The sequence below is a fragment of the Streptomyces sp. NPDC000410 genome (assembly GCF_040300305.1).
In the GTDB taxonomy this organism is placed as follows: Bacteria; Actinomycetota; Actinomycetes; order Streptomycetales; family Streptomycetaceae; genus Streptomyces.
Genome location: NZ_JBEPDM010000010.1, coordinates 122,908 through 172,221, shown reverse-complemented (window position 1 = coordinate 172,221; position 49,314 = coordinate 122,908). Strand labels below are relative to the sequence as shown.

Annotated in this window: 43 protein-coding genes and 2 pseudogenes; 24 read left to right on the top strand and 21 right to left on the bottom strand. The window is 70.3% G+C overall.

Annotation, left to right across the window (positions count from 1 at the left end):
• Both ABT342_RS14900 and ABT342_RS14895 read left to right on the top strand, forming a co-directional pair.
• Positions 1 to 458 (top strand): (2Fe-2S)-binding protein (locus ABT342_RS14900; protein ID WP_351572432.1); only part of this gene is annotated, 458 nt, incomplete at its 5' end.
• Between the two features lie 2 nt (positions 459 to 460).
• Entirely contained in the window at positions 461 to 2,845 is a 2,385-nt protein-coding gene (locus ABT342_RS14895) for a xanthine dehydrogenase family protein molybdopterin-binding subunit (protein WP_351572429.1), read from the top strand.
• Positions 2,846 to 3,113: 268 nt separating this feature from the next.
• Here ABT342_RS14895 and ABT342_RS14890 read toward each other — a convergent pair whose 3' ends face one another.
• Positions 3,114 to 3,506: a winged helix-turn-helix transcriptional regulator gene (locus ABT342_RS14890; RefSeq protein WP_351572427.1), complete on the bottom strand. Its 393-nt coding sequence runs from the start codon at positions 3,504 to 3,506 to the stop codon at positions 3,114 to 3,116.
• A gap of 73 nt (positions 3,507 to 3,579) precedes the next feature.
• Here ABT342_RS14890 and ABT342_RS14885 point away from each other — a divergent pair, with 73 nt between their 5' ends.
• From ABT342_RS14885 to ABT342_RS14865, 5 genes and pseudogenes are all read left to right on the top strand, one after another.
• Complete coding sequence (locus ABT342_RS14885) at positions 3,580 to 4,245, top strand: NADPH-dependent F420 reductase (protein ID WP_351572424.1); 666 nt, start codon at positions 3,580 to 3,582, stop codon at positions 4,243 to 4,245.
• A 273-nt stretch (positions 4,246 to 4,518) separates the two neighbouring features.
• Positions 4,519 to 4,809 carry a hypothetical protein gene (locus ABT342_RS14880; protein WP_351572422.1) on the top strand — a complete coding sequence of 97 codons (291 nt, stop codon included), beginning with the start codon at positions 4,519 to 4,521 and terminating at the stop codon, positions 4,807 to 4,809.
• 19 nt (positions 4,810 to 4,828) lie between these two features.
• A complete protein-coding gene (locus ABT342_RS14875) occupies positions 4,829 to 5,749 on the top strand; it encodes a DUF2637 domain-containing protein (protein ID WP_351572419.1) in 921 nt (306 codons plus the stop codon).
• Between the two features lie 366 nt (positions 5,750 to 6,115).
• Positions 6,116 to 6,586, top strand: coding sequence for a prevent-host-death family protein (locus tag ABT342_RS14870; protein ID WP_351572416.1), 471 nt, complete (start codon positions 6,116 to 6,118; stop codon positions 6,584 to 6,586).
• Positions 6,587 to 6,621: 35 nt separating this feature from the next.
• Positions 6,622 to 6,815 (top strand): annotated as a pseudogene (locus ABT342_RS14865) (NADP oxidoreductase); the annotation flags it as partial.
• Here ABT342_RS14865 and ABT342_RS14860 read toward each other — a convergent pair.
• A complete protein-coding gene (locus ABT342_RS14860; protein WP_351572413.1) occupies positions 6,793 to 7,038 on the bottom strand; it encodes a DUF397 domain-containing protein in 246 nt (81 codons plus the stop codon). The pseudogene ABT342_RS14865 and the gene ABT342_RS14860 sit on opposite strands and share 23 nt — an antisense overlap.
• Positions 7,035 to 7,904: a helix-turn-helix domain-containing protein gene (locus tag ABT342_RS14855; RefSeq protein ID WP_351572410.1), complete on the bottom strand. Its 870-nt coding sequence runs from the start codon at positions 7,902 to 7,904 to the stop codon at positions 7,035 to 7,037. The genes ABT342_RS14860 and ABT342_RS14855 overlap by 4 nt, the downstream gene beginning before the upstream one ends.
• Positions 7,905 to 8,043: 139 nt before the next feature.
• Between ABT342_RS14855 and ABT342_RS14850 the strand changes: the two genes are divergently transcribed.
• Complete coding sequence (locus ABT342_RS14850; RefSeq protein WP_351572407.1) at positions 8,044 to 8,466, top strand: ATP-binding protein; 423 nt, start codon at positions 8,044 to 8,046, stop codon at positions 8,464 to 8,466.
• Positions 8,467 to 8,511: 45 nt separating this feature from the next.
• On the opposite strand, the gene ABT342_RS14845 is transcribed toward ABT342_RS14850, so the two are convergent.
• The 11 genes from ABT342_RS14845 to ABT342_RS14795 all read right to left on the bottom strand — a co-directional run bounded on the left by ABT342_RS14845 (position 8,512) and on the right by ABT342_RS14795 (position 19,087).
• Positions 8,512 to 8,904 carry a hypothetical protein gene (locus ABT342_RS14845; RefSeq protein WP_351572404.1) on the bottom strand — a complete coding sequence of 131 codons (393 nt, stop codon included), beginning with the start codon at positions 8,902 to 8,904 and terminating at the stop codon, positions 8,512 to 8,514.
• Positions 8,905 to 8,928: 24 nt separating this feature from the next.
• A complete protein-coding gene (locus tag ABT342_RS14840) occupies positions 8,929 to 9,231 on the bottom strand; it encodes a hypothetical protein (RefSeq protein ID WP_351572401.1) in 303 nt (100 codons plus the stop codon).
• Positions 9,232 to 9,354: 123 nt separating this feature from the next.
• Positions 9,355 to 9,606 carry a type II toxin-antitoxin system RelE family toxin gene (locus ABT342_RS14835; RefSeq protein WP_351572398.1) on the bottom strand — a complete coding sequence of 84 codons (252 nt, stop codon included), beginning with the start codon at positions 9,604 to 9,606 and terminating at the stop codon, positions 9,355 to 9,357.
• Positions 9,603 to 9,857, bottom strand: coding sequence for a type II toxin-antitoxin system Phd/YefM family antitoxin (locus ABT342_RS14830; RefSeq protein WP_351572395.1), 255 nt, complete (start codon positions 9,855 to 9,857; stop codon positions 9,603 to 9,605). The genes ABT342_RS14835 and ABT342_RS14830 overlap by 4 nt, the downstream gene beginning before the upstream one ends.
• Positions 9,858 to 10,425: 568 nt before the next feature.
• The gene (locus ABT342_RS14825; protein ID WP_351572392.1) at positions 10,426 to 10,887 is read right to left on the bottom strand and encodes a hypothetical protein; all 462 of its coding nucleotides are present in this window, start codon (positions 10,885 to 10,887) and stop codon (positions 10,426 to 10,428) included.
• 72 nt (positions 10,888 to 10,959) lie between these two features.
• Positions 10,960 to 11,409 carry a hypothetical protein gene (locus tag ABT342_RS14820; RefSeq protein WP_351572390.1) on the bottom strand — a complete coding sequence of 150 codons (450 nt, stop codon included), beginning with the start codon at positions 11,407 to 11,409 and terminating at the stop codon, positions 10,960 to 10,962.
• Positions 11,406 to 16,025, bottom strand: a complete 4,620-nt coding sequence (locus ABT342_RS14815; RefSeq protein ID WP_351572387.1) for a putative T7SS-secreted protein — start codon at positions 16,023 to 16,025, stop codon at positions 11,406 to 11,408. Before ABT342_RS14815 ends, ABT342_RS14820 begins: the two co-directional genes overlap by 4 nt.
• A complete protein-coding gene (locus tag ABT342_RS14810; RefSeq protein ID WP_351572384.1) occupies positions 16,025 to 16,657 on the bottom strand; it encodes a hypothetical protein in 633 nt (210 codons plus the stop codon). The genes ABT342_RS14815 and ABT342_RS14810 overlap by 1 nt, the downstream gene beginning before the upstream one ends.
• Positions 16,654 to 17,157 (bottom strand): SseB family protein, encoded by a 504-nt coding sequence (locus ABT342_RS14805; protein ID WP_351572381.1) that lies wholly within the window; start codon positions 17,155 to 17,157, stop codon positions 16,654 to 16,656. Before ABT342_RS14805 ends, ABT342_RS14810 begins: the two co-directional genes overlap by 4 nt.
• A 290-nt stretch (positions 17,158 to 17,447) precedes the next feature.
• Positions 17,448 to 18,293 (bottom strand): SMI1/KNR4 family protein, encoded by an 846-nt coding sequence (locus ABT342_RS14800; RefSeq protein ID WP_351572378.1) that lies wholly within the window; start codon positions 18,291 to 18,293, stop codon positions 17,448 to 17,450.
• 29 nt (positions 18,294 to 18,322) lie between these two features.
• Positions 18,323 to 19,087, bottom strand: coding sequence for a hypothetical protein (locus ABT342_RS14795; protein WP_351572375.1), 765 nt, complete (start codon positions 19,085 to 19,087; stop codon positions 18,323 to 18,325).
• A gap of 321 nt (positions 19,088 to 19,408) precedes the next feature.
• On the opposite strand from ABT342_RS14795, the pseudogene ABT342_RS14790 reads away from it, so the two are divergent.
• From ABT342_RS14790 to ABT342_RS14765, 6 genes and pseudogenes are all read left to right on the top strand, one after another.
• Positions 19,409 to 19,891: pseudogene (locus ABT342_RS14790) on the top strand (DedA family protein).
• A 365-nt stretch (positions 19,892 to 20,256) separates the two neighbouring features.
• Complete coding sequence (locus tag ABT342_RS14785) at positions 20,257 to 21,030, top strand: hypothetical protein (protein WP_351572372.1); 774 nt, start codon at positions 20,257 to 20,259, stop codon at positions 21,028 to 21,030.
• 114 nt (positions 21,031 to 21,144) lie between these two features.
• Positions 21,145 to 22,995, top strand: a complete 1,851-nt coding sequence (locus tag ABT342_RS14780; RefSeq protein WP_351572369.1) for a YwqJ-related putative deaminase — start codon at positions 21,145 to 21,147, stop codon at positions 22,993 to 22,995.
• A gap of 46 nt (positions 22,996 to 23,041) precedes the next feature.
• The gene (locus ABT342_RS14775) at positions 23,042 to 23,527 is read left to right on the top strand and encodes an SUKH-3 domain-containing protein (RefSeq protein WP_351572366.1); all 486 of its coding nucleotides are present in this window, start codon (positions 23,042 to 23,044) and stop codon (positions 23,525 to 23,527) included.
• Position 23,528: 1 nt separating this feature from the next.
• Entirely contained in the window at positions 23,529 to 23,909 is a 381-nt protein-coding gene (locus ABT342_RS14770) for a YwqJ-related putative deaminase (protein WP_351572363.1), read from the top strand.
• Complete coding sequence (locus ABT342_RS14765; protein WP_351572360.1) at positions 23,906 to 24,931, top strand: SUKH-3 domain-containing protein; 1,026 nt, start codon at positions 23,906 to 23,908, stop codon at positions 24,929 to 24,931. The genes ABT342_RS14770 and ABT342_RS14765 overlap by 4 nt, the downstream gene beginning before the upstream one ends.
• Before the next feature lie 87 nt (positions 24,932 to 25,018).
• On the opposite strand, the gene ABT342_RS14760 is transcribed toward ABT342_RS14765, so the two are convergent.
• Positions 25,019 to 26,920: a serine/threonine-protein kinase gene (locus ABT342_RS14760; protein ID WP_351572357.1), complete on the bottom strand. Its 1,902-nt coding sequence runs from the start codon at positions 26,918 to 26,920 to the stop codon at positions 25,019 to 25,021.
• 63 nt (positions 26,921 to 26,983) lie between these two features.
• Between ABT342_RS14760 and ABT342_RS14755 the strand changes: the two genes are divergently transcribed.
• The 4 genes from ABT342_RS14755 (at position 26,984) to ABT342_RS14740 (ending at position 35,201) form a co-directional block, all read left to right on the top strand.
• Complete coding sequence (locus ABT342_RS14755; RefSeq protein WP_351572355.1) at positions 26,984 to 27,577, top strand: TetR/AcrR family transcriptional regulator; 594 nt, start codon at positions 26,984 to 26,986, stop codon at positions 27,575 to 27,577.
• Positions 27,578 to 27,706: 129 nt separating this feature from the next.
• The gene (locus tag ABT342_RS14750; RefSeq protein ID WP_351572352.1) at positions 27,707 to 30,322 is read left to right on the top strand and encodes a bifunctional FO biosynthesis protein CofGH; all 2,616 of its coding nucleotides are present in this window, start codon (positions 27,707 to 27,709) and stop codon (positions 30,320 to 30,322) included.
• A gap of 119 nt (positions 30,323 to 30,441) precedes the next feature.
• Positions 30,442 to 31,581, top strand: a complete 1,140-nt coding sequence (locus tag ABT342_RS14745; RefSeq protein WP_351572350.1) for a low temperature requirement protein A — start codon at positions 30,442 to 30,444, stop codon at positions 31,579 to 31,581.
• A 5-nt stretch (positions 31,582 to 31,586) separates the two neighbouring features.
• Positions 31,587 to 35,201 carry a tetratricopeptide repeat protein gene (locus ABT342_RS14740; protein ID WP_351572348.1) on the top strand — a complete coding sequence of 1,205 codons (3,615 nt, stop codon included), beginning with the start codon at positions 31,587 to 31,589 and terminating at the stop codon, positions 35,199 to 35,201.
• A gap of 107 nt (positions 35,202 to 35,308) precedes the next feature.
• Here the strand turns inward: ABT342_RS14740 and ABT342_RS14735 are convergent, their stop codons facing one another.
• Positions 35,309 to 36,415, bottom strand: coding sequence for a tyrosine-protein phosphatase (locus tag ABT342_RS14735; protein ID WP_351572345.1), 1,107 nt, complete (start codon positions 36,413 to 36,415; stop codon positions 35,309 to 35,311).
• Positions 36,416 to 36,610: 195 nt separating this feature from the next.
• Here ABT342_RS14735 and ABT342_RS14730 point away from each other — a divergent pair, with 195 nt between their 5' ends.
• A complete protein-coding gene (locus ABT342_RS14730) occupies positions 36,611 to 37,726 on the top strand; it encodes an ADP-ribosylglycohydrolase family protein (RefSeq protein ID WP_351572343.1) in 1,116 nt (371 codons plus the stop codon).
• A gap of 26 nt (positions 37,727 to 37,752) precedes the next feature.
• Here ABT342_RS14730 and ABT342_RS14725 read toward each other — a convergent pair whose 3' ends face one another.
• Entirely contained in the window at positions 37,753 to 38,535 is a 783-nt protein-coding gene (locus ABT342_RS14725; RefSeq protein ID WP_351572340.1) for an SDR family oxidoreductase, read from the bottom strand.
• Positions 38,536 to 38,616: 81 nt separating this feature from the next.
• On the opposite strand from ABT342_RS14725, the gene ABT342_RS14720 reads away from it, so the two are divergent.
• Positions 38,617 to 39,459, top strand: coding sequence for a hypothetical protein (locus ABT342_RS14720; RefSeq protein WP_351572337.1), 843 nt, complete (start codon positions 38,617 to 38,619; stop codon positions 39,457 to 39,459).
• Positions 39,460 to 39,585: 126 nt separating this feature from the next.
• Here ABT342_RS14720 and ABT342_RS14715 read toward each other — a convergent pair whose 3' ends face one another.
• The 3 genes from ABT342_RS14715 to ABT342_RS14705 form a co-directional block, all read right to left on the bottom strand.
• Positions 39,586 to 39,786, bottom strand: a complete 201-nt coding sequence (locus ABT342_RS14715; protein WP_351572334.1) for a DUF397 domain-containing protein — start codon at positions 39,784 to 39,786, stop codon at positions 39,586 to 39,588.
• 188 nt (positions 39,787 to 39,974) lie between these two features.
• Positions 39,975 to 40,832: a helix-turn-helix domain-containing protein gene (locus ABT342_RS14710; RefSeq protein ID WP_351572331.1), complete on the bottom strand. Its 858-nt coding sequence runs from the start codon at positions 40,830 to 40,832 to the stop codon at positions 39,975 to 39,977.
• 275 nt (positions 40,833 to 41,107) lie between these two features.
• Positions 41,108 to 41,827: a GOLPH3/VPS74 family protein gene (locus tag ABT342_RS14705; protein ID WP_351572329.1), complete on the bottom strand. Its 720-nt coding sequence runs from the start codon at positions 41,825 to 41,827 to the stop codon at positions 41,108 to 41,110.
• Between the two features lie 184 nt (positions 41,828 to 42,011).
• Between ABT342_RS14705 and ABT342_RS14700 the strand changes: the two genes are divergently transcribed.
• Positions 42,012 to 44,408, top strand: a complete 2,397-nt coding sequence (locus ABT342_RS14700; protein ID WP_351572326.1) for a serine hydrolase — start codon at positions 42,012 to 42,014, stop codon at positions 44,406 to 44,408.
• A 202-nt stretch (positions 44,409 to 44,610) separates the two neighbouring features.
• Positions 44,611 to 46,356: a DUF8823 domain-containing protein gene (locus tag ABT342_RS14695; RefSeq protein WP_502965537.1), complete on the top strand. Its 1,746-nt coding sequence runs from the start codon at positions 44,611 to 44,613 to the stop codon at positions 46,354 to 46,356.
• A 39-nt stretch (positions 46,357 to 46,395) separates the two neighbouring features.
• Here ABT342_RS14695 and ABT342_RS14690 read toward each other — a convergent pair whose 3' ends face one another.
• Entirely contained in the window at positions 46,396 to 47,244 is an 849-nt protein-coding gene (locus ABT342_RS14690) for a MerR family transcriptional regulator (RefSeq protein WP_502965536.1), read from the bottom strand.
• Positions 47,245 to 47,402: 158 nt separating this feature from the next.
• Between ABT342_RS14690 and ABT342_RS14685 the strand changes: the two genes are divergently transcribed.
• Together ABT342_RS14685 and ABT342_RS14680 are read left to right on the top strand one after the other, a co-directional pair.
• Positions 47,403 to 48,323 (top strand): adhesin, encoded by a 921-nt coding sequence (locus ABT342_RS14685; protein ID WP_351572321.1) that lies wholly within the window; start codon positions 47,403 to 47,405, stop codon positions 48,321 to 48,323.
• A 48-nt stretch (positions 48,324 to 48,371) separates the two neighbouring features.
• Complete coding sequence (locus tag ABT342_RS14680; protein ID WP_351572318.1) at positions 48,372 to 49,166, top strand: adhesin; 795 nt, start codon at positions 48,372 to 48,374, stop codon at positions 49,164 to 49,166.
• The last annotated feature ends 148 nt before the right edge of the window (positions 49,167 to 49,314 follow it).

Below are 49,314 nucleotides of genomic sequence, written 5' to 3'. Positions count from 1 at the left end.
TCGACGGTGTGCCGGTGTGTTCGTGTCTGGTCGCGGCCGGTCAGGTCGAGGGCCGCGAGGTCGTCACCGTCGAGGGCCTGGCGGACTTCGCCAAGCACCGCGAGGACGCCCACCCGGGCGGAGCCTGCGGCTCCGGCGGCTGCGGTACCTCCCTGGACGCCGCCCAGCGCTGGCAGGCCAAGGGCAGCGACGGCCAGACCGGCGAGGGCGCCGAACTCTCCCCGATCCAGCAGGCGTTCATCGACGCCGGCGCCGTGCAGTGCGGCTTCTGCACCCCGGGTCTCCTGGTCGCCGCCGACGAGCTCCTGGAGCGCAACGACTCGCCGTCCGACGCGGACATCCGCGAGGCCCTGTCCGGCAACCTCTGCCGCTGCACGGGCTACGAAAAGATTTTGGACGCGGTCCGCCTGGCCGCGGCCCGCCAGGAACGTCAAGCACTCCAGGAAGGCGCGGTCTGATCATGGCTGGAACCACCACCGGTATCCCCAGGAACGTCACCCAGGGTTCGCAGACGAAGGGCGGCATCGGCGAGTCGACGCTGCGCCCGGACGGCACCCTCAAGGTGACCGGCGAGTTCGCGTACTCCTCGGACATGTGGCACGAGGACATGCTGTGGGGCCAGACGCTCCGCAGCACCGTCGCGCACGCCGAGATCGTGTCGATCGACACCTCCGAGGCGCTCGCCATGGACGGCGTCTACGCCGTTCTGACGCACGACGACCTGCCGGCCGCGAAGAACTACGGCATGGAGTTCCAGGACACCCCGGTACTCGCCTACGGCAAGGTCCGCCACCACGGTGAGCCGGTCGCCCTCGTGGCCGCCGACCACCCGGAGACCGCGCGCCGCGCCGCCGCGAAGATCAAGATCGAGTACAAGGAGCTGCCCCTCATCACCGATGAGGCATCGGCGACCGCTCCCGACGCGATCCTGGTCCACGAGAACCGGGACGACCACCACGCCGCCCACGTCCCGCACCAGAACATCGTGCACCACCAGCCGATCATCCGGGGCAACGCCGCCGAGGCCGCCAAGAAGGCCGACGTCATCGTCACCGGCGAGTACACCTTCGGCATGCAGGACCAGGCCTTCCTCGGCCCGGAGTCCGGCCTCGCGGTGCCGTCCGAGGATGGTGGCGTCGACCTGTACGTGGCCACGCAGTGGCTGCACTCGGACCTCAAGCAGATCGCCCCGTGCCTCGGCCTGCCCGAGGAGAAGGTGCGTATGACGATGGCCGGCGTCGGCGGCGCGTTCGGCGGCCGCGAGGACATCTCGATGCAGATCCTCGCCTCCGTGCTCGCGCTGCGCACGGGCAAGCCGGTGAAGATGGTCTACAACCGCTACGAGTCCTTCTTCGGCCACGTGCACCGCCACCCGGCGAAGCTCTACTACGAGCACGGCGCCACCAAGGACGGCAAGATCACGCACATGAAGTGCAAGATCGTGCTCGACGGCGGCGCCTACGCGTCGTCCACGGCCTCGGTCGTCGGCAACGCCGCGTCCCTCTCGGTGGGCCCGTACGTCATCGACGACGTCGACATCGTGGCGATCGGCCTCTACTCCAACAACCCGCCCTGTGGCGCCATGCGCGGCTTCGGCGCTGTCCAGGCGTGCTTCGCGTACGAGGCGCAGATGGACAAGCTGGCCGCGAAGCTGGGCATGCACCCGGTGGAGTTCCGGCAGCTCAACGCGATGGAGGAGGGCACGATCATGCCGACCGGGCAGCCGGTCGAATCGCCCGCCCCGGTCGCCGAACTGCTGCGCATGGTCAAGGCCCGCCCGATGCCGCCCGAGCGCCAGTGGGAGACCACCGACGGCGCCGACGTCCGCGCGCTGCCCGGCGGTCTGTCGAACACCACGCACGGCGAGGGCATCGTCCGCGGTGTCGGCTACGCGGTCGGCATCAAGAACGTCGGCTTCTCCGAGGGCTTCGACGACTACTCGACCGCCAAGGTGCGCCTGGAGGTCATCAACGGCGAGCCCGTCGCGATGATCCACACGGCCATGGCGGAGGTCGGCCAGGGCGGTGTCACCATCCACGCGCAGATCGCCCGTACCGAGCTCGGCGTGCAGCAGGTGACCATCCACCCCGCCGACACCCAGGTGGGCTCGGCCGGTTCGACGTCCGCGGGCCGCCAGACGTACATGACCGGCGGCTCCATCAAGAACTCCTGCGGCATCGTGCGCGAGAAGGTCCTGGAGATCGGCCGGCGCAAGTTCGGCTCGCACCACCCGGCGTGGGCCACCGCCGAACTCCTCCTGGAGGGCGGCAAGGTCGTCACCGACGGCGGCGAGGTCCTCGCCACCATCGTGGACGTCCTGGAGGACGAGGTCCTGGAGGTCGAGGAGGAGTGGCGGCACCGCCCCACCGAGCCCTTCGACCGCGTCACCGGTCAGGGCAACGGCCACGTCCAGTACGCCATCGCCGCGCACCGCGCGGTCGTGGAGGTGGACACGGAGCTGGGGCTCGTCAAGGTCGTCGAACTGGCCTGCGCCCAGGACGTCGGCAAGGCGCTCAACCCGCTCTCCGTCATCGGCCAGATCCAGGGCGGCACCACCCAGGGCCTGGGCGTCGCGGTGATGGAGGAGATCATCGTCGACCCGAAGACCGCGAAGGTGCGTAACCCCTCCTTCACGGACTACCTCCTCCCGACCATCCTCGACACCCCGACCATCCCGGTCGAGTACCTCGAGATGGGCGACCCCGCCGCGCCGTACGGAGTGCGCGGCATCGGTGAGGCCCCGACCCTGTCGTCCACCCCGGCGGTCGTCGCGGCGATCCGCAACGCGACGGGCCTGGAACTCACCAAGACGCCGGTCCGCCCCGAGCACCTCACCGGGACCTGACCGGGACCTGACCGGCCTCGGGCGGCGGCGCGCGCGTTTCGGTCCGCCGCGCCGCCGCCCGGGACCACCCGTCGCGTGCGATTCGGGAGGGGCGAGGGCGCGGACGGCGTGCCCTGAGGGGCTTGGTCTCGTTCTTAGGAACGTACTTATTAGACGTACGATTCTAAGAACCCCGGGGTCGACGCCGTTCGGAGCCGCGGCGGTAAGTGCGGCAGCTCCGGCTACGTTGAGGCGCCAGCGATGCTATGCGGCCGAGGCGTCACGGCCGTCAAGGTCTGGATACCCTCCGGACGGCCGACCGAGTGGCAGGGGCCGATTCGGCTTCCTGCGCGGCCATGACCTCGTCGCCGTGCTCGAAGGCCCACGCGCCGATGGCGTCGATGGGTGCCAGCAAGGTCCGTCCCAGATCCGTGAGTTCGTACTCCACCCGCGGTGGTGCTGCCGCATGCGTCGCGCGCCGGGCCACCAGTCCGTTGAACTGCAGGCGCCGCAACGTCTCGGTGAGGACCTTGGAGCTGATGCCCCCGATCCGCTCCCGCAGTTCGACGGGGCGCCTGGGACCGTCGCGCAGCGCCCAGAGCACCACGGCGTTCCACGTGTTCGAGAGCAGGTCGAAGGCGAGGCGGGCACGGCAGTCGGCGAGGAAAGCGTCGGTCGTCACGTACCAAATGGTGCCCGAGCGGCCTCCTAGCGTCGTTCCGAACGGTCGAACAGGCACTGAGAGGAAACGCGTGATGAGAATCGGCGTGCTGGGAACGGGCAACATGGCGGACGCACTCGCCACCCACTGGACGCGGGCCGGTCACGAGGTGGCCATCGGCGGGCGGGACGCGCACAGGGCGGAGCGGCTCGCGGCGCGCATCGGAGGCGGTGCGAAGGCTGTCGGTCTGCGTGAGGCGGCCGAGTTCGGCGAGGTGGTGCTGGCAGCACTGCCCTTCGGCGCGGGGGCAGTCGTGGCACAGGAGCTGCGGGAGTCGCTGGCCGGGCGGGTGCTGCTGGACTGCTCGAACCCGGTCGGTCCGGGCTTCCGGCTGCTGACCGAAGGAGGCCCCTCGGCCGCGCAGCGGCTGGCCGCGGCGGCACCGGGAGCACACGTGGTCAAGGCGTTCAACCTCTGCCATGAGGACGTGTGGCGCATGCGGCCACCCGTCTTCGACGGGCGGCCACTGGCCGTTCCGGTCTGCGGGGACGACGAGGCCGCAGTCGTGCGCGTACACGAGTTGGTACGCCATGTGGGCTGTGAGCCCTTGGCGGGCGGCGGTCTCGAACGGGCGGGGTTGCTGGAGGCGACCGCCGCGCTGTTCATCGCCCTGTGGGTCGGGGAGGGAGCGGACGCCCAGGCGATCGCCCCTCCGCTGGCCTATGCGGCCGGACCTACAGGCCGGGCGCTCGATGGTTGAGCCGGGCGCTCCTCCAGGCGTACGCGGAGAAGACCGCCGCCTATGTCGGGCGGATCCGTGGCACCTGGTGTCCGCAGTTGTCGAGGCCGAGCCCGCACTGCGAAGTGGCGTATGCGGTCGGTCCGGACTGTGACGACCAAGATCACATCGGCGGCACTCCGCCAGTGCGACACGAACACTCTCCCGCCAAAACACCCATATGTCGCATAGCGTCACCCGAATGCCGCGCATCTGTACCAGTGTGTCCGACGTTGGTGGGATATGACATCACTCGTGTCCTCAACCGCGCCATGGAGCCCGTCCGTCGGCGCGGACTCCTACCCCGATGCCCGTGTGCTCTTGACGCGGGCGTGGACCTTCACGCCGGGCCCCGCGTCCATCCCCGACGCGAGCGCCCTCTTGTGCTACGGCGGCGAGCGAATCGAATTGCGGGAGTCGTCCGAGGCCTTTGAGAAGTTCCTGTCGGAGATGCGTGAGATCCAGGACGAGTTCGACCGTCTGTGGTCCCGTGGCCCGGCCGACGCACGGCACAGGGAATGGGCTGGGCGCACCCGCCATGTCTGAGGTCTACAGAGACTACGCAGTGGGCGGAACCCCCCTTGAGCCGGATGCGACGGCATGGTCCTATGGGCCGGGCGCGACGGCCTGGTCCTATGAGTCGGGCGCGACGGCCTGGTCCTACACGGACTACGGGCAGCCCTATGTCGTGGCCGCGCAGCAGCCGCCGTTGACTCCGTTCGTTCCCTTGGACCCATCATGGGACCCGGCGGAAGAGCTGGAACATCTGCTGAGGGACCAAGCCGCAGCCGACGACGCCGCGTTCCTCCCCGACACCTCGTTCCTCTCCGACGCCGCGTTCCTCGCGGAGCCCACTCCGGAGCCCAGTGAGGAGATGGCCGCCGAGGAACGTCTCACAGGTCTGGCGCAGATCACCTCAGAACTGCCACCCGTACGCACCATGCCCGCGCACCGCCGTGTCCAGCCGCGAAGGCCCACGCTCAGCCGGCTGCAGAGAGCCAGTTACTTCATCGCCGCGGTAGCTGCTGTCGTCGTCTCGATGGTCAGCGTGCTCGGGGGAATGCTCACGTACGACCCTCTTCGCCAACTCGCCGGTATCCACGCCCCCTACAGCTCAGGCTGGCCGCTGCTGGTCTACGGCCCCTGGGTGGTGGCCACCCTGTCCATCCTGCGCGCCGCGCTCCACCGGCGTCGCGCGGCGCACTCCTGGTCCGTTGTGCTGTTCTTCTCCAGCATCGCCATGTTCCTGTGCATCGCCCAGGCACCCAGGACCATCACCGGCGCGGCGACCGCGGCTCTTCCCGCTCTCGCGGCCCTCGCCTGTTTCCAGCAGCTCGTCCGCCAGATCACGCTCACCCGTCCACCCCGCAAGGCCGTCCGCCGACGCCGCGCGTCCGCACCGCCCCCCTCCACCTACCGTCACCCGAAGCAGATTCCCAAGCAGAAGACCGGCGCCCGAGTCCCTCGGGGCCCGAGGGAGCCGTAGCGCCGGACGGAGTCGGCGGTCGGTCCAGTGGGAGTCCCGGGCATACGGGGGGAGGGGGGAGCTGGGGGGCGCGGACATGGAGGGTGGAGGTCCCCCGTCCATGCCGGCCGGCCGCTCTTCCCGTCGTGCGTTCATACGGCCTGTCCGCGTGCGTGACCCGACGGCCGCGGCCGACACCTGCACTGCGCACCGACCGCACCCCCGACCCCACGGCCCACGGTCCCGGCCGGGGGCTCACTCTGGTCGAGGCCCTCGCCGCGCACTGGGGCACGGCGGACCGCGTCGTCGGCAAGACGGTCTGGGCGGAGCTGGCCCTGCGAGGGCCATCAGTGGACATCGGAATTAGTTCCGAACTGCCCTCATGGCATGACACCGACTGAGGCTGTGACCTATTCGGAGCTGTCCAAGCGTCCGGGGGACGTGGCTGAGCGGCTCACAAGGACCGAGCGCCTCCGGATCGAGCGGCGCGACGGCGCTGACCTGGTGCTGACCACCATGGAGCGCGAGGAGCGCCGCGAAGAGGCGGTCACCACCATCGCTCACACCTTCGCCGCGCTGATAAAGACCGACGACGGAGCCCGTGCACTTCTGCTCGCGCTTCCCGAGATCTTCCCGTGGGTGCGCCACCTCGACGAAGACGAAGTGCGGGAAATGACGGTTGAGCTGGTCAACGCCGTACGGGACGCCGCTGAGCTGGATGTCTTCGGCCCACTGAACGGAGTGGTGGCCGGCTGGAAGGCCACGGCGCGGATCAAGGCCGATCCCGACGAGTACGCCGAGGCTCTCAGGCTCAGGGCCGACCATGACACCGACTTTGGGCCGGTGACCGCTCCGTGACACCCAAGAGGGGGGATCGGGCGGCGCCGCCGCCACTTGTGCGCGTACGCGAGTTGGTGCGCGACGCGGGCTGCGAGCCCCTGGCGGCGGCGGTCTCGAACGGGCGGGGCTGCTGGAGGCGACCGCCGCGCTGTTCATCGCCCTGTGCGTCGGAGAGGGAGCGGACGCCCAGGCGATCGCCCCGCCGCTGGCCTACGCGGCCGGACCTACAGCCCGAGCGCGTACGTAACGAAGGACGACCAGGCGGCCGGGGGGACGGCGAGCTGGGGGCCGGTCACGTTCTTGGAGTCGCGGACGTGGATGGTGGAGGGGCAGGCGGCGATCTCGACGCACTCGCCGCCTTCGCCGCCGCTGTGGCTGGACTTGCGCCACTCGACGGCGACCTCGATGCAGTCGCCGCCCTCGCCGCCGCTGTAGCTGCTCTTGAACCAGTGGAGCTGCTCGATGGTCATCGACGTTCTCCCAGCTTCTTCTCGATCAGGGACAAGGACTCCCGGGGCGACAGGGCCCGCGCCCGCAGGATCCCATAGCGCTCGGCGAAGACACCGACTTCTTCGCGATTGGTGATCAGTCGGGAGTACCCCTGGATCTCCGTGTAGGCCACCTGATGCCGCCCCTTGGGAGTCAACAGGATGAACTTACCGTCCATGCAGGGGTGTTCCTCGTGGCTGGTGGGCATCACCTGAAGCTCAACGGTCCGCAGCTGCCCGATGTCCAGCAACCGCCGCAACTGCTCCTCGTGGACGGCGCCTCCTCCGATCGGTCGGTCGAGCACGGACTCCTCCACCACGAAGCTGAACGTCGGTGCGGGCCAGCGTTCGAAGATCTTCTGTCGGTCCATCCGGTCGGCCACACGCTTCTCGATGGTTGCCTCGTCCAGCAGCGGCCTCCGCTGCCTGAAGATCGCCCGCGCGGTGTCCTCGGTCTGAAGCAACCCAGGAATCGCCTGATTGCTGTAGTCGTGCACCGCGACGGCCTCGGCCTCCTCTTTCGCGTAATCCCGGAACCAGTCCGGATGTCGCGTCCGCGCCTTCGCCAGCGCCTCCTCCACGTCCGGGACCGCCGCCTTCAGTACACCCTCGGCGCCCAGGAAGTCGTCGACCCGGACCAGGAAATCCGGCTGCGGTGTCCGTACGCCCCGCTCGATCGAGGAAATCAGATCCTCCCCGCAGTGCACCCCGACGCCCAGCTCCCGCTGACTCAGCCCGGCCCGTTCCCGGAGCACCTTGATCTGTTTCCCGAGCGCCCTGAACAGATGCGCCGTACCGTCCACTTCAGCCGGCCGCTCCGGCCGCTCGTCCCGTCGTGCGTCCCACATGCTCGTACCGCCTGTCCGCGTGCGTGCCCCAACGGTCACGGCCGACACCCGCACTGTGCACCGACCGCACCCGTACCATTACCCAGCGTCGTGACGTCACTCCTGGTCAGGGTAGGCCGCACCGGACACGCTCGGTGACATGAATGCCGAAACCGCCACCCCTACGGTGCAGTTCACCCAACGCCTCAGCGCCACCCGCCGGGGCGCCCGCCTCGCCCGCCACCTGGCCGCCCACCAACTCGACGTCTGGGGCTTCCCTTACGGCGGGGACTTCTCCGACGCGGCCGCCCTGCTCGTATCGGAACTCGCCACGAACGCCATCACCCACGCCCGCGTCCCGGGCCGCGACTTCCAGCTGCGCCTCGCGCTCACCGCGACGACTCTTCGTATCGAGGTCTCCGACGCCCGCGCCGACCGCACCCCGACCTCAGGCCCCACGACCCCGGCCCCTGACTCCGAGACCGGCCGGGGGCTCATCCTGGTCGAGGCGCTCGCCACGCGCTGGGGCACGGCGGACCGCCTCGTCGGCAAGACAGTCTGGGCGGAACTGGTCCTGCCCTAGGCGCGCTGGGGCCCTACCCGCCGAAGGCAGGGAGAGCGAGGGCGATCATCCCGACGAGGCCGACGCAGACGATGCCCAGTGCGAAGACGGCGTCCCAGGCCGTACGGGGCCCGATTCGCAGACGGCCACGTAGTTCGATTTCCGCGAGTTGTAGGCGACCCGGACGGTCGGGCCCTTGGGCTTGCTGTAGACGGGGCGGGTCACGCCGTTGGTGTCCGTGTACGCGTAGGTGTTGCTGATCCTCTCCGCGTCGACGGTGATGCCGTACCGGGGCAGATACCAGTGCAGGAACGCCAGCCACAGCGCCGCGCCGCCGAACGCGGTGACCCCCGCGCCGACGGCGCCGACGAGCAGGACCCCGATGGTGGAGAGTGCGTCTCCCAGATCCTGACGCCCACGGACAGGGCGATGAGGGCGAGGCCGACGGCAAGCGCCCACCGCTTGGCGAGGCGCAACAGCGGGTCATCCTCCCCGGGGGTCGTTCAGGGTGCGGGTGGTGACGAGCGTCGAACCGTCGTCCGTCTCGTCCCCGTCGGCCCGTTCGGGCAGGGCGTCGTTCACGGCGTCGGCGAAGACGGTGCCGGCGGCCTCGCTCACCCCCTCGACCCGGTGCACGGCCGGCGCGGCCCCGGCCGGAGCCGTCAACTCGACGGCGACGGCCCGCCCTTCGGCGCGGACCCGCGCGATCGCCGCGAGGGAGATGCGCGGCTCCTGGCGGGGCGGCGCAGGAGCAACGCCTCGCCCTCGGAGCGGTGGCCGACGCACGCACGCCGATTGCACTCCGCCCCCGGCCCTCGATCTCATCTTGATCGAGGGTCTCCACGCTTGCTGAGGCACGGCGGACCGCGACGTAGGCAAGACGGTCCGAGCGGACCTGGTTCTTGGAGGTCAGCCGATGCGACCGATGTGAATCACCACGATGGTGATCGTCTCGTTGGAGATTTCGTACATCACGCGATACTGACCGACGTGCATGCGACGCAGATCAGGTGAGCCGTATTCGGCTGAACCTGGTGGGCGAGGCTCCTCCGCCAATAGATCGACAGAGGCGAAAACCTGCCGCAGACCATCGGGGTCGTCCTTGAGGAAGCGCGTGGCGGCGTCGGTGGCCTGCAGCCGCCAGATGATCTGATAGCTCACTCACGCCCCAGGCCGAGCCGTGCACGGACTTCTTCGTGGGGCACACCGGCGACTGTGCCGGCCGCTTGCTCTGCCCGGTACTCCGCGAGAGCCAGCGCGTCCTCCAGGTCGGCCAGTTCCTGCGGGTTTATCAGCACGGCCGCAGGCTGGCCGTGATCAGTGATCGTGATGCGCTCGCGGGCATGCGAGGCCCGCCTGACCAGCGATCCGAAGCGGGCGCGGGCTTCGGTGATAGGCAGCGTCTGGCTCATGCGGGAAGTGTACACTTCCCGCCTCTTCTTTGTGGGCCCTCAACCGCATGGGCGGACGACGCCGCCTCAGCACGGAGTGCTGGCCCGTCGGGTTGTACGTCTACGCGACATCAACCCCACGCCACACGGCCCGCGCTACGTGAGCCGGGGACTTCGTGTACGGCGAAGGCCTCGCCATCGGGGACGGGAGCATCTCGACGGAGAACCTGCCCCGCTGCGGGGGGCTGGACCGTCGCGCGGGCCGTCGCGTCGTAGGCGCGCTGGTGAGGGACTCACGTTCCAGTGACGGGGGGAGGTCCTCACGGTCGTCCGCAGTGGAATAACTGCCGCGCCAGTCCGGGATCCGGTCCGCTGCGAGCTCGAGCTTTCGCGGGCCGCTATCCGTCACTGCACACGTTCCATTAAGTGTTCAGCACGGCGGCATTTCGTATCCTTCGGAATCCTGCAATATTGCGGTCAGCTGACACTAATTCCCGGGTCGGGCTGCCCGGATCTCCCCGTCGCCGAGGTCCGTGAGTCGAGGGCGGTCAGGAGCGCGGACATCGATCGGTTCATGCGCATGATGCACCTACTCGGATTCCGCCGCCCACGCGCTCACGCTCCACACGTCCCCTTGCCCCAGCTGCCGACCGCGTCGCTGCCCATCGTCGTTCACGATCACCGTCACATGTGCGGCACGGGCGCGGAAGCGGTGTTCGAAGAAGCCGCCTTGGTCCACGTCCTTCAGACAGGTTGCTTCGGGGACCTGAGACAGAGCTTCCCACAGGTCCGACCAGGACAGGTATCGCGGGAAGTCGACGCCTGTTCCCTCGCGCCACTTCTCCGCGAGTTCGCGGCCCCAGGCCAGCCGGTGCAGTTCCAACGTCGCGCTGGCCATCACCCAGGCCGTCGGGGTGGCGTTGAAGGAGAACTCGACGAATCCATAGTCCCGACGCATGCTGAGCCCCGATGCGTCGACATCGTCGAAGGAAGCGCAGTCGATCGCCCGGTCGACCTCGTCGAGCGTGGAGCCGGGGCCGATTCCATGCAATCGCCCCGTCGTGATGAGTGAGACAAGAAGAGAATACGCCAATGACGAGTTGGTCCGGGACGCTCTCGTGTCCTAGTCCGAGCGCTCGGCCAGCGCTCGGAACTCATGTAGCGCGGCTGAATAGTCCGACCTGGCGGCATCGCTACCGGAGAGCTGAAGCAACTTGGTGGCTGCGAGCTCCTCCGCAGCGAGAAGCACCGCTTCTGTAATCTCTCGCTTGCTGGCCCTGGCCAGTAGGTTATTCCCGGAGGAGATGGAAAATGTCCCGGTTTTATCTCGCTGGAATGTGAGCCCGAAAGATGTGTCGGTTCCGGTGAAGTGCAAAGTCCTTGCTCGGCTATTCAAAAATTGTGCCAGATTGTCGAGGAGTAGCGTCACGGAGAGGTAGATCATCATTCCCTGGTCCGGAGTTCGCCCCTCGGAGGAGCTTTCCCCGAGGTCGCCGATGCAGGCGATGTCTCCGAGGTCGAAGCCGCTGGGGTCGCCCTGTTCTGCCCGAACGGAAAACTTAATCTTGATCATGGCGTATAGCTCTTTCCCACCGGGAAGAAGGTGATGATCCGATTCGAGTCTGTCGAATCGACAATTAGCCGATATCTGGCCCGCATTCCGTTGACGCTCATTCGTTTCTCGAAAGTCTGGATCGTGCGGGCAGGATCGGATACCCGTGTTCCCTTCTCCATCACGGTGTGTGCAGCCGCTTCTACTTGTGCGCGCGTGGTTGTGGGGGGCATGAGGTCGCCGTGGCCAGAGTTATGGTTACCTGCGATATGGCGCTGATCGACATGTATCCATCCTTCCTTGGGGTTACCATTCTCCAGCCTCGGTTTCGCGCGACAGAGTGCGAGGCCGAAGGGATCTATCCATGCGTGCGGATTGGGGCCGTACCAGTGATGATTCGGCCCGCCGTTGAGACCGATTGGGTCGGGGCATGTGTAGCGGGCGATTTCAGGGTCGTAATAGCGGAAGTAGTTGTAGTGAAGCCCTGTTTCCGGGTCGAAATACTGTCCTGGGAAGCGCAGTGGCGTATATGCAGTGCTCGTGGCTGCCCAGGTCGTCGTACCCCATAGTGCGCTGCGGGTGCGCCAGGCCACGATCCCCGACTCGTCGATGAGTTCGTTCGGGGTTCCAATGAGATCGGTGACGATGGTGAAGAAGCGCTCGTCGATTGCCTCCTGCGGGGCGTCAACTGTGACGATCCGTTCTGTTTGGGCTATCGGGTGCAGGTCGTCGTAGTCCCAGGTGAGAGTTACTGGGTTGGGCAGTGTTTCGGCGGAAGTGGTCTGCTCGCAGAGCGTCGACACGTCCCAGGTGAACGAGGTCTGTTCCAGCACGGTTTGGCCGTCGTTGCCGAGGTGCTGTTTGGCTGTGCGGCGGCCAATTGGGTCGTACAGGTAGCGCCACACCTTGCCGTCCGGCGTCGTGACGGAGGTGAGGCGGTCTTCGACGTCCCATTCGTAGCGCCAGGTGTCGGGCTTGCGCGACAGCCGGCCCTTCTGACGAAGGACGATGCGGCCCTGTGCGTCATGTTTGTAGCGGACGTTACCGGCTCGGGTGATACGTGTGCCGGAGTATGTGCGCGGGCCCGCGGCCTCGTGACCAGGGTGGGAGGAGGGCCAGGACACGTCGGTCTGGTTGCCGGCCTCGTCGTAGGCGTAGCGTTCGGCCCAGTTGGCCGCGTGGACGGCAGTGACACGGGAGGCAGCGTCGAGGTCGAAGTTCCTGTTGCCGGAGAGCTGGTCGGCGATACCGACGAGGTTGCCGTCCGCACGGTACGTGTAAGCGCGGTGCTGAAGGGCGCGGTCGTGGCCGGTGACACGTTGGTCGGTAAGGCGGCCCAACACGTCGAAGGTCTGCTTGAGTGTGACCGTCTCGCCGATGTGGCGGGCCAGCTCTTGGCCCGCAGCGTCGTATTCGAAGGTGAGTGTGCGGCCCGACGTAGTGAGCTCGGTGCGGCGGCCTGCTGCGTCGTACGTCCAGGCACTTACGACCCCGCTGGGGGTTGTCCGGCCTTTTCGGCGGCCCAGGGCATCGTGGTCGAAAGTGAGCTTGCGGCCATTCACAGTCTCGGACCTGAGGCGTCCGAACCGATCCCTCAGCCGGGTCAGGGTGGCGTCTGGACCGACTGCCCCGGAGAGTTCGTCGAAAATGTCGTACTCGAAGGTGGTGACCGAGCCTTCGGCGTTCTTGCGCACGACCTGGCCGAGCTCATTGTGTTTGTACCGGATGCTCTGGCCGAGTCCGTTTGTTCGGGAGGTGAGGCGGCCAGCTGCATCATACGTGTACGTGAGTGTGCGATCGTCGAAGTCGGTCTCGGTTATGAGCCGGCCGGCCGGGTCGTAACCGTAGCTCCAGGTCAGCCCTTGCGGGTTGGTGACTTGTGTGAGTTGGAGATTGGTGTTGTGGGTCAATTCGTACCGCGCGCCGTCCGGCCCGGTACGTGCCATGAGCAGGTCGAAATCTGTGTACTCGTAGGTGGAGACCCCGCCCATTGCGTCGGTGTGGCTGATGCAGTTGCCCTCGCCGTCATAGGACCAGGACTGCTCGCTGCCGTCCGCCTCAACACGGCGTGTGAGCTTGCCCTCGACAGTCCACTCTAGGCGGGTGATCGCACCGAGTGCGTTGATGATGGCAGTCGGTCGGCCGAAGGAATCCCGCTTGTACCGAGTCACCGAGCCCAGCGGGTCAGTGATCTCGACGGGGAGCCCTGCCTTGTCGCAGCGCACGGTCGTGGTGTGGTCCAGGGCGTCCGTCACCGATGTGAGGTGTCCCACCTCGTTGTACGAGAACCGCGTGGTCGTGCCAGATGCATCGGTCACTGAAGTGCGGTTGCCGCGATCGTCATAAGTCTGGCGCGTGATCCTTCCGTCGGCGCCGGCCACACGGGTGGGGAGCCCAAGCTCGTTGTAGTCGGCCGATAGCTTGCGCTCGTCCGGGCGCACCGCTGTCGTCAGACGACCTGAGTCGTCGTACGAGCATCGGCTGACATGACCGAGCGGGTCTGTGACGGACAGCAGCCGGTTGTAACGGTCGCGCTCGAAGCGCGTTACGGCACCGTTCGCATCGATCTCGGCGACGACCTGAACGCGTTCGTTGATGAGGAAGCGCTCGGTGTGGCCCAGTCCGTCGGTGACCGACGTCAGTCGCAGGCCGCTCTCGGGGTCCGTGTCGTCCCAGGTGAAGCGCGACTCGAGGTGCCCGTTGGCGCCGGACTGGGCGATGCAGCGGTCCTGGTCGTCGTAGACGTAGTGGAAGAGGCTTCCGTTGGTGTCGGTCCAGGAGGTGATGCGCCCGCGCTCGTCGTAGTCGAAGCGCAGCGGGCAGCCCGAGGAGTTGGTCACCTCGGTGAGGTGGCCGTCGGTGTAGCCGTACCGGAGGATCAGCTGGTCGGTGCCGTCCGGGGCGGCGTCCGCCAGATGCAGGGCGGTGATGCGGCCTTCGTGAGTGGTGAGCTTCAGGTGGTAGCCGCCGTGGTGGACGATCGAGCTCGGGGCTCCGGCTTCGTCGTACTCGAAGGAGATCCAGCGGCCGTTGCGGTCGTCGATCTGGGTGAGCACGGCGAGTTCGGCACTGCGCGTCGCGAAGCGCCGGACCTCGCCGGTGCCAGGATCAGTGACCGTGTAGTCCCCGTCGATGTCGATGTTCAGGGGCCAGCGTCGGCCATGGGTGGGCATGACGGGGACGCCCGGTGCGGGGTGCGGGTACGCCAGCAGACTGCCTTCGTCGCCGACAAAGATCACGCCCTCGGCGTCGATCTCCAGGTGCTGGTCAATGGTGCTCGCCCACGTCGCGCCGAACCAGCGGCCCGCCCTGTAGGACGACTGGAAGGTGCGCTGGAGCACCAGGGGCAGTGAGCCGGGCAGAGTGATGTCAGTTTGCGGAAGGACCATTCGGCCAGTCGCGACATCAATGGGGTCCTTCCGGCAGATCAGCTCGACGAGATGCTGCCCTGAGCCGTTGGGGTCCTTGTCGTGGCCGCTGCGGGCGGGGTTCTTCGGGGTGTCAGGCAGGCCCTTGGCCGCTCCGCCGATTCCCTTGGCGCCGCCCGCGCCCTTGGTCCCGAAGAGCTCGGGTATCGCCCTGCCCCAGAACTCGGTCGGGTCCGCCTTGAAGGCCTCCCACGCGTTCTTCAGCGCCCTGTCCGGGTTGGCCGCCGTCGACACGATCCCGGACAGGGTCATGCTGACGTTCTTGTAGTACTCGGCCGGGTGCGCGAGGTTGTACGGGTCCAGCGGGTTGACCGAGCGGACGAAGTTGACGAGGCCGATGACGCCTTTGGTCGCGCCGCCGGCGAAGTGCAGCATCTCGGTGCTCGTGCCGATGGCGTAGTCCATGGCGTCGTACTTCAGACGGTCCACGGCCGAGGGCTCGGCAGGGGCGTGGGCCATGGCTGTCGCGATGGCCTTCTTCGCCGCCTCCGCCACCACGTTGCGCTGGCGACGGGCATCGGTGAGGAGCTCGTGGGCCTCCTTGCGCTGGGCGGCGCCCGGGTCGCTGAAGGGGGCTGGCACGGGGAGCGGGTTGTCGCCGTTGAGGGCGGCCTTGTAGGCGTCGACCTTCTTGTCGTGGGCCTCGGCCGCCGACTTCGAGGACTCGGTGCCCTTCTTGTAGAGGGCGATGGCCTGCTTGGCTCGGGCCTGGGCCCAGCCGAGGGTGCTGACGTATGCCGCGAGGGCCTTGGCCGCGTCGTCGAAGGCGTCCGAGGCCTGGAGCCACTTCACGGGCAGGGCCCCGGCCGAGCGGCGGAAGGCTTCGGCCGCCTGGCCGATCCAGTGGCTGGAGTCCAGGCTCTTCAGGCCCTGGCCGACGCTGTCGAAGGCGGACTTGAAGTCACGCAGGTTCTGGATGGTCGCGTTGATCTCACCGGGGTTGCCGTGAACGAGTTCGTTGGCCTCCTCGGTCTCACCGAGCTGCGCCTCGCCGACCTCGGCGCCCAGCCAGGACGCGGCGCTGTCACCCCAGTCCTCGACCTTGTCGGCGTAACCCTCCGCGCCGATGTATTCAAGGCCGTCGCCGAGCTTGTCCGTGGCGTGGTCGACGCCCTCGCCGAGCGCCTTCGCACCGGATTCGATGCCGTCGCTGATGCCGTCCCCGATGGCTTGGACGCCGTCGCCGAAGGCCTTGCCCCAGTCGCCCATCAGCTGTCCTCCTTGGCCCGCTCGACGGCCGCCTCGGTCGGGGCGAGCTCCTCGCGCATCTTCTGCTCCGTCGCCTCACGCATGTCCGGGTCGATCAGGCCCCAGCGCTCCATGTCGTCCAGCTGGGCTTCCTGAGCGTCGTACGCCGTGTCCTTCCAGTTCTGCTTGACCTCGGAGTGCGCCTGGCTGAACGATTCGTCGCTCCAGTCCGCACCGTCCTGCGGCTTCTGCGATTTGATCTCGTCCCAGCTCTTGGCCTTGACGTCTTCCTCGCTCAGATGCGGGTTTCCGTTGAACGCGTTCGTCGCGATCTTGATCGTGCCCTTGACGTACTGGTCCTGTTCGTGGAGGGCGCCTGCCGACAGGCCCAGCGCGCCCGTGAGGACGTTCGCCCGCTGCATCAGGTCGCGTACGCCCCATCCCCAGCGCTCGCAGAACGTCTCGAACTGCTCGGCCAGGCCCGAGTGCCCCAGCTGTACGCCCGTCAGCGACAGCTGCGAGAAGCCTCGGCCGGTGACGGCCTGTTGGCCGACGTTGAGGTCCTTCAGCTCGGAGTGGGCCTTGTCGATGCCCTTCGCGATCCGGTCCAGCGCGGTCTTCGATACCGCGACGTCTCCCTTGCCACCACTCACCGCGCACCCCCGAGTTCGACGACCGCCGCGTCGGGTACGACGCCCTCGACCGGCGGGAAGAGCACTCCGTCCTCGCCGCCCGCGTCCAGGGCGACCCCGGCGGGCATGCCCAGCGTCGGCACCATCACGTCCAGCAGCCGCGCGCCGAGGACGGTCTGGTACGTCCACTCGCGCTGGGCGTCCCCGCGGGCGTGGGCGAACCGGGCCAGCGCCTCCTCGTGGGAGAACGCGCAGATCCACCGGATGCCGCCCTGATCGGCGGTCCACAGACTGCCGTACGGGTCCACGGGGACCAGGACGGCGGTCCGCCGGAATTCGCCGAGCAACCGCGCAAACGACCTTCGGGTCACGGTCGGTTCATCCTCGGGCGGTGACGCGATGGGCGTCGGCGCGGTGGCATCCTCCGAGTCACGTGTTGCACGTGGTGCGGTGAGTTCGGCCAAATCGGCAAGCTTCGAGGGCGTGCCAGGCCTCGATATGTCATCCCCGTTGTCAGACATGCGACGGATGCTGTCACGAGAGCCTTACTCATAGCAACGGAGATCAGCGATTCGAATGGCTCAAAAGTGCATATATAGCCAGGACTTCACGTGATGTCGGCCCCGAGGTGCCCGTTGGGCATCGGCCGGCACGCGCGCGACGTACGGCGAGGCTTCGAAGCGCCGAAGCGCCCGAACTGATGCTGCGTCTCGCTCGGCGTCACCTGGCCGGCACCGCCGACGTGCCCATCGGGATCTCCGCTGAGATGATCACCGTCCTCCCGCCTGCAAACAATCCGCGGTGGAGGAGGTCAGTTGCTTTCCTCGTAGGTCATGAACCAGTGGGTGTCGAAATAGCGGGCCAGCGAGTACGGGTGGTGCGGGTCGACGAGGACGCGGCAGGCGAACTCCGCGGCCTGGCAGTCGAAGGGGGTGTCCTCCCCGTCGAAGGACCGGACCACGACGGGCCAACGGTCGGGATCGTCGCCGTCGACCCTCCAGCAGTACGACTCCTCGTGCTCCGTGCCCGCCCAGATGAGCAGGCCGTCCTCTCTGAGGTCCGTCCAGGGCTCCTGGTTCAGGGCCAGGAATCCGTCGAAGGCGCCCGCGCCGAACGTTTCGACCATGCGTTTGTAGTCGCTCGGCAGCGCGGTACCCAGGCGGGACTCCACCTCCGGCCAGTCCACGTCCGGCCGTTGGGCGGGCTGCGTCCAGCCCGTGATCCGTATGAGCCGTTCCATCCAGTCGACGCCCTCGTCCTGGCCCGAAGTGGCCGCCAGGAGTTCGGGCACCTGTCGGTGAGCGACCACCAGCACCGGCCGCTCGGTGCCCTCGGTGTCCCGCGCCGTACCCGTGCCGATCCACTCATCCCCGTACGCCCACGCCCGTATCGTCACGGCTCGGTCCTCGAAGGGGACGAGGAGAGCGGCGCCCCTGGATTCGTCGACCGTCGGATCGGTGAAGCCGTCGAGGACGAGGGTGCGCGGGGCGCCGTACATGCCGCCGGGCAGGTCGTTCAGGACCTGCGGGTCCAGGTCGCCGGGCAGGTACATGTGGCCGTCCCCCGCGCCGAGCTGGGCCAGCAGGTCGTTGACGATCGCGTGCGTGAGCTCCATGGCGGCAGTGAAGCGCACCGCACTGACAATGGGCCTGCTCACCGGTGTACCTGACCTCATCGGCGTGCTGGTCAGGGGCTCACGTTCCAGTGGCGGGGGAGGTCCTCACCGCAGAAGACGCATACGAAGTCGTCCTCTCGCACCACGTTGAGCTCCCCGCAATCCTCGCAGCGGCGGAAGACGAACTCGTGGGTGAAGCCATCGGGGCGGATGAGTCCGGCGTGATCAAGTGCTTCGGCGACAGCCGGCCATGATGCGAGGTCCGGGCAGTATCCGGTGGACTGGTTGCTGATCTCGGTGACTGCCCAGCCAATTCCCTGGCGGCGGAAGCTGATCTCCCCTGCCCCGAGCACCCACCCCCGTCCGGCGCACGCGACATGCTCGCTGCGCCGAGGTGCCAACCGCAGGTGGCCTGCCACGTCGACGACGTAGGTGAAGGGCTCCGCCGGCTCGTCGCTGTCCCGTTCCGGCATCCAGGTGTCGATGTCGGCGGCTGTCCGTATGACGCGTCCCTCACTGCCGGGCTGTACGGCGGCGAGGATGCCCGGGTCGCCCACGTACTCGTAGCGTCGCGGGGCATGTGGCGACGAGGTCAGCGCCCGCGCGATGTCGATGTCCTTCTGGAGCGCGCTGAGCCGGGGAGGGGTTCTGGAGTCGTCCAGAACCACGGCGTGCAGCCGGTCGCCCATCTGCGGAGGCGCCACCTCGGTGGACCACCAGGACGGGTGCTTGACCTGATCGATGAAGCCAGTGGTGCCGTTCGCGTCGACTTGTGACCCGACGGAGGCGACAGCGGTGATCGTGACCTCGACCTCCTGGTGGTTCACCAGCGCCATCCAGTCCTCCATCAGGTCGGTTATGTACCTATTGAGATAGCTCGGAAGTTTACTGGTACCGATCTCCCACAGTTCGAGCAGCGCAGCCCGGTGCCCTGTACCCCGTATGCGCGTTCGGTTAGGCTGGCCTTGCCTGGCGTGAGGTCGTGCAGGTTCGGGTTCCGATGCCGCAGGTGGCAACCCATGGGGCGGACCGGGCAGAGGCGGGCGCAAGTGAGAGACGGTGACCGGGCTTGTGCGCGTCGTGCGCCCGCTGGGGCGGTACGCCCATGCGGGTGACGGGCGTCCCGGCTTCCGGTCCGGAGTTTGGGACGAGGCGTCGTGGATAAGATCGCGCTCACGGCCGGAGCCCTGTACGTCATTGTCCTGCTCCGCGCCGGAGGAACGTTCGCCGTCGGGTGACTCGCGGGCGCCGGTGCCCGGCGCAGCAGGTTCGCCGGGCGGATCTCCTCGGCGAAGTTCCGGCGTGCCGAGCGGGCGATCCAGCGGTGGGGCGCGCCGGTGGTGGCCGTCTCCTTCCTGACCGTCGGTTTCCAGACCGCCGTCAACTTCCTCGCGGGCAGCATGCGCATGCCGTTGCCGCGCTACCTCCCCGCCCTGTTCCTGGGCGGAACGGCCTGGGCACTGATCTACGCCACCGCGGGGCTCGGCGTGCTCGAAGTGCTGGGAAGGCTCTTCGCCGAGCAGACGGCCCTCGGGGTGTCCGCCGTGGCCGCTCTCCTCGTCGCGGTGTGCGGGGTGGTGGTCCACCGCAGAAGAAGGGCGGCCCTGCCCTCCGGTGACACGGTGGCCGAGGAATCGTGAGCCCGTCCCGCGAGGGCGGGTGCTGCGGCGGGCGAGATGGGCGCGAGGCCTCAGCTCTGCTCGGACGGGATCCGTAGGGCGAGGTCGTGCGCGAGGCCCCCGCAGCCGGCCCTGCCCTCGGTGCCCTATCGGTAACGGACGAGTCCGCTGGTGTCGAACGACCACATTCCGGCGGGCACGGTGTCGCCGAAGGCGTACGGGATGGAGAAGCGGCCAGTCGGTGCGGGCGTCGGCTACGGCCGGAACTGGCCGTGCCCTGAGCGCGTGGCCCCACCCCGTTCCCGCCTCTGGGGCCGGTTCGACCTGGATCAGGGTGAGTATGGGTACTCATGTGCGCGGTGACCGGCTTTCTGCACGATGCGTGCATGCGATCGATGTCCCTCTCGAAGTCCGTACTGGTTGCCGCGCTCGGCTGCATCGTCCTCTCCGCCTGCGGCGCTCAGAAGGCCACCACCGATCAGGCCCTCGCGGGCAGCGCCTCCTCGGCGACAACTCCGCCGGATGTGCAGTCGACCGAGAACGATCAGGAGCTGCGGTTCCTTGAGCTGACGAACCGCGTCACGCTGGCCTGCGCGCCGGACCTCCCCGGCGGCAGCGGTGACGGCGGTCCGCCCAGACCCGAGGACCTGACGGGGTGGGAGGAGGTGCCGGCGCCGAGATACGGGCCGGGTGAGACTCCGCCGGGCGTTCCGGACGCCGACGGAGGCATACCGGTTCCTCTTCCTTCGGATGTTCCCGCGCCGCCGGCGTCGGCCCCGTCCCCCGCCAAGCCCGTGTCGGTCGAAGAAGTGCCGCTGACCGCTGTCGAGAAGTGCTCCGGCGATGAGCACGCGAAGCGCGTCGGTGAGGCCTTCAAGGGCACGCGGACGGCCGGCTACCAGGTGATGCACAAGAAGCTGGAGAGCCTGGGCTACCCGGCGTATCGGATTCACCGGATGCCGGACCACGCGGGCGCGCCCCGGGTGCGGCTCGATCTGCGCGTCATGGGCGGCCACGAGGCTCTGGAGGTCACCGGCACCGGCAGTGGGGTGGTCGCCGAACCGTTCGGGGCTCCGGAGACGGAGGACGTGAAGCTGGCCGATGTGAAGCGGAAGCCGAAGCCGAAGCTGAAGTCCCAGCTGGACGCGCCCACGTCCTGACCCGATCGCACGGGACGCGAGACGGGAACAATGCACATGATTGAGTGTTCAATGGGTCAACTGCTCGGTTGAGCAGGCGATCTGACTACGTGGGGGAACGGGGGTTGTTGCGTCGTGGGATACACCATTCCCGAGGGCGTCGACACGATGCTGGATATCGTCGGTGTGGGGTGGCCCAACGTCGACGAGGACGCGTACCGCGACATGGCGGACGCGTTGCGGGAGTTCGCGGACGACGCGGACGACGACGCGCACGCGGCGCACGCGCACATCCAGCGGTTGCTCTCCTCCGGGCGGAGCGAGTCGCTGACGGCCCTGGACAAGCACTGGGGAAAGGTCCAGAGCAAGAACAAGGACATGGCCAAGGCGGCCCGCGTCATCGCCGGGGCGCTGGACCGGGTCGCGGACCTCATCGTGGCGCGCAAGATCCTCGCCGTCGGTGAACTCGCCGACCTGGCCGCCACCGTGGGCATCACGCTCGCGTTCGCCCCGGTGACGGCAGGTCTCTCCACGCTGCTGGCGGGGGCGAAGATCGCGGCCACCCGCATCGCCTTCAAGAAGGTCCTGAAGGAGATGGCCGAGGCCGCGGTCGCCGAGATCGTCGCGACGCTCACCGAACCGGCCGTCGCCGCGCTGGAGAACATCGTCGCGGACCTGGCCATTCAGGCCACGTTCAACGTGCTCGGAGTGCAGGACGGTTACGACGCCGGCCAGACCGTGCAGGCGGGCAAGGAGGGCCTGCGGATCAACTCGGCCGGAGGGCCGGGCGGCGGCGGCCCCGGGGGTGGGCCGGTGATCGACCACGACGCGCACACCACGGCGGGCGGGAAACTGGGCGACGTACAGATCGCGATGGCGGGCAAGACCGCCGGGAAGATCGGCAAGGCCAAGTCCGCCCACGGCCGCGCCAAGGGCAAGGACTCCCTCACCGCCGTCCTCGACTCCACCATCGACGGCGTCGTCGAGAAGCTCACCAAGGGGCACAAGGACCTCGGCGAGCACGTCGGCTCCACCCTGCCCAAGTCCATGAAGGCGGGCTCGAAGACTCACCGGGACACCGACCAGGACGTCCGCGACCGCGTCGACAGGATCACCAAGGGTGAGCAGACGGATGGCAAGGAGGGGACTGGAAGGAAACGCGTGTTCACCGGTACCGGCTGGCCCGGCGGCTGGACCGTCGGCACGGGAACCGGTTGGCCCAACAGTATGGATCGCCGCCCCGGACCGAGCGGCCCCGCCAACTCCGGCAACTCCGGCAACTCCGGCGGTTGGGGCGGAGACGGTGGTTGGGGCGGAGGCAGCGGTGGAAGCGGGGGCGGAGGCAACGGCAATGGCGGAGGCGGAGGCACCCCCTCCGGAAATGGCAACCCCATTCACCCGCCCCCGGCATGGCACGGCAGGAGCGCCGACCAGATGCGTCACCACCGGCGTGACGCCCTGGATGTGAGCGGACTCGACGAAGCGCAGCGGATGCGGCTCCTGGAGAGCGAAGCCGGCGCGCTCGCCAACGACGCGCAGAAGGCCTCCGGGAATCAGCCGAAGGGCAAGGACGGGATCGCGGCGGGCTGCTCCGGCGCCCTGGTCCACGGTGACGTCCTCACCTCGCACACCAGCTCGCAGAGCCGGCACGGTCAGGCGTACCCGCACACCCATCCGGCCCTGCAGTCCGCCTACGACGACGTGGAGCAGCGGGCCAAGCGCGGCGAGCTGGTCCTCGGCCGAGGGCACGGAAGGTGCGCGGAAGTATCCTTGGTCTCCGACCGGCTGCATGAGCTCGGGCGTACGGAGAGCATCGCCTCCCTCGACGACGCCCGCCGCGCCCTGTCCGGGAGCAAGATCTACACGGTGGCCATCGGCGAGCAGTTCGACAACGACGGCAACAAGGTCAAGCACGGCGAGTACCTGCCGCCTTGCCGGAGTTGCGGCCCCGTCCTGGAGGCCCTGGGAGTCGGTCTGCACAGCTGACCGACCGTCCGACCCCGACCGCCGATTCCCCGAAACAAGGAACACGATGAGACCAACACCCCCACGGGAAGAGCTCGACGCCTGGCTGCAGGCCAACGGCTGGCATCCGGGGCGGGAGAACGACCCCGAGAACGAGGCGGAGGCCGAGCGGCTGATCGCGGTCCGCGTCCGCGGCTCCGCCGACCAGGGCTTTCCGCTGGAGCCCTGGGGCGAGGTGCGCCGTTTCGTCTCGTCCTACGTCGGCCTGGAGTTCCCCATGCCCTTGGCACCGGAGCGGAGGTTCCGGGGCGATCCCACGTTCGGTTACGAAGGGGACGCCGAGCTCATCGCCGAACTGGCGCAGAACCTGGGGCACCGGCTCTTCCCCGTGGGCTGGGAGACGTCCGAGAACGGCATCGTCCTGCTGGACGACTCGGGGCGGTTCTTCTACCTGCACCACACCGGGCCCTATTTCCTCGGCGGCGATGAGACCCAGGCTCTTGCCAGCCTGATGACCGGCGACCAGGAAGATGCGGAGGGCTACTTTGTCTGACGTGGCACCGGGTGTGGCCGCCTCCCTGCTCGTCCAGGGGACGATCGTCAGCCACACCAATCTGACCGGGGACGAAACACCTCGGCTCCACCCCGCCGTGCAGGCGTTCCTCGACGCGCTGCCCGTCGACCGCCGCGAGCCCTTCATCGGCTACTGCGCCGAGTCCGCGCTCGTCTCCGACCAGCTGTGGGCGCTGGATCAGCAGCGCACCGACCGGGGCAGCACCAGCCTCGCCGAGGCCCGGGAGCACTTCGCGGGCTCCGCGCTGGTCGCGAAGAAGATCCGTGACCACGGGGACCCGGAACACGGCACCCCCGCCCCCGTCTGCCGCTCCTGCTCCGCACTGCTCGACGAACTCGGCGTCGACGTCATCGGCTCATGAGCACGAACAGTGAGGCAGGTGCGTACAGCGGCGCAGGTGCGAACGGTGACGCGGGCACGTACAGCGACGCACTGACCGCCGCGGGGTGGTACCCCGGTCGGGACGCCGGCGACGACGCCACGTCCGCCGCGCTCATGGCCGCGGCCGTCGCCCCTTCCGGAGCCGGCGCCGGCACCCGCGGCTGGGTGCTCTTCCCCGCCGCGCGGGCGGCGCTGCGGGAGTTCCACGGCCTCACGCTCCGCCCCGTCGACGCGGGCACCGAGGTCGCCGCTACGGGCTGCGTCATCGACCCCCGTGAGGCACGGCACGCGCTCCGGGCCTTCCGGGCGCTCGGTGACACGATCGGCGAGGACGTGTTCCCGCTCGGCAGCACGGACGCGGGCGGGCTGATCGGGGTGGCCGAGTCGGGGCGCCTGCTGTGCGTCGACCACGGCGGCCGATGGCTGCTCGGCGACTCCGTGGAGGACGGGCTGCGGGCCCTGACCCAGGGACGGGCGCCGCGCCGGATCGCCCCTCGGCGGTGGACCTGGGCGGCACCCGCCGCGCACGAGGACCCGCTGGAGAACGCGGTGCGCACCGCACTGGTGGGGGTGTACGTCCTGCACCACAGGCAGCTCTTCGGGGCCCGGGAACTGCGGCTGACGGTGACGGCCCTGCGTGGGATCGGCGGCGACGTCCTGGACCGTTCCGTACCGCTGCCGGGTGGTTCGCTGGACGAGATCGCCGCGCTGCTGGTGGCGCGGATGCGGCAGCTCGCCGACGCCGGGAAGACGCCCCTCCAGGGCTGCGCGCTCACCGTGACGGTGAGCCCTCCGGAGGGGACTCACGCCCCGTACTCCTCGGTGCACTGTGCCGTACGCGTCGGCCACTCGGCGGCGGTGCCGACGGCGACGGAGCTGTCCCTGACGGCAGGCGCCGGGACGGCGCTCGGCCGGCCGTGGGAGGCCGTCGAGGGGTGCGCCCGGGATCTGGCCCGTTACGCGGGCGGGGTGACCGACGAGGCCGTGGCGGAGCCCGTCTGACCGAAGGGCCTCATGGGCACACGGGCACACGGCCGGGCCTGCCGGGGTACTCCGGCAGGCCCGTGCCCGTGGTCCTCCGGGCGTGCCTCAGGCCTGCCGTGTCCAGCGCTGCGACGCCTCCCCCGCGCAGGGTGCCGTTACCAGGCCGCTGGTGATGCCCAGGTCGAGGCAGCCGCCGTCGTATTCGCTCCGGAGGCTGCCGCCCGAACCCGTACGCCACAGCCGTCCGGCGTCCTGGGCGCAGTCGGACACGAAGACGGCCTGGCCGGTCCCGTTGGACTGCAGGCACGCGCCGGTCTGCTTGTTGACCAGCTTGAAGCTGCCGTCCGACCTGCTCTGCATGGTCCACCGGGCCGTCGAGTCCGAGCAGCTCCCGTGGCTGGAGGAGCCGTAGACCTGGGTGATGCAGCTGCCGTCGTCGCCGTTGCTGTAGCGGTAGGTGCCGGAGGTCGGGGGCGGGGGCGGAGGGGGCGCGGGCGTGGATCCCCCGCCGCCGGTGGAAGCGGAGCCGCCCGAACTGCCGGAAGTGCCCGACCCGCCGGAGCTGCTGGAGCCGCCGGAACTGCCGGAACTGCCGGAAGTCCCCGAGCCGCCCGTGCTCAGGCTTCCGCCCGCGCCGACAGGTGCTCCGGGCCCGGCGCCCCCGGCGACCGCGCCGCCCAGGGTCCCGCCCGTGGCCCCTGCCCCGCCCGTGTCCTTGTCCTTGGCCGGCGGCTTCGACGGTGACGCCGTGCCCGACGGGCCTCCGGCCGCCTGTGACGGCGTCGGACCGGCCGGCGCCGGGACCGAGGCGGACGGGGTGGAGGCAGGGGCCTGGGCCTGTGGCGAGGACGTGTACGGCAGGTTCTGGACGACGAGCGTCGTACCGCCCGCGACCACGACGACGGGGACGGCGGCGAGGAAGACGCGGGTCCGGCGGCGGCGTTCGGGCCGCTCGGGACGCTCCGGTCGCGACGAGGCCCCGGGCTTCGGATCCGGTTTCGTCGCGGGGGCGGCCTCGGGTTCCGGTTCCGGTTCTGATTCCGGTTCCGGCTTTCCGCCGGCCAGCGGCAGCGTCCGTACGTCGATCTCCTGTACGTCCGCCGCGAACGCGGCCCGCTCGGACAGGCGCTCGGCGATGGCCGCCGGCCACAGCGGGGCGGCGGACGGACCGCGCCCCGAGGCCCGTTCGAGGAGTTCGGCGGCGGTGGGGCGGCTCTTGGGGTCCTTGTCGAGACAGGCCGCGACGATCTCGGCGAGGTCCGGCTCCAGCTGCCGTAGCGGCTCCAGGTCCGGCTCCTCGTGGACGATGCGGTACAGCACACCGTGCCCCGACTCGTCACCGAAGGGCGGTCGGCCGGACGCCGCGAACGCGAGGACCGAGCCGAGCGCGAACACGTCGGTGGCGCCGCTCAAGTGCCGTGAGCCGGTGGCTTGTTCGGGGGCCATGTAGGCGGGCGTACCCACGGCCATGCCGGTTCTGGTCAGCTGGCTCTGTTCGGCGGCACGGGCGATGCCGAAGTCGATGAGCGTCAAGCCGTCGACGGTCAGCATGACGTTGGACGGCTTGACGTCCCGGTGCACCATGTCCAGCGCGTGCACCGACGCCAGGGCCGCGGCCGTCTCCCGCAGCAGCAGCCACAGCGCCTCCGCGGGCAGGTGGCTTCCGTGCAGTTCGAGGGCTTGCCTGAGGGTGAGCCCCGGGACGTAGGCTGTGGCGAACCACGGGGGGCGTGCGGTGCGGTCGCTGGCGAGCAGCGGTGCGGTGGCCCCCGCGGGCAGCCGTGAGATGTTGTCCAGCTCGTGCCCGAAACGACGAACGAAGTCCTCGTCCTCGCCGACGACGGAGGCCAGCAGTTGCTTGACCGCGACGTACCGGCCCTCGTGGACGCCCAGGTACACCCGCCCCATGCCGCCGACTCCGAGCCTGCCCGCCAGCGGGATCGATCCGATCCGGCGCGGGTCCTCCGTCTCCAGCGGCTCGGCCCCGCTCCCCCTGAGCTCTAGCACGTCAACTCCGTTAGAATTGGAATCAGTGTCTAGAAAAATACACTAGAACGAGCGAGGAAACCGATGAGCCCGAAACAGCAACGCGGCGAGCTGACCGCCGACTTGCTGCTCGACGCCGCGCTGCGCGTCTACGCCGCCGAGGGCGAGCGGGGCATCACGGTCGGCGCCATCACCCAGGCCAGCGGGATCAGCCAGGGCAGCCTCTACCACCACTTCGGCAGCATCGACGGCCTCGTCGCCGCGCTGACGCACCGCTGGCTGGGCCGGCTGCTGGGCGAGCTGGGCATGTCCCTGCAGCGCTCCCGCACCGCCCGTACCGGCATCCGCGCCGTCGTACGGACCTACCTGGCGTTCATCCAGGAGCACCGGGAGGCCGCCCTGCTCCTGCACTCCTCCATGGCCGACCGTTACGGCATGGCCCAGGGCAAGGAGCTCCGCGACGCCCAGGAGGCCAGGCTCTCGGCCTTCGCCCTGTGGATCCAGCCCCGCATCGATTCCGGCGAACTCGCTCCGCTGCCCCTGCCGTTGATCGAGTCCCTGGTCCTCGGGCCGGTCGTCGGCGTCGCCCGCCGCTGGCTCTCGGGCATCGACGACGTCGACCTCGCCGAGGCCGCCCGGGTCCTGCCGGACCGGATCTGGCGGTCACTGGCCCCGTAGGCGTGACCCCTCGGCCACGGGTGCGCGTCGGCCCCGGATCGTCGCTCGTGCGCGAGTACTCAGCCGATTCCGAGACGTACGTCCCGACCGGCGCCCCCCACTGTCGGCGGCCGCTCGTATGCTCACTTCATGACGGATCACCAGGCCGGACATTCCGCAGATCACTCCACAGGACACCCCGCCGCACCTCCCACCGCGAACGCCATGCGCCGCGCCCTCAAGCGGGCGCGCGACGGTGTCGCGCTCGATGTCGCCGAGGCCGCAGTGCTGCTGCAGGCGCGCGGGGAGGACCTGGTGGACCTGTGCGGGTCCGCCGCGCGGGTGCGGGACGCGGGGCTGGAGGCCGCCGGGCGGCCGGGGGCGATCACGTACTCGAAGAGCGTGTTCATCCCGCTGACGCGGCTGTGCCGGGACAAGTGCCACTACTGCACGTTCGCGACCGTCCCCGGGAAGCTGCGTCGCGCCGGGCACGGGATGTTCATGTCGCCGGACGAGGTGCTGGACATCGCCCGGCGCGGGGCGGCCGCCGGCTGCAAGGAGGCGCTGATCACGCTCGGGGACAAGCCGGAGGACCGGTGGCCCGAAGCGCGGGAGTGGCTGGAGGCGGAGGGGTACGACGACACGATCGCGTACGTACGGGCCATGGCGATCCGGATCCTGGAGGAGACCGGGCTGCTGCCGCACCTCAACCCCGGGGTGCTGAGCTGGACCGACTTCCAGCGGCTCAAGCCGGTCGCGCCGTCGATGGGGATGATGCTGGAGACGACGGCCACCCGCCTGTGGTCCGAGCCGGGCGGGCCGCACTACGGGTCGCCGGACAAGGAGCCGGCCGTGCGGCTGCGCGTGCTGGAGGACGCGGGCCGGTCGTCGGTGCCGTTCACCAGCGGGCTGCTCATAGGGATCGGGGAGACGTACGAGGAGCGCGCGGAGTCGCTGTTCGCGCTGCGGCGGGTGGCGCGGGCGTACCACGGGATCCAGGAGCTGATCATCCAGAACTTCCGCGCCAAGCCGGACACGGCCATGCGCGGGATGCCGGACGCCGAGCTGGACGATCTGGTCGCCACCGTGGCCGTCGCACGGCACATCATGGGGCCGTCGGGATGCCTGCAGGCGCCGCCGAACCTGGTGGACGACGAATACGGGCGGCTCATCGCCGCCGGGATCGACGACTGGGGCGGGGTGTCGCCGCTGACGCCCGACCATGTGAACCCGGAGCGGCCCTGGCCGCACATCGACACCCTCGCCGAGCGGTCGGCCGCCGAAGGCTTCCAGCTGCGCGAACGGCTCGCGGTGTACCCGGAGTACGTGCTGCGCGGCGAGCCGTGGCTCGACCCGCGACTGCTCCCGCACGTGACGGCGCTCGCCGACCCCGGCACCGGGCTCGCGAACGAGGACGCGGTCGTGACGGGCAGGCCCTGGCAGGAGCCCGAGGAGGCGTTCACGGCGAGCGGCCGCGTCGATCTGCACCGCACGATCGACACCGACGGGCGCACGGGCGACCGCCGGGACGACTTCGACGACGTGTACGGGGACTGGGAGGCGCTGCGCGAGGCGGCGGCGCCCGGGATGGTGGCCCAGCGGATCGACACGGACGTACGGCAGGCCCTCGCGACGGCCGCCGACGACCCGACCCGGCTCAGCGACGACGAGGCGCTGGCGCTGCTGCACGCGGACGGGCCCGCGCTGGACGCGCTCACCCGGATCGCGGACGACGTGCGCAGATCCGTGGTCGGCGACGACGTGACGTACATCGTCACGCGCAACATCAACTTCACCAACGTCTGCTACACCGGCTGCCGCTTCTGCGCCTTCGCCCAGCGGCGTACGGACGCCGACGCCTACACCCTCTCGCTGGACCAGGTCGCCGACCGCGCCCAGCAGGCGTGGGACGTCGGCGCGGTCGAGGTGTGCATGCAGGGCGGCATCCACCCCGACCTGCCGGGCACGGCCTACTTCGACATCGCACGGGCGGTCAAGGCACGGGTCCCGGGCATGCACGTGCACGCCTTCTCGCCGATGGAGGTCGTCAACGGGGCCAGCAGGACCGGCATGTCCATCCGGGAATGGCTGAGCGCCGCCAAGGAGGCCGGGCTGGACTCCATCCCCGGCACCGCCGCCGAGATCCTCGACGACGAGGTCCGCTGGGTGCTCACCAAGGGCAAGCTGCCCACCGCCACCTGGATCGAGGTCGTCACCACCGCGCACGAGCTGGGTATCCGGTCGTCGTCGACGATGATGTACGGGCATGTCGACCAGCCCCGCCACTGGCTCGGGCACTTCCGCACGCTGTCCCGGATCCAGCAGGAGACGGGCGGGTTCACCGAGTTCGTGACGCTGCCGTTCATCCACACCAACGCACCCGTCTACCTGGCGGGCATCGCCCGGCCCGGACCGACGACCCGCGACAACCGCGCCGTCACCGCCATGGCCCGGCTGCTCCTGCACCCGCACATCCCCAACATCCAGACCAGCTGGGTCAAGCTCGGCACGGAGGGCGCGGCGGAGATGCTCCGCTCCGGCGCCAACGACCTGGGCGGCACGCTGATGGAGGAGACCATCTCCCGTATGGCGGGCAGCAGTTACGGCTCGTACCGCTCGGTGAAGGACCTCGTTGCCATAGCGGACCTGGCGGGGCGGCCGGCGAAGCCGCGCACCACGCTGTACGGGGAGGTGCCGCAGGAGCGGCAGCGGGCGGCCGCGGCGTCGGACGGGCATCTGCCGGAGCTGCTGCCGTTGGTCGAGTAGGCCTGCGGGGCAGAGCTCCCAGGGTTGTTCTCGTTGGGCGAAGTGCCCTCGGACGTAGGGCAGTTCGTGGTGGACTCCTGTTCGTTCCGCGAAGCGCACGTCCCGACCGAAGGCCGGCCATGAGACTCACGACGCACCGCCCCCTGCTGCGCACCGAAGCGGCCAGCGGGGCGGTGACCCCCACCGAACTCTTCTTCGACCTGGTCTTCGTCTTCGTCGTCACCCAGGTCACCCACCAGGTCGAGGCCCACCCCGGCTGGCAGGGCCTGGCGCAGGGCCTGCTGCCGCTGGCGGCGGTGTGGTGGATGTTCGGCAGCTTCGGCTGGCTCACCAACGCCGTACGGCCCGACGCCCCGGCCGTACGGCTGCTGCTCGGGCTCGCGATGACCGCGTTCTTCCTGATGGGGCTGGCGCTGCCGTACGCCTTCGAGCCGGACGGGATCGCCTTCCCCCTCGCCTTCCTCGCCGCCGTCGTCATCCACGCCGCGCTGTTCCTGACGGCCAGCGAGCCCAGCGCGCGCCGGGGCATCCTCCGGTACGCCCCCTTCAACGCGGTCGCCGGGCTCCTCATCCTCCTCGCGCCCCATCTGCCCGCCCGCTGGACCTGGGCGGCGTGGGTGGCGGCGATAGGGACGCTGTACCTGTCCACCATCGTGGGCCGGGTCCGCGGTTTCGTCATCGAGCCGCACCACTTCGTCGAACGGCACGGCCTGATCACCCTCATCGTCGTGGGCGAGTCGATCGTCGCCGTCGGTATCGGGGCGCAGGGCCGCCCCGTCGACGCGCCGCTCGCGCTCGCCGTCACCCTCGGGATCGCGATCGCCTCCGGCATCTGGTGGATCTACTTCAACGGGGACGAGGAGCGCTCGGTCGAGGCCCTGGCGGCGGCGGAGCAGGAGCGCCGGCAGATGCTCGGCTACCAGGCCTTCGGTCTGGCGCACGCCGCGATGATCGCCGGGATCGTGCTGATCGCGGCCGGGATCTCGCACGCCATCCACCACTTCGCCCACCACACTCAGACCTGGTGGCTCGGCGCGGGCACCGCCGTCTTCCTCGCCGGCCACGCCGCGCACCGCCGGGTCCTCGGCACCGGGACCATCGCGTCCAGGCTGGTGGGCGCGGTCGTCGCCGTACCGCTGTGCGCGGTGGCCGCGTTCGCGGGCTGGGCGGCCCTCACCGCCTCCGCGCTGGTCCTCGTCGCCGTCGCGACCCTGGATCATCTCGCCCTCGCGCGCGGGGAGTTGGCTCCGACAGACTAGGGCCCATGGCTGGGACACGGGGAGCGACGACACCGTCCATGCAGGAGCTGATCCGGCGCCGCAGGCGCGCCGGATTCGTCGGCAGACGGGGCGAGCTCGCCCTGTTCCGCGAGAACCTCGACCTGTCGGCCGACGACGAGCGGCGCCACTTCGTCTTCCACATCCGCGGAAACGCGGGCGTCGGCAAGACCTCGCTCCTGCGCGAACTCGAACAGGTCGCGCGCGAGCGGAACGCCGTCGCCGCGATCGTGGACGAGAGCGTCAACAGCGTGCCCGAGGCGATGGCGGCCATCGCCGCCCAGTTCGCCCAGCAGGGCTGCCCGTTGAAGGCGCTGGACAAGCTGCTGGCGACGTATCGGCAGCGGCGGTACGAGGCCGAGACGGCGGCGCCCGAGCCGGAGACGGCGGCCGGCGGTGTGCCGCAGCCCCCGTCGGCCGGTTCGATGGCGGCCGCGCAGGTGGGGCTGATCGGCTTCGGCCTGGTGCCGGGCGTCGGGGCGCTCGCGGGCGGCATGGACCCCACGCATCTGGCCCAGGGCGCCGACCGGCTCAGGGCCGCGCTCGGCGCCCGTTTCCGCAACCCCGACGACGTACAGCTGGTACTGGACCCGCTGCGCGTGCTCACCCCGGTCCTGGTCGCCGAAGTGGAGCGGGTGGCTTCGGACAGGCCCTGGGTGACGCTCTTCTTCGACACGTACGAACGCACCGGCGTGATCCTCGACAGCTGGCTGCGCGACCTCATCACCACCGACCGGTACGGCACCCTGCCCGCCAACGTCGTCGTGACCCTCGCCGGGCAGGGCCGGCTCGACTCCGCCTGTTGGGCCGACTTCGCCGACATCGTCACCGACGTACCCCTGGAGCCCTTCACCGAGACCGAGGCGCGGCAGCTGCTCGCGGCGAAAGGGGTGACGGACGAGGAGGTCGTACGGGACGTGCTGCGGGTCTCCGGGCGGCTGCCCGTGCTCGTCTCCACGCTCGCCGAGAACCCGGGCGCGGGCGCCGACCCGAGCGCCACCGCCGTCGAACGCTTCCTGAAGTGGGAGCGGGACCCGGAGCGCAGAGCTGCCGCACTGCTGTGCGCGCTGCCGCGCCGCGTCGACGAGGACGTCCTGAAGGCCGCGCTGGAGCGCGGCGAGACGGACGGGCTCTTCGGCTGGCTGGCCGGACTGCCCTTCGTGAGCGTCCGGCAGGGCCGCGCCCAGTACCACGACGTCGTACGCGGCCCCATGCTGCGCCTCCAGCGCCACAGCTCCCCGCGCGGCTGGACCGAGGCACACTCCCGGCTCGCACGGGCCTTCGCCGACTGGCGGGAGACGGCCGCGGAGGGCGTCGCGCCCGACGAACTCTGGGACCAGGAAGCCTGGGTGGGGCCGCGCCTGGAGGAGTCGTACCACCTGCTGTGCGCGCAGCCGCGCGCCGCGCTGCCCCGGATGCTGCGCGACGGCGTGGACGCCTGCGAACAGGGCGGGGCGACGGCGCGCCGCTGGGCCAGGGTGCTGGCCGAGGCGGGGGAGGCCGCCGACTCCGAGGAACTGCGCGGGTGGGGGCGGGACGCGCAGGCCGCGCTGGAGGGGGAGAGCCAGGGGATCGCCCTGCTCGGGCTGCTGCTCTCCCGCGCGGGGTTCGACGCGGCGGACCAGGTGACGGCCCTCGTCGTACGGGGGATGCTCCACCGCCGGGCGGACGGTTACGCGAGCGCGCGGGCCGACTACGACCGGGCCCTCGCGCTCGATCCGGCTTGCGCCCGCGCGCATTACGGGCAGGCGATGGTGCTCCAGTCGACCGGGGACTACGAGGCTGCCCTCGCGGCGCTGCACCGTGCGGACACCCACTCCCCGGACACGGCGTGGATCCTGGAGGAACGCGGCGAGGTCCACCGGATACTCGGCCGCTACGAGCAGGCGGTCGCGGACTGCGACCGGGCGCTCGCAGGGGAGCCGGACAACGACCGGGCGCTCGCGACCAGGGGCTACGCCGTGTTCCGGCTGGGACGCGAGCGGGAGGCCCTGGCCGACTTCGACCGTGCGATCGAGCTCGACCCGGAGTACGTGTGGGCGCTGATCCGGCGCTCCCAGGTACGGCTCGCACTCGGCGACGAGGCGGGCGCCCTCGCCGACCTGGACCGGGCCGAAGAAGCCGACCCGGCCTCGGCGTGGGTGGTGGGCGAGCGCAGCGACATCCACCGGCGGGCCGGGCGGTACGAGGCGGCGATCGCGGACCTGGACCGTGCGCTGAGCCTCGGTCCGGAGTACGTCTGGGCGCTGGGCAGCAGGGGTGCGGCGAAGTTCGCGCTGCACCGCACCGCCGCGGCCCTGGAGGACTTCGGCAGAGCCATCGCCCTCGACCCCGGCTACACCTGGGGGCTGACCCAGCGGGCCGAGATCCACCGCCGGTCCGGCGACCGGGAGGCCCAGTTCGCCGATCTCGACCTGGCGGTCGCCCAGGGCGATGACACACCGTGGGCGCTGGCCGAGCGGGGGAACGCGTTCCGCAGGCTGCGGCGGTACGAGGAGGCCCTTGCCGACCTGGGCCGGGCCATCTCCCTGAACGGGGAGTACGGGTGGGCCCTCGGCATCCGCGGCCAGGCACTTCTGGAGTGCCGGCGCTTCTCCGACGCGCTGGCGGACCTGGAGCAGGCGGTCCTGCTGCTGCCCAGGTCGGCCTGGGTGCTGGAACAGCGCGAGCAGGTCTACGGCAAGCTGCGGACGACCGACGGGATACGGGCCCGCTGCGACGCGAGCGACCCCGAGGACGCGGCGGGCTGGATCCGTCGCGCCTCGGCGCGGACGGCCTGTGAACAGTTCGCCGAGGCCCTGGCCGACTACGACCGGGCACTGGAGCTGGACCCGGACCACGCCTGGGCACGAGTACGCAGGGCATGGCTCCGGGGGCGGCTGGGCGACCGGGCAGGACAGCTGGCCGATCTGGACCGGCTCGTCGCCGGGGGAAGGGACCTCGGCTGGGCGCTGGCCGAGCGGGTGCTGGCCCGGATCTCGGCCGGGCTGCTGCGCGGGGCCCTGGCCGATCTGAACCGGTGTGCGGCCCTGGGCTACTCCCCGGCCTGGACGGAGGGCCGGATCGCCGCCGTCTTTCTGTACCTGGGCCGGCCCGGCGAGGCGCTGGCCGTGCTGGAACGCATGCGTCCCGGGGACCGGGACGGTGATCTCGCGCTCGTCGCGGAGGCGTTGCGAGGACTCGGCCGGTTCGACGAGGCGCGGGAGACGGCCGAGCGCGTCCGTGGGTTCAATCCAGAGGCAGGGCTGTTCCACCTCGCGATGGCGGAAAGCCGGATGCGGGGCACGGAATCGGATGTGGCGGCACGGTTGTGGCGTGAACTCGCCGAGTGCGAGACCTTCGTCGCCGATCCACAGGCGCCGGATGCCGAGGAGTTGGGCCAACTGCTGGTGCTGGCCTGCGTGCGGGGCGACTGGGACGCGGCCGCTCCGCTGCTGGACCGCCTGCTCGGCGCGGGCCCGGACTGGAGCGACTTGGCCGACGTATGCGACACACTGGGCGAACTCGCCGTATGCCCCGGCGCGGACATGGCCCGGCTGGGCGAGCTGCTGGCCCGGGTCACCGAGGCGCGGAACGCGCTGGCCACTACGGACGACCTCTGAAGTGCGGCAGGGAACGGCTGCCGCACCAGGCGGGTCGCACGGGGCCGGGCCGGATCGGACGGGGTCGGACCGGGCCGGATCGGACGGGATCAGGCCGGGCCGGGGCCTCAGCCGACCAGCAGCTCCCGCTTCAGCTCCCGCAGCTCGCGCCCGTCGATCCCGAGCCCGTCCTTCAGGTACGTACGGAACGAGCCGTACTCGTCCTCGACCTCCTCGTACCCGGAGTTGAGGTACGCGGGCCGCACGTCCAGCAGCGGTTTGTAGACCTTGGCCTGCTCGGCGGGCAGGTGGGAGAGGATCGCGTCGTTGGCGGCGCGGCGGTAGTCGTTGCTGGCGAGGTAGTCGGCCATGACCGTCTCGCGCGGGACGCCGAGCGCGGTGAGCAGCGCGGCGCTCGACCAGCCGGTGCGGTCCTTGCCCGCCGTGCAGTGGTAGAGGACGGCGTGCTGGTCGTCGTCCGCGACACCGGCGAAGACGGAGGTGTACGCGGCCTTCGCGGTGTCGCCGCTGACCATGAACTTCTCGCCCTCGACCATCATCTTCACCGCCTCCGCCTCGGACTTCGGCATGGTGGTGAAGGTGGGCGTGCCCGCGAGGACGTCGGCGACGACGTGTGTGGCGCCGGCCGGGACCTTGTCGGGGGCGGCCTTGCGCTCCGACGCCATCCGCAGGTCGAAGACCGTGCGGATGCCGAGGCGCCGCAGCTTCGCCAGGTCGCCGGCGGTCAGCTTCTCCAGCGAGTCGGAGCGGTAGATCTCGCCCATCTTCACCCACTGGCCGTCGCGGGTGCGGTAGCCGCCCGCGTCACGGAAGTTGACCGCTCCGTCCAGCTTGATGAGGCGGTCGGCGAGGCGCAGCGAGGTGCCCCGGTCGGGGACGAGGTCGAACCACTGGCGGTCGGCGGCGGGCAGGTCCCGCACGACGACCTCGCCGTGGGCGCCGCCCCGTGCGACGGTCTTTCCGTCCGCGCGGACGGAGACCTTGCGGACGCCGGGGGCGTTCCACCGCACGGTGTACGAACCGTCGGCGTTGGCGGTGACGGTGGCGGCGGTGAAGGGGATGGCGTGCCGGGACTGCGGCAGGCCGTGGTGCTGCTCAGTGTGCGAGGAGGTGGTGGCCGTGGCGGCACTGGGCGCGACAAGGCCGGTCAGCAGCGCGCCGGCGGCGATCGCGGCGCAGGCGGCAGGGGCCTTGACACGAGTAAGAACGTTCATGGGGCGGATCCTGCGGGGCACTCACGACGCAGCAGGGAATCCCCGATGAACAGTGCTCAAATCCGGCCTGAAGGGCGACCGATCACATAACGTTCCGCGTCTCAATCGGTCCGATCCGGTCGCCGATCCGGTCGATTACAGTGCTGCCGCAGAGCTACGTTCCGGGGAGTCCGGGAAGCCGGAGAGGGGCGCGCGGTGACCACAGCAGCCACAGCCGTCTGGGGCCGAGCCGAACAGCAGGACTTCCGTGCCCGCGTACGGGGCTGCCTGCTCGGCGGGGCCATCGGCGACGCCCTCGGCGCGGGCGTTGCCGAGCGGACCGTCGAGGAGATCCGGGCCGCGCACGGCCCGGACGGCGTCACCGACTACGTACCCGCGTACGGCCGACGCGGCGCCGTCACCGCCGCCACCCAGCTGACGCTCTTCACCGTCGACGGACTCATACGCGCGCAGGTCCGCCGCGACACCGGAGCCTGGCACCCGCCCACCGACGTGCACCGCGCCCATCTGCGCTGGGCCGCCACCCAGCGCGACTGGGGCCCCGACGAGCGTCGCAAGGACAACGGCTGGCTCGCCCACGAGGAGTGGCTCTACACCCGCCGCGACCCCGCCCCTGATTGCCTCACCGGCCTCGGCGACGACATCCTCGGCACCCTGGACAAGCCCAAGAACCCCACGGCCCGCGATGCCGGGGCGCTCGTACGCTCGGCGCCGTTCGGGCTGCTCGTCGGCTGGGAGCCGCAGCTGGTCTGCCAGCTCGCCGTGGAGTGCGCCGTCCAGACGCACGGCCACCCCACGGCCTATCTCTCGGCCGGCGCGCTCGCCGTGATCGTGCACGGGCTGGCCCGCGGCGACGGCATGGACGGCTCCGTGCAGCGCGCCCTCCAGCTCCTCACGCCCCGCCCCGGCCACCAGCCCGTCACCGACGCGCTGAAGCAGGCGCTCGGCGCCGTACGCCAGGGCATCCCGAGCCCGGCCCGCATCGCGGCCCTCGGCGACCCGCACCACGCCGAGGACGCCCTCGCCGTCGCCGTCTACTCCGCCCTCGTCAGCGAGGACATCCGCCACGGCCTGCGCCTCGCCGTCAACCACGACGGCCCCTCCCACCTCACCGCCTCCCTCACCGGCGCCCTCCTCGGCGCCCAGCACGGCGAGACGGCACTGCCCCCGGCCTGGCTCGCGGAGCTGGAGGGCCGCCCCACCATGCTCGAACTCGCCGACGACTTCGCCATGGAGATGACCCAGGGACCCGCGCTGCACGGTCCGGCGGTCTCGGCCCCGGGCTGGCTGCTCAGGTACCCGCGCGGATAGCGGTCTCCAGGCCCAGGGCGCACGTCTCAGCGCATCAGCTCGCCCGCGTTGACCAGCAGCGACTGGCCCGTGATCGCGCGCGCCCGGTCCGAGGCCAGGAACGCCACGGCATCCGCGACATCGCCGTCCGTGGCCAGGTCGGGTAGGGCCATCCGCTGGGCGAGCCGGTCGCGCACCTCGGACTCCGGTACGCCTTCGGTGTGCGCGGTGAACTGGACGTACGCCTGGACCGGCGGGCCCCACATCCAGCCGGGCAGCACGGTGTTGACCCGGATCCGGTGCGGGCCGAGCTCGTGCGCCAGTGAGTACATCGCCGAGGTGAGCGCGCCCTTCGACGCCGCGTACGCCGCCTGGCGGACCTGGGACGGGGCGGCGACCGCCGACTGGGTGCCGATGATGACGACCGAGCCGCCGCGCTCCTTGAGGGCCGGCAGGCAGGCGCGGGTCATGCGCAGGGTGCCCAGCAGATTGACGTCGACGACCTGCTGCCACGTGGCGAAATCGGCGTCCTCCAGACCGCCGAAGTAGCTGTCCCAGGCGGCGACATGGACGACCGCGTCGATACGGCCGAAACGCTCGGTCGCGAGCGCGGCCAGCGCCTCGCACTGGGTCTCGTCGGTGATGTCCGTGGGGCGGTGGGCGGTGTGCGCGCCCCCGGGGTCGATCTCGGTGGCGGTCTTGACGAGGTTGGCCTCGGTGCGCGCGCCCAGGACGGCGTTGCCCCCGTCCCGTACGACGGCCTCGGCGATCCGGTGCCCGAGCCCGGCGCCGACGCCGGACACGATGACGGTCTTCCCCTGAAGCAGCATCCCGGCGCCTCCCGGCTCTGGTCGTCTATCTGACGGTGCGTCAGAGTAGGGGCGTCCGCCGGATGAGGGAAGGGGAGCGTCGTGAGTGAGGACACCCGGTCCGAGGTGTACGCGGAACTGGCCGCCGTGGGTCCCTACGGAGTCCACCCGGGCCATGCGCTGATCACCATGGTCGAGCCGCATCCCGGCCATGAGTACGCCTACAACCGCTGGTACGAGGACGACCACTACTACGCGGGCGCGATGGCGATGCCCTGGATGTACGCGGGGCGGCGCTGGGTGGCGACCCGGGAGCTCCAGCTCCTGCGCTATCCGGAGAAGTCGGCGGTCGCCCAGCCGGTGACGTCCGGCTGCTACCTCTCCACGTACTGGATTACCGACGGCCGCTACGACGACCACATGAAATGGACCGTCGGCATCAACAAGCGGCTGAACCGGGACGGCCGCGTCCATCAGGAGCGTACGCACGTCTTCACCGCCTTCCAGGACCATGTGGCGACCGTCTACCGGGACGGCGCGGCGGGCCCGCGCGACTATCACGCGCTCGACCATCCCTACGCGGGGCTGGTGCTCGAAGTGATCGACGCCGAAGGGCCGGAGCAGCGGGCGGAGCTGCTGGACTGGCTGCGGGAGCACGAGCTGCCGAGGCGCCTCGCCCCGAAGGGGGGCGTCACGGCGCCGGCGGCGATGGTCACGGTCTTCCGGCCGACGCCGCTGCCGCTGGACCGGATGTCGTACGTCAAGCAGGTCGAGGGCGTCGATACGCGGCTGACGCTGCTCTGGTTCCTGGAGCGGGATCCGCGCGACTGCTGGGAGGCCCACTTCACGGGGTCGGCGGCCGGTGGGCGGGGGAGGGTGGAGCTGGTGGCGCCGTTCATTCCCACCGTGCCGGGGACGGATCGCTACGTGGACCAGCTCCGGTAGATCCGGTCGAGCGAGCGGAGGGGGCGCGGGCAAAAGCCGAGCCCCCTCGGCCGGGTCGGCGGACCAGTCGAGAGGGCTCTTCGTTGAATCCGGGGTTCCTGCGGGTCCTGCGGGGTCCGGCGGGGCCTACAGGGATCCCTGGCTGACTTCGTGCACGAAGGCGTTCCACGAATCCGGCACGAAGGTGATCGAGGGGCCCGAGGTGACCTTCGAGTCACGTACCGCGATCGATGCCACAACGGGGGACTTGACCTCCACGCATGCGCCATTTCCGCCGGAGTACGAGGACTTGGTCCAAGTGTCCGTGGCGCCCTGTCGAATAGCCATGTGCATCTCCGGTTCCAGGTTGGTCGGTGCCGCCGACGTTCTTGACGGCGTGATCACGACGCTACTTGGCGAGATCGCGCTATGAGAACGCCCGTTCACTCGACCGGATGGCATATTCCAGAGGGCTCTTCCGGGAATCGCTTGTCACGGTGTACCGTGCGCGCCCGCGATCTCGATTAGCGGAGATGTCACTTGGCGTATGCCTTGGCGACGTCCTCGATGAACTCCCGCGTCTGGTCGACATTCAGTGCCTGGGCGCGCAAATGCTCGTACATCACGGTGTATTTGTGGACGTCATTGGCTTTCTCCAGATAAAGATCACTGGTGACGCCCTCGATGTAGACGACGCTCGAGTCCGAGGCGTCCGGGAACTCCAGAACGGCGTAGTGCCCGGTGATCCCGGGATGGGCGCCCATGCTGAACGGCAGCACCTGGACCGTGACGTGCGGAAGCTGCGACTGCTCGATCAGATGCTCCAGCTGCTCGCGCATCAGCTGTTTGTTGCCCACCACCCGGTGCAGGGCGGCCTCGTCCACCACCGCCCACAGGCGCAGCGGGCCGTCGGGCGTCGCGACCCGCTCCTGCCGGCGCATTCTGACCTGGACCCGCTTCTCGACCTCGCTGACCGGGGATTCGGGGAGCGCTCCGGTGATGAGGGCCTCCGCGTACTCCCGGGTCTGGAGCAGTCCGGGCACGATCTGCGGCTCGTACACGCGAAGGCTCGCGGCGTCGGTTTCCAGACCGATGTAGACGCTGTACGGGATGTCGCCGAAGGCATGCCACCAGCCCTGCTGGCGGGAGTCCTTGGCCATCTGCATCAGGGAATCGACGATGCGGTGGTCCTCGACCTCGTACACGCCGCAGAGATCGCGGACATCGCGCTGGCTGATCGACCGCCGTCCGTTCTCCAGTCGGCTGATCTTGGACTGGGAGACGAGCAGACGCTCCGCCACCTCCTCCGCGGTCATGCCTTTGAGCTCGCGAAGCCTGCGCAACTCCTGGCCCAATCGGCGGCGCCTGACGGTGGGGTTGACGTTGGACGCCACGGAAACTGCACCTCCGGTGTAGCTGTGCGTATCTACGTCTCAGCAGATTGCCACCAATGGTGCTGGCCGCGCTGGAAAATGGCGACACGCGCGGACAATGCGAGCGCGCGGGGCAGCCTGATGGGCTGCCCCGCGCGCTCATGCGGCTCCCGAACCGGGTCTGGGGACGAACGTCGATGCGGTGTACGACGGATCGGGACGGACCGCGGTGGTGCTTCTCGGTCCGCTGTGCTTGGTGCTTGGTGCTTGGTGCTTGGTGCTTGGTGCTCGGTGGTTCAGTGCGCCACGGCGCGGGCCATGCTGCTGCGGCGCGGTTGCGCCGGTACGGCGGACTGACGACCTGCCGGGGCGGAGCTACGGCGAGGCTGCGCGGCCACACCGTTCTGGACGTCCATCACGGCGTGCGCCACGAGGCCGCCCATGGGGTCGTGCCTGATCAGATCCCGGAGCCGGGAGCGGGACGACCGCCCCTCGTTGCCGGGATACAGGTGCTTGCCGAGACCGACCGCGTGGGCCAGCGCGGCGAGCGCCGCGGTCCGTTGGTCCGGCGGTACGCCGGTGCGGATCGCACTGTCCAGCCGGGCCCTGATCTCCCGGCTGATCGCCGTGTCCGTCGCCTGGTAGCGAGTTGTCGGCAGCACCCCGCACATCTGGCCCGCCACGGCATGCACCATGCCGCACCTTTCCAGATGTGAAAGGTATGTCTGGCGCAACCCCAGCCGGGGCCCGCCGATCCAGTGGACGGCCCGGACCGGGCTGCCGCGCCTGCGCAGCAGTTCCAGTGCGGAGTCCAGCGTCGGATCTCCTGTCGGCCGTGGCATCACCACGGCGATACGATCCCCGTCAGGGGCTATCCGTCCTGCCAGAGCCAGCTCCACTAGCTGCGCTCCGGCCAGGCCGAGGTCGAGCGACTGCGGCTGCGCTGTGGTACCCGTGGTCGGGTCCAGAGCGAGCAGCAGAAGCTCTTCCGGAATTGTTCTGCGGCTCCTGCCCATCCATGCCTCCCCGCGTGGATGAATGACAGGGTGACGCCTCTCACATTGGTCTGTCGAGAGCGCCTGAGTGCTTCGTACGGGAACCGGTAGGTATGTCGTTCTCGTCTAGCACGGGGGCCAAGGGGTCACACAGGACACTGGTAGATGGTTCGGACAGCGACTAGTCGCACATGGAGGAGGCACGGTGGCGGGCGAGTCCCCCGACAAGTCGGAGCAGCAGAAGTCCTCGGGGGAGACGACTCCGAGCGAACGTGATCCGCGACTGGCCGTCTTCCGCTCGGCGGGGGAGCCGGCGGAGGGGCGGGTCGAGGGGCGTGTCGACCAGCCGACGGCCGTCTTCAGGACGCTGACTGCGCCTGAGCCCGCGGATGAGGCGGATGAGGACGCGGACGCGCCTGTGGGCGCGGACGCGGACGCGGGCGTGGATGCCGACGTGGACGTGGACGCCGACGTCGTTGACGCGGATGCGGACGTGGACGCTCCTGAGCCCGGTGAGGACGCCCGGTTGCGCGCCGCGGTGGCGGCGTGGGTGTCGCGTCCGGACGGCGCGGAGAAGGCGGAGGAGGCGTCGGTGGAGGCCTCCACCGACGGTTCCGAGGACGAGTCCGACGACCCCGAGGACACGGTTGAGGACGAGGCCGACGCGTCCGGCGACGAGCCGGAGGCCGAGCAGGCCGCCGATTCCGGCGAGGACGACGAGGACAACTCGGCGAAGGCCAAGGTGCCGAGCTGGGCCGCGGTGAAGAAGGAAGCCGCGGAGCCGGCGGCCGACGAGTCGGACGAGTCGGACGACGACGTCGCCGACGTCGCCGACGTCGCCGACGAGCCCGAGGCAGACGACGCCGACGACGCCCCCGACGCCGATGAGTCCGCAGCGGACAAGGCGGCCGACGAGCCCCCGGTCGATCAGCCGACCGCCGTGTTCAAGGCGCTCCCGCGGCCCGCCGTGGACCAGCCCACCACCACTCTCAAGGCCACGGCGACCGCCGAGAAGCCCAAGACCGAGTCCAAGCCCGCGGCGACCGCCGAGAAGCCCAAGTCCGAGTCCAAGCCCGCGGCGACCGCCGAGAAGCCCAAGTCCGAGTCCAAGCCCGCGCCTGAGCCCAAGGCCGCGCCCGAACCTCCCAAGCCCGCGCCCAAGCCCGCGCCCGCGCCCGCGCCCGAGCGGGCAGCCAGCCAGTTCGTGCCGCTGCGCCGCGACGACGTGGCACCCGCCGCGCCCGCCGCATCCGCCGCATCCGCCGCGCCCGCGTCGCTCGCCGAGGCCGAGCGGACCAAGCAGCAGCCGCTGCCGCCGCTGCCCCCGCTGGACCTGCTCGCCGAGCTGACGAACACTCCGCCGCCGCCCCAGACACCGGTCCGTACGGCCATCCGACGGGTCAAGATCTGGACCCCGCTGGTCGTGCTGCTCTTGATCGTCTTTGCGGTCGTACAGATGGTGCGCCCGCTTCCGGACCCGGCCCTGGAGCTGACCGCGGCGACCGAATACAGCTTCAAGGGCGGTGCGGTGGACCTGCCGTGGCCCGCCGAGGGGCAGGCGGCGGTCGAGGTCGAGGGTGTGGGAAGCCTCGGTACGTTCGGCGAGCAGAAGCCGGCGCCGATCGCGAGCGTCGCGAAGACGATGACCGCGTACGTGATCCTCAAGAACCACCCGCTCAAGGGCAAGGAGACCGGCCCGCAGATCGAGGTGGACCAGCGGGCCGAGGAGGAGTCGAACGCGGAGGACGAGTCCACGGCTCCGATCCGCGCGGGCCAGAAGTTCTCCCTGAAGCAGATGCTCCAGCTGCTGATGATCCCGTCCGGGAACAACGCGGCGCGTCTGCTGGCCCGCTGGGACTCCAAGTCCGAGGCCGAGTTCGTCAAGCAGATGAACGACGCGGCCAAGGAGCTCGGCATGAACGACACCACGTACACGGACCCGAGCGGTCTCAAGGCCACGTCCGTGTCGACGGCCACGGACCAGCTGAAGCTGGCCAAGGCGGTCATGCAGAACGACGTGTTCCGGGAGATCGTCGACACGCCCGACATCCAGATTCCGGGCATCGACACGAAGATCTACAACAACAACAACCTCCTGCTGAACGACGGCGTCAAGGGCATCAAGACCGGCTCCTCGACTCCGGCAGGCGGCAACCTGCTCTGGGCCGCCGACACGATCGTCGACGGCAAGGAGCGCCGGATCTACGGCGCGGTGTTCGGCATCCAGCGCGGCGACTCGCCCGATTCCAAGCTCCAGTCCTCGCTCAAGGACTCCCTGCCGCTGATCAAGGCCGCGCAGAAGGCGGTCACCTCGGAGATCGTCGTGAAGAAGGGCGATGTCGTCGGGTACGTGGACGACGGCCTCGGCGGCCGGGTCGAGGTCGTCGCGACGAAGGACGTGAAGGCCATCGGCTGGCCCGGCGTGAAGGCCCAGCTCAAGCTCGGCGCGGGCAAGGCCACGCTGCCGCGCGAGGCGAAGGCGGGCACGGTGGTCGGTGAACTGTCGGTCGGTACCGGCACCGGCAAGGCCTCCGCGCCGGTCGCGCTGAAGAGCGACCTGACGGAGCCGGGCTTCGGCGAGAAGCTCACCCGGATCCTCTGATCCGACGACGACCCGGCGAAGATCCGCCGACGAGCAAGTGCCGCCCCGGCGTGAGGTGCTCGCCTCGCGCCGGGGCGGCGGTGCCACAGCCGCGTGCTAGCGTCCGGGCAACGTGACATCCCCGCGACGCGTCCATGTACGGAGACAGACCACGTCGGGGACGGACGGGGAGAGCCGAGTGATCACCGCTGAGCCGACGTACGTGGACGAAGCCGCCGACCCGGAGCACGAGGCCGGCCGCGCGCGCCGGGTACAGGACTTCCTCCGGCATCCGGTCACCGCGGCCACGCTGGTCGCGGGCGTCGCCCATGTCGTCTGGTTCTTCCTCCTCGCGAACAGCGGGGGCGATCTGGCGGCCCAGGACGCCTGGGCGGAGTTCGTCGGGCGGCATCCGGACTCCGCGTACAACCTCGCCTGGTACGGCGGTATGCACCCGGTCTCGTACAGCGTGGTGTCCCCGTACCTGATGTCCCTGATCGGCGTGCGCTCGACGATGATGATCGTCGGTACGCTCTCGGCCACCCTGACCGCGCTGATCCTCATCCGCATCCGGGCCGTGCGCAATCCGCTCGCCTGTGCGCTCGCCGCGGTCTTCGCCTTCCTGTGCAACGCGCTGTCCGGGCGCGTCACGTTCGGGCTCGGCATGCTCTTCGCGCTGGGCGCGGTCGCGGCCGTGTTCTGCTGGCCCTACCGGTGGCGTACGAAGCGCTGGGCCAAGGCGGCCGTCGCCGCGCCGCTGGCGGGGCTCGCGACCGCGGCGAGCCCGGTCGCCGGGCTGTTCCTCGGCGTCGTCGCGGCCGCCCTCTTCCTCAACAAGCGCCGCCCGGGGGCCTACGCGGTCGGACTGCCCCCCGTCGTGGTGGTGGCGCTGTCGTCGTGGCTGTTCCCGTTCTCCGGTACGCAGCCGATGTCGGTCGCGTCGACCGCGCTGCCGTTCCTCTTCGGGGTGCTCTGCCTGGTCCTCGTACCGAAGGAGTGGCGGACGGTCCGCACCGGGGCCGGCGTGTACGCCCTCGGCACGGTCCTCACCTGCGTCGTCGACTCGCAGATCGGGTCGAACATCACCCGGCTCCCGATGCTGTTCGCGGGGGTGGTGCTGCTGGCCGCGCTGCCGTTCGCCGCTCCCAGGTCCCGCAAGTGGTTCGCGCTGGTCCTGGCGTTCGCCGGGCTGAACATCTGGATCGGCGTCAAGAGCGTCGACGACATCGTCCGTACGGCCCCGGACGCGTCCTGGGCCCGCGAGCTCGCTCCGCTCCTGAACGAGCTCCAGAAGGCCGGCGCCGAGAAGGGCCGGGTCGAGGTCGTCCCGGCCAGCAGCCACCGCGAGGCCTCGGCGCTCCTCCCGTACGTCAATCTCGCGCGCGGCTGGAACCGCCAGGCCGACCTGGAGCGCAACCCGATCTTCTACGACGACACGCTCGACGCGGCCGGTTACCGGGCATGGCTCGACCGCTGGGCCGTTCACTACGTGGTCCTGCCCAAGGGCAAGCCGGACCTGGGCGGCGGGCAGGAGGCGGAGCTGATCCAGCAGGGCCAGCCCTACCTCAAGCGGATCTGGGCGGACCCGAACTGGCAACTGTTCGCCGTAGAGAACCCGAGGCCGCTCGCCGATCCTCCGGCGACGGTGGACCAGGCGGGCGCCGACGGACTCACCATCCATGTGCGGACGGCGGGCCGGGTGCTGATCCGTGTGCCGTACTCGCCGTGGCTCGGCCTGTTCGACGAACAGGGCGAGGGAGTGCCGCAGCCGGAGGAGACCGAGGAGTCGAAGGAGCGGGAGGAAGGGCCGAAGTCCTTCACGAATGTGGCCGGTTGCCTGCTCAAGGCCGAGCCGGACGCGGAGGGCGACGAGTGGACCGAACTCGTCGCCCCGCGCGCGGGGGTGTACCGGCTGGAGGCGAAGTACCAGCTGCCGCGGGGGACGCCGTGTCCGGAGGAGCTGCGGTAGGGGGAGCGCCCGCAGGCGCCCCCGCCGCTGGACGTGCGCTTACGCCACCGGGAACGCGATGTCGCACACCTCGTCCGTCCCCGACGCCGCCTCCCAGTCCGCGAAGTAGACCTCCCGGCACGGGCCCGTGATCGTCAGGCCCTCCTGTTCGACCCAGTGCTCCACCGCCTCGTAGGCGGAGAGGATCTGCGGCTCCGCCACCTGGGCCTTGGTGATGCGGGTGTACGCGAAGCGCTGCGCGGGCTCGACCCGTACGACGGGGCCGCGGTTCACCGCCGCCCAGGCCGCCGCGGCCTTCGCGTCGGCAACGGGGACGCACGCCTCCGCCGGACCGTCGCTGTCGGGGGTCACGTCGGCGTGGTACGCCACGTACGGCGCTCCCGCGACGCCCCCGCAGTCCTTCGCCGCCCGCTCCAGTCGGCCGAGCGTGGCCGGGATCCACAGGGGGAGCTCGTCGGAGCGGAGGTGCTTGCGCTCGGCGAGCACCGTCTGCTCGGCTACGTCATATGTCCTGATCTCGTACATCGTGGGTCTCCTGCCCGACAGTCGGTCACGGAGATGGGCCGCGACGGCACCCTGCACGGCACGCCGCTCCTCGACCTCGGCCCAGTACGCCGCCACGGCCCCCGCCGCGCGGGGCCCCGGCAGCTCCACCACCTCGGCGATCCGCGCGAGCGGCATGTCGATCTGCCGCAACAGGGCGACGAGCCGTGCGCGTTCGACCTGGTCGGGGCGGTACCAGCGGTAGCCGGTGGCCTCGTCGACGTACGCGGGCGCAAGGAGCCCGAGGCGGTCGTACAGGCGCAGTGCCTTGGGCGACAGTCGTGCCCGCGCGGCGAAGGCCCCGATGGTCAGAAGGGTTTCGTCGTGTACGGCCACGGGTCCCATCCTCCGTCACCGGGCGGCGATTTCTGTGGTCCGCCCGGTACGAGGACGATGCGCTCTGCCCCAGGGGCAAGGTCAAACGGGTCGGTCGCGGATCGATACCGCGTTGATACGCTCCGATGCCTACCGGTCGGTATGGGGCCCGCTGCATAGTGAGCCGCATGGCTTGCGAGAGATGTGGCGGTACGCACCGGGGCGCGCTGCCGGGGATGGTGTCGGACGCGTGCGCCGTGAGCGCCGTGCCGAGGGACGGAGCCTGGGCCGGGCGGGAGCCGGTGTTGGGGCGGAACATACTGGTCGGAGGGGGAGTCGCGGTCGCGCTGTGCGTGCTGGCGCTGGGTGCCGTACTCCTCGCGGGCGGGGATCGCGACGACGCCGTACGCGACCCGGCCCCGGCCGCGGCCGACAACGCGCTGGGCGGCCTGCCGGACCGGGTCGGCCCGACGTTCGTACCGGAGGACTCGCCGTCGCCGAGCGCCGCGACGAAACCCGGACCCGGACACAGCCCCTCGGCCTCGTCCACGCGCAGGCCCTCCGCGAGCCCGAGCGCGAAGCCGTCGCCGCGCCCCGCGCCGAGGTTCGACCAGTGGGCGGGGCCGGGCTGCGACAACGGGGTGCGGACGAGGGGCCGTTACGACGACGGGGACGAGGGCTGGTACGACGTCGACTCCGGCGGCCATACGGGCGGCTCGTGCGAGGGCCGCTTCATCGCCGTACCCATGTCCGGCGCCAGGGACCAGGACAGCGGCGGCAGGGTCACCTGGACGTGGCGGGTGGGCAGTGCCCACGCCACCTGCCGGGCAACCGTGCACGTTCCCAGGAGCCATGACGACGACGATGTCGGGGGCGACCCGACGCGGTACAACGTCCTGGCCGACCCCGACGACTCCGGCAGCGTCCTCGCGTACTTCGACATCGACCAGACATCGCTGCGCGGTGGTCTGATGGTGGTGCCCGATCTGCCGGTCAGGAACGGGAACTTGACGATCCAGCTCGTCGACCGGGGGCAGGACTGGGGGAGCGCGGAGCGCGACGGCGCCCATCACGCGGCCGGTCAGATCAGGGCGGAGTGTGGCGGGTGACATCGTTTCCACCCTGCGGCGGACGGGGTTCCTGCATAGTGGGCCGGTATGGCGTGCGAACGTTGCGGTAGTGAAAGCGGTGGTGCGGGCGGCGGTACGCGTGGTGGTGCGCGGCGCCGTGGGAAGCAGGGCATACCCAGGCTCTCCCGCTACCGCAAGGTCCTGTACGCCACCGGCGCCGCCGTCGTCCTGGGCTGCTTCATCGCCGCGGTGGCGCTGCTGACGGGCTCCGACGCGGACGGCGACGCCCAGCCGCCCGCGGACGCCGCCGCGGACGACGACTTCGACGTCGGGGGCGTACCGACGAGGATCGGCCCGACGGCGCTGCCGGGCGTGGACGAATGGGCGGGGCCGGGCTGCTCGACGGGCCACTACAGCGAGCGCGGCCGCACCGAGAACGGGGACGCCGCCTGGTACACCGTTCGCTCCGGCGGACAGCGCGACGGCGACTGCGACGGCAGCTTCACGGCCGTCCCCATGTCGGGCAGCCCCACGAAGGACGGCGGCGCCACGGCGATCTGGAGCTGGGACCTCGACGAGGACTACGAGAAGTGCTCCCTCGCCGTGTACGTACCCGCCTCGGCCCGCGCCGCCGATGTGGCCGGCGACCCCACCTTCTACCGCGTGCTGGCCGACCCCCGCGACACCGGTTCCGGCTACACGGGCTTCGGCGTCCGCCAGACCGCCCACCGCGGCAGCCTCGTCTCCGTCGGCAGCTATCCGGTCAAGGGCGGCGACACCTTCGCGGTCCAGCTGCTGGACCGCGGCCGCGACTGGGGGGACGCCTCCCGGACCGGCGCGCACCACGCCGCGGCGCAGATGCGGCTGACCTGCAGCCCCTGACCATGTGGGGGGCGGGTCGGCCTGCGGGCGGTGGTCCGGCCGGGAGGCGCGGTCCCTGACCATGTGGGGGGCGGGTCGGCCTGCGGGCGGTGGTCCGGCCGGGAGGCGCGGTCCCTGACCATGTGGGGGGCGGGTCAGCCTGCGGGCG

Bases quoted from the DNA above. Each gene is read 5' to 3' on its own strand.
- ABT342_RS14735 (WP_351572345.1), bottom strand. From the start codon at position 36,415: ATGAACGTTCTTACTCGTGTCAAGGCCCCTGCCGCCTGCGCCGCGATC.
- ABT342_RS14830 (WP_351572395.1), bottom strand. From the start codon at position 9,857: ATGAGCCAGACGCTGCCTATCACCGAAGCCCGCGCCCGCTTCGGATCG.
- ABT342_RS14785 (WP_351572372.1), top strand. From the start codon at position 20,257: ATGCGATCGATGTCCCTCTCGAAGTCCGTACTGGTTGCCGCGCTCGGC.
- ABT342_RS14740 (WP_351572348.1), top strand. From the start codon at position 31,587: ATGGCTGGGACACGGGGAGCGACGACACCGTCCATGCAGGAGCTGATC.
- ABT342_RS14680 (WP_351572318.1), top strand. From the start codon at position 48,372: ATGGCGTGCGAACGTTGCGGTAGTGAAAGCGGTGGTGCGGGCGGCGGT.
- ABT342_RS14870 (WP_351572416.1), top strand. From the start codon at position 6,116: ATGACACCGACTGAGGCTGTGACCTATTCGGAGCTGTCCAAGCGTCCG.
- ABT342_RS14715 (WP_351572334.1), bottom strand. From the start codon at position 39,786: ATGGCTATTCGACAGGGCGCCACGGACACTTGGACCAAGTCCTCGTAC.
- ABT342_RS14860 (WP_351572413.1), bottom strand. From the start codon at position 7,038: ATGACCATCGAGCAGCTCCACTGGTTCAAGAGCAGCTACAGCGGCGGC.
- ABT342_RS14895 (WP_351572429.1), top strand. From the start codon at position 461: ATGGCTGGAACCACCACCGGTATCCCCAGGAACGTCACCCAGGGTTCG.
- ABT342_RS14820 (WP_351572390.1), bottom strand. From the start codon at position 11,409: ATGATCAAGATTAAGTTTTCCGTTCGGGCAGAACAGGGCGACCCCAGC.
- ABT342_RS14685 (WP_351572321.1), top strand. From the start codon at position 47,403: ATGGCTTGCGAGAGATGTGGCGGTACGCACCGGGGCGCGCTGCCGGGG.
- ABT342_RS14885 (WP_351572424.1), top strand. From the start codon at position 3,580: ATGAGAATCGGCGTGCTGGGAACGGGCAACATGGCGGACGCACTCGCC.
- ABT342_RS14805 (WP_351572381.1), bottom strand. From the start codon at position 17,157: ATGTCTGACAACGGGGATGACATATCGAGGCCTGGCACGCCCTCGAAG.
- ABT342_RS14850 (WP_351572407.1), top strand. From the start codon at position 8,044: ATGAATGCCGAAACCGCCACCCCTACGGTGCAGTTCACCCAACGCCTC.
- ABT342_RS14690 (WP_502965536.1), bottom strand. From the start codon at position 47,244: ATGGGACCCGTGGCCGTACACGACGAAACCCTTCTGACCATCGGGGCC.
- ABT342_RS14750 (WP_351572352.1), top strand. From the start codon at position 27,707: ATGACGGATCACCAGGCCGGACATTCCGCAGATCACTCCACAGGACAC.
- ABT342_RS14745 (WP_351572350.1), top strand. From the start codon at position 30,442: ATGAGACTCACGACGCACCGCCCCCTGCTGCGCACCGAAGCGGCCAGC.
- ABT342_RS14775 (WP_351572366.1), top strand. From the start codon at position 23,042: ATGAGACCAACACCCCCACGGGAAGAGCTCGACGCCTGGCTGCAGGCC.
- ABT342_RS14705 (WP_351572329.1), bottom strand. From the start codon at position 41,827: ATGGGCAGGAGCCGCAGAACAATTCCGGAAGAGCTTCTGCTGCTCGCT.
- ABT342_RS14855 (WP_351572410.1), bottom strand. From the start codon at position 7,904: ATGTGGGACGCACGACGGGACGAGCGGCCGGAGCGGCCGGCTGAAGTG.
- ABT342_RS14815 (WP_351572387.1), bottom strand. From the start codon at position 16,025: ATGGGCGACTGGGGCAAGGCCTTCGGCGACGGCGTCCAAGCCATCGGG.
- ABT342_RS14725 (WP_351572340.1), bottom strand. From the start codon at position 38,535: ATGCTGCTTCAGGGGAAGACCGTCATCGTGTCCGGCGTCGGCGCCGGG.
- ABT342_RS14795 (WP_351572375.1), bottom strand. From the start codon at position 19,087: ATGGCGCTGGTGAACCACCAGGAGGTCGAGGTCACGATCACCGCTGTC.
- ABT342_RS14755 (WP_351572355.1), top strand. From the start codon at position 26,984: ATGAGCCCGAAACAGCAACGCGGCGAGCTGACCGCCGACTTGCTGCTC.
- ABT342_RS14765 (WP_351572360.1), top strand. From the start codon at position 23,906: ATGAGCACGAACAGTGAGGCAGGTGCGTACAGCGGCGCAGGTGCGAAC.